The sequence below is a fragment of the Amycolatopsis jiangsuensis genome, from assembly GCF_014204865.1.
Taxonomy (GTDB): Bacteria; Actinomycetota; Actinomycetes; order Mycobacteriales; family Pseudonocardiaceae; genus Amycolatopsis; species Amycolatopsis jiangsuensis.
This window is the reverse complement of sequence record NZ_JACHMG010000001.1, coordinates 3,345,670-3,403,340: the sequence shown is the minus strand read 5'-3', so window position 1 is coordinate 3,403,340 and position 57,671 is coordinate 3,345,670. Positions and strand designations below refer to the sequence as shown.

General features: G+C 67.8%; 46 protein-coding genes and 1 pseudogene (1 of these 47 running past the window's edge). 33 read left to right on the top strand and 14 right to left on the bottom strand.

Annotation, left to right across the window (positions count from 1 at the left end):
* Positions 1–909 carry the 5' portion of a 1,4-alpha-glucan branching protein domain-containing protein gene (locus tag BJY18_RS14965; protein WP_184780562.1) on the bottom strand. It extends 621 nt beyond the left edge of the window, so the window shows 909 of its 1,530 coding nt (coding positions 1–909); it begins with the start codon at positions 907–909; its stop codon lies beyond the left edge, outside the window.
* Positions 906–1,679, bottom strand: a complete 774-nt coding sequence (locus tag BJY18_RS14960) for a class I SAM-dependent methyltransferase (RefSeq protein WP_184780561.1) — start codon at positions 1,677–1,679, stop codon at positions 906–908. The genes BJY18_RS14965 and BJY18_RS14960 overlap by 4 nt, the downstream gene beginning before the upstream one ends.
* 51 nt (positions 1,680–1,730) lie before the next feature.
* On the opposite strand from BJY18_RS14960, the gene BJY18_RS14955 reads away from it, so the two are divergent.
* Positions 1,731–2,162: a hypothetical protein gene (locus BJY18_RS14955; protein WP_184780560.1), complete on the top strand. Its 432-nt coding sequence runs from the start codon at positions 1,731–1,733 to the stop codon at positions 2,160–2,162.
* Here BJY18_RS14955 and BJY18_RS14950 read toward each other — a convergent pair.
* Positions 2,140–2,979 (bottom strand): DegV family protein, encoded by an 840-nt coding sequence (locus tag BJY18_RS14950; RefSeq protein ID WP_184780559.1) that lies wholly within the window; start codon positions 2,977–2,979, stop codon positions 2,140–2,142. The genes BJY18_RS14955 and BJY18_RS14950 overlap by 23 nt on opposite strands.
* Positions 2,980–3,222: 243 nt before the next feature.
* On the opposite strand from BJY18_RS14950, the gene BJY18_RS14945 reads away from it, so the two are divergent.
* The 5 genes from BJY18_RS14945 (at position 3,223) to BJY18_RS14925 (ending at position 8,085) form a co-directional block, all read left to right on the top strand.
* On the top strand, positions 3,223–4,008 hold the full coding sequence (locus BJY18_RS14945; protein ID WP_184780558.1) for an electron transfer flavoprotein subunit beta/FixA family protein: 786 nt from the start codon (positions 3,223–3,225) through the stop codon (positions 4,006–4,008).
* Positions 4,009–4,035: 27 nt separating this feature from the next.
* Complete coding sequence (locus tag BJY18_RS14940; protein ID WP_184780557.1) at positions 4,036–4,995, top strand: electron transfer flavoprotein subunit alpha/FixB family protein; 960 nt, start codon at positions 4,036–4,038, stop codon at positions 4,993–4,995.
* 198 nt (positions 4,996–5,193) lie between these two features.
* A complete protein-coding gene (locus tag BJY18_RS14935; protein ID WP_184780556.1) occupies positions 5,194–5,976 on the top strand; it encodes a GNAT family N-acetyltransferase in 783 nt (260 codons plus the stop codon).
* Positions 5,973–6,986 carry a lysophospholipid acyltransferase family protein gene (locus BJY18_RS14930; protein ID WP_184780555.1) on the top strand — a complete coding sequence of 338 codons (1,014 nt, stop codon included), beginning with the start codon at positions 5,973–5,975 and terminating at the stop codon, positions 6,984–6,986. The genes BJY18_RS14935 and BJY18_RS14930 overlap by 4 nt, the downstream gene beginning before the upstream one ends.
* A 196-nt stretch (positions 6,987–7,182) precedes the next feature.
* Positions 7,183–8,085, top strand: a complete 903-nt coding sequence (locus BJY18_RS14925; protein ID WP_184780554.1) for an IS5 family transposase — start codon at positions 7,183–7,185, stop codon at positions 8,083–8,085.
* A 147-nt stretch (positions 8,086–8,232) separates the two neighbouring features.
* Here the strand turns inward: BJY18_RS14925 and BJY18_RS14920 are convergent, their stop codons facing one another.
* A complete protein-coding gene (locus BJY18_RS14920) occupies positions 8,233–9,492 on the bottom strand; it encodes an IS701 family transposase (protein ID WP_446680360.1) in 1,260 nt (419 codons plus the stop codon).
* 675 nt (positions 9,493–10,167) lie between these two features.
* On the bottom strand, positions 10,168–11,073 hold the full coding sequence (locus tag BJY18_RS14915; protein WP_184780552.1) for an NADP-dependent oxidoreductase: 906 nt from the start codon (positions 11,071–11,073) through the stop codon (positions 10,168–10,170).
* Between the two features lie 156 nt (positions 11,074–11,229).
* Between BJY18_RS14915 and BJY18_RS14910 the strand changes: the two genes are divergently transcribed.
* From BJY18_RS14910 to mnmA, 4 genes are all read left to right on the top strand, one after another.
* Positions 11,230–12,516 carry a helix-turn-helix transcriptional regulator gene (locus tag BJY18_RS14910; RefSeq protein ID WP_184780551.1) on the top strand — a complete coding sequence of 429 codons (1,287 nt, stop codon included), beginning with the start codon at positions 11,230–11,232 and terminating at the stop codon, positions 12,514–12,516.
* Positions 12,517–12,576: 60 nt separating this feature from the next.
* Positions 12,577–13,941 carry an MFS transporter gene (locus tag BJY18_RS14905; RefSeq protein ID WP_184780550.1) on the top strand — a complete coding sequence of 455 codons (1,365 nt, stop codon included), beginning with the start codon at positions 12,577–12,579 and terminating at the stop codon, positions 13,939–13,941.
* A gap of 63 nt (positions 13,942–14,004) precedes the next feature.
* Positions 14,005–15,201 carry a cysteine desulfurase family protein gene (locus BJY18_RS14900; protein ID WP_184780549.1) on the top strand — a complete coding sequence of 399 codons (1,197 nt, stop codon included), beginning with the start codon at positions 14,005–14,007 and terminating at the stop codon, positions 15,199–15,201.
* A 3-nt stretch (positions 15,202–15,204) separates the two neighbouring features.
* Positions 15,205–16,299 carry a tRNA 2-thiouridine(34) synthase MnmA gene (gene mnmA, locus BJY18_RS14895; RefSeq protein ID WP_184780548.1) on the top strand — a complete coding sequence of 365 codons (1,095 nt, stop codon included), beginning with the start codon at positions 15,205–15,207 and terminating at the stop codon, positions 16,297–16,299.
* Between the two features lie 8 nt (positions 16,300–16,307).
* Here mnmA and BJY18_RS14890 read toward each other — a convergent pair whose 3' ends face one another.
* On the bottom strand, positions 16,308–17,399 hold the full coding sequence (locus BJY18_RS14890; protein ID WP_184784623.1) for a DUF222 domain-containing protein: 1,092 nt from the start codon (positions 17,397–17,399) through the stop codon (positions 16,308–16,310).
* 21 nt (positions 17,400–17,420) lie between these two features.
* On the opposite strand from BJY18_RS14890, the gene BJY18_RS14885 reads away from it, so the two are divergent.
* Both BJY18_RS14885 and BJY18_RS14880 read left to right on the top strand, forming a co-directional pair.
* Positions 17,421–17,726, top strand: coding sequence for a transposase (locus BJY18_RS14885; protein ID WP_184776784.1), 306 nt, complete (start codon positions 17,421–17,423; stop codon positions 17,724–17,726).
* Positions 17,727–17,737: 11 nt separating this feature from the next.
* Positions 17,738–18,616 carry an IS3 family transposase gene (locus BJY18_RS14880; RefSeq protein WP_184776787.1) on the top strand — a complete coding sequence of 293 codons (879 nt, stop codon included), beginning with the start codon at positions 17,738–17,740 and terminating at the stop codon, positions 18,614–18,616.
* A gap of 27 nt (positions 18,617–18,643) precedes the next feature.
* Here the strand turns inward: BJY18_RS14880 and BJY18_RS14875 are convergent, their stop codons facing one another.
* Together BJY18_RS14875 and BJY18_RS14870 are read right to left on the bottom strand one after the other, a co-directional pair.
* Positions 18,644–18,877: a hypothetical protein gene (locus tag BJY18_RS14875; protein ID WP_184780547.1), complete on the bottom strand. Its 234-nt coding sequence runs from the start codon at positions 18,875–18,877 to the stop codon at positions 18,644–18,646.
* A gap of 619 nt (positions 18,878–19,496) precedes the next feature.
* The gene (locus BJY18_RS14870; RefSeq protein WP_184780546.1) at positions 19,497–20,540 is read right to left on the bottom strand and encodes an MBL fold metallo-hydrolase; all 1,044 of its coding nucleotides are present in this window, start codon (positions 20,538–20,540) and stop codon (positions 19,497–19,499) included.
* 781 nt (positions 20,541–21,321) lie between these two features.
* Here BJY18_RS14870 and BJY18_RS14865 point away from each other — a divergent pair.
* The 4 genes from BJY18_RS14865 (at position 21,322) to BJY18_RS14850 (ending at position 25,813) form a co-directional block, all read left to right on the top strand.
* The gene (locus tag BJY18_RS14865; protein ID WP_184784622.1) at positions 21,322–22,356 is read left to right on the top strand and encodes a methionine synthase; all 1,035 of its coding nucleotides are present in this window, start codon (positions 21,322–21,324) and stop codon (positions 22,354–22,356) included.
* Between the two features lie 70 nt (positions 22,357–22,426).
* The gene (locus tag BJY18_RS14860) at positions 22,427–23,149 is read left to right on the top strand and encodes a hypothetical protein (RefSeq protein ID WP_184780545.1); all 723 of its coding nucleotides are present in this window, start codon (positions 22,427–22,429) and stop codon (positions 23,147–23,149) included.
* 11 nt (positions 23,150–23,160) lie between these two features.
* Positions 23,161–25,326: an NAD-dependent DNA ligase LigA gene (ligA, locus tag BJY18_RS14855; protein WP_184780544.1), complete on the top strand. Its 2,166-nt coding sequence runs from the start codon at positions 23,161–23,163 to the stop codon at positions 25,324–25,326.
* On the top strand, positions 25,319–25,813 hold the full coding sequence (locus BJY18_RS14850; protein WP_184780543.1) for a GNAT family N-acetyltransferase: 495 nt from the start codon (positions 25,319–25,321) through the stop codon (positions 25,811–25,813). Before ligA ends, BJY18_RS14850 begins: the two co-directional genes overlap by 8 nt.
* Positions 25,814–26,377: 564 nt before the next feature.
* On the opposite strand, the pseudogene BJY18_RS14845 reads toward BJY18_RS14850, so the two are convergent.
* Positions 26,378–27,693, bottom strand: a pseudogene (locus tag BJY18_RS14845) (IS3 family transposase).
* A 212-nt stretch (positions 27,694–27,905) separates the two neighbouring features.
* Complete coding sequence (locus BJY18_RS14840) at positions 27,906–28,559, bottom strand: ACT domain-containing protein (RefSeq protein ID WP_184780542.1); 654 nt, start codon at positions 28,557–28,559, stop codon at positions 27,906–27,908.
* Between the two features lie 221 nt (positions 28,560–28,780).
* Here BJY18_RS14840 and gatC point away from each other — a divergent pair, with 221 nt between their 5' ends.
* From gatC to BJY18_RS14820, 4 genes are read left to right on the top strand one after another with little or no spacing between them, the layout of a single operon-like run.
* Positions 28,781–29,080 carry an Asp-tRNA(Asn)/Glu-tRNA(Gln) amidotransferase subunit GatC gene (gatC, locus tag BJY18_RS14835; protein WP_184780541.1) on the top strand — a complete coding sequence of 100 codons (300 nt, stop codon included), beginning with the start codon at positions 28,781–28,783 and terminating at the stop codon, positions 29,078–29,080.
* On the top strand, positions 29,077–30,594 hold the full coding sequence (gene gatA, locus BJY18_RS14830) for an Asp-tRNA(Asn)/Glu-tRNA(Gln) amidotransferase subunit GatA (protein WP_184780540.1): 1,518 nt from the start codon (positions 29,077–29,079) through the stop codon (positions 30,592–30,594). The genes gatC and gatA overlap by 4 nt, the downstream gene beginning before the upstream one ends.
* Complete coding sequence (gene gatB, locus BJY18_RS14825; RefSeq protein ID WP_184780539.1) at positions 30,591–32,096, top strand: Asp-tRNA(Asn)/Glu-tRNA(Gln) amidotransferase subunit GatB; 1,506 nt, start codon at positions 30,591–30,593, stop codon at positions 32,094–32,096. The genes gatA and gatB overlap by 4 nt, the downstream gene beginning before the upstream one ends.
* Complete coding sequence (locus BJY18_RS14820) at positions 32,097–32,615, top strand: hypothetical protein (RefSeq protein WP_184780538.1); 519 nt, start codon at positions 32,097–32,099, stop codon at positions 32,613–32,615.
* A 459-nt stretch (positions 32,616–33,074) separates the two neighbouring features.
* On the opposite strand, the gene BJY18_RS14815 is transcribed toward BJY18_RS14820, so the two are convergent.
* Positions 33,075–33,398 carry a hypothetical protein gene (locus BJY18_RS14815; RefSeq protein ID WP_184780537.1) on the bottom strand — a complete coding sequence of 108 codons (324 nt, stop codon included), beginning with the start codon at positions 33,396–33,398 and terminating at the stop codon, positions 33,075–33,077.
* Between the two features lie 297 nt (positions 33,399–33,695).
* On the bottom strand, positions 33,696–34,904 hold the full coding sequence (locus BJY18_RS14810; protein ID WP_184780536.1) for a PQQ-dependent sugar dehydrogenase: 1,209 nt from the start codon (positions 34,902–34,904) through the stop codon (positions 33,696–33,698).
* A 59-nt stretch (positions 34,905–34,963) separates the two neighbouring features.
* Between BJY18_RS14810 and BJY18_RS14805 the strand changes: the two genes are divergently transcribed.
* Together BJY18_RS14805 and BJY18_RS14800 are read left to right on the top strand one after the other, a co-directional pair.
* Positions 34,964–35,872 carry a 2-hydroxyacid dehydrogenase gene (locus BJY18_RS14805; protein ID WP_184780535.1) on the top strand — a complete coding sequence of 303 codons (909 nt, stop codon included), beginning with the start codon at positions 34,964–34,966 and terminating at the stop codon, positions 35,870–35,872.
* 84 nt (positions 35,873–35,956) lie between these two features.
* Complete coding sequence (locus BJY18_RS14800) at positions 35,957–36,532, top strand: DoxX family protein (RefSeq protein WP_184780534.1); 576 nt, start codon at positions 35,957–35,959, stop codon at positions 36,530–36,532.
* Between the two features lie 1,088 nt (positions 36,533–37,620).
* Here the strand turns inward: BJY18_RS14800 and ilvD are convergent.
* Both ilvD and BJY18_RS14790 read right to left on the bottom strand, forming a co-directional pair.
* Positions 37,621–39,465, bottom strand: coding sequence for a dihydroxy-acid dehydratase (gene ilvD / locus BJY18_RS14795; protein ID WP_184780533.1), 1,845 nt, complete (start codon positions 39,463–39,465; stop codon positions 37,621–37,623).
* 72 nt (positions 39,466–39,537) lie between these two features.
* Positions 39,538–40,056 carry a PH domain-containing protein gene (locus tag BJY18_RS14790; protein ID WP_184780532.1) on the bottom strand — a complete coding sequence of 173 codons (519 nt, stop codon included), beginning with the start codon at positions 40,054–40,056 and terminating at the stop codon, positions 39,538–39,540.
* A gap of 320 nt (positions 40,057–40,376) precedes the next feature.
* Here BJY18_RS14790 and BJY18_RS14785 point away from each other — a divergent pair, with 320 nt between their 5' ends.
* The 11 genes from BJY18_RS14785 to cimA all read left to right on the top strand — a co-directional run bounded on the left by BJY18_RS14785 (position 40,377) and on the right by cimA (position 57,535).
* Complete coding sequence (locus tag BJY18_RS14785) at positions 40,377–42,266, top strand: acetolactate synthase large subunit (protein WP_221457737.1); 1,890 nt, start codon at positions 40,377–40,379, stop codon at positions 42,264–42,266.
* Entirely contained in the window at positions 42,263–42,769 is a 507-nt protein-coding gene (gene ilvN, locus BJY18_RS14780; RefSeq protein WP_184780531.1) for an acetolactate synthase small subunit, read from the top strand. Before BJY18_RS14785 ends, ilvN begins: the two co-directional genes overlap by 4 nt.
* 34 nt (positions 42,770–42,803) lie before the next feature.
* The gene (ilvC, locus tag BJY18_RS14775; protein ID WP_184780530.1) at positions 42,804–43,817 is read left to right on the top strand and encodes a ketol-acid reductoisomerase; all 1,014 of its coding nucleotides are present in this window, start codon (positions 42,804–42,806) and stop codon (positions 43,815–43,817) included.
* Positions 43,818–43,926: 109 nt separating this feature from the next.
* Positions 43,927–44,229: a DUF397 domain-containing protein gene (locus tag BJY18_RS14770; RefSeq protein ID WP_184780529.1), complete on the top strand. Its 303-nt coding sequence runs from the start codon at positions 43,927–43,929 to the stop codon at positions 44,227–44,229.
* 655 nt (positions 44,230–44,884) lie between these two features.
* The gene (gene serA / locus BJY18_RS14765) at positions 44,885–46,483 is read left to right on the top strand and encodes a phosphoglycerate dehydrogenase (RefSeq protein WP_184780528.1); all 1,599 of its coding nucleotides are present in this window, start codon (positions 44,885–44,887) and stop codon (positions 46,481–46,483) included.
* Positions 46,484–46,746: 263 nt separating this feature from the next.
* On the top strand, positions 46,747–50,082 hold the full coding sequence (locus BJY18_RS14760; protein WP_184780527.1) for a S8 family serine peptidase: 3,336 nt from the start codon (positions 46,747–46,749) through the stop codon (positions 50,080–50,082).
* 271 nt (positions 50,083–50,353) lie between these two features.
* Positions 50,354–51,397 (top strand): 3-isopropylmalate dehydrogenase, encoded by a 1,044-nt coding sequence (locus BJY18_RS14755; RefSeq protein WP_184780526.1) that lies wholly within the window; start codon positions 50,354–50,356, stop codon positions 51,395–51,397.
* Positions 51,398–51,850: 453 nt separating this feature from the next.
* The gene (locus BJY18_RS38235) at positions 51,851–53,908 is read left to right on the top strand and encodes an iron chelate uptake ABC transporter family permease subunit (protein ID WP_446680343.1); all 2,058 of its coding nucleotides are present in this window, start codon (positions 51,851–51,853) and stop codon (positions 53,906–53,908) included.
* Positions 53,909–54,697 carry an ABC transporter ATP-binding protein gene (locus BJY18_RS14745; protein WP_184780525.1) on the top strand — a complete coding sequence of 263 codons (789 nt, stop codon included), beginning with the start codon at positions 53,909–53,911 and terminating at the stop codon, positions 54,695–54,697. It abuts the gene before it with no gap.
* Entirely contained in the window at positions 54,690–55,694 is a 1,005-nt protein-coding gene (locus BJY18_RS14740) for an ABC transporter substrate-binding protein (RefSeq protein WP_184780524.1), read from the top strand. Before BJY18_RS14745 ends, BJY18_RS14740 begins: the two co-directional genes overlap by 8 nt.
* A 209-nt stretch (positions 55,695–55,903) precedes the next feature.
* Complete coding sequence (gene cimA, locus BJY18_RS14735; RefSeq protein WP_184780523.1) at positions 55,904–57,535, top strand: citramalate synthase; 1,632 nt, start codon at positions 55,904–55,906, stop codon at positions 57,533–57,535.
* The last annotated feature ends 136 nt before the right edge of the window (positions 57,536–57,671 follow it).

Genomic DNA, 57,671 nt, shown 5'->3' with positions numbered 1-57,671 from the left:
GACATGAAGACCCAGGACGTTCGCGGCCAGCGAAGGGTCGTACGGCGCTTTGTCCTGCGGCGGCACCGTCTTGCCGGTCACGCGCGATGCCTTGAGCCCGACTTCGTGCGCCCACGTGTGGAAATCCCGGTACGCCGAATGCCCCGGGTAGCCGGCCTTCGGCGACCAGACCCGGTACGTGACATCGAGATCACGGCCGAAACAGACGACGTCCGACTCGCCGACCGGGTGCGCGGACGAGGTGTCCCCACGCAGGGACGGACCGTCGACCAGGAATCGTCGCACGCCGGCGTCGCGATAGTCCCGTTCGATCCCCGGTGCGTAACCACATTCCGGCGCCCAGATGCCTTCCGGAGCGCGGCCGAGACGCAACGCCGTGTCCTCCAGTCCCGCCTGCAACGCGAACCGCCGTACGTGCTCGTCCAGCAACGGCTGAAAGGGATGGGCCAGTGGCCCGCCGAGCAGCTCGATCGTTCCACTGTCCACAAGGGAGCGAAGAATCGGCGAAAAGCCGTTTCGCCACCGGGTTTCCAGCTCTTCGGTAGCGCGAAGCGCGGTCTGGTGCTCCGCGGCGGCCAGGTCGCGCAGCAGCGGGTCGCCGCCCCAGAGCGTCGACGCATGGCGGCCGCGCAGCTGCCAGTGGCCCAGCCAGTCGTGACAGGCGCGGATCGCGTAGGGGTCGTCCAGTTGCGCCGCGAGAACCGGTGTCACGCCAAGGGAGAGAACGTCGCGACGTCCCTCGTCGGCGAAGCGGCGCAACAGGTCGACGACCGGAAGGTACGAATGAGTCCACGCCTGATAGAGCCATTCTTCACCGACCGGCCAGCTGCCGTGGTGCGGCAGCCACGGCAGGTGACTGTGCAGGGCAAGGCAGAACGTGCCTTCGTATTCGGGCTGACGCGCGCTCACGGGCGCACCGCCACGGCGACGAGGTCGAGGCTGGCGTCAAGGTCCCTGTCGTGCACGGTGAAGTCGTCCGCGCGGATCGCGGCGACGTCGGCGAGCAGCTCCTCCGGCCACGTCGCCTGGCCTGGCAGGGAGCCCATTACGACGGCCAGCTGAGCTTCGATGATCGAACCCCCGTGCCGGCCTTCCACCGTACGCAGGCTTTCCGCGTGATGCAGGCCGTGCAGCGACTCGACGGCGAACCCCGCGACAAGCAGCAACTCGTCCAATTCGGACGGTGCCAGCTCGCGGGTGTGGAACGGGTTCAGTGGCACGTCGCTGTCCGGGGTGAAGGTCAGCCGGTTCGGCGTCGTGACCAGCAGTTTACCGCCCGGTCGCAGGACGCGGTGGCACTCGGCGAGGAAGCCGTCCTGGTCCCAGAGGTGCTCGATGACCTGGAAGTTCGCCACCACGTCGACGGCGCCGTCACGCACCGGAAGGAAAGCGAGGTTCGCCCGCGACACGGCGACTTCCGGGTACCGGCGGGAAACGTGTTCCGTGGTCGGCAGGTCGTAGTCCAACGCGAGCACCCGGTGTGCTTGCCGGGCGAGGAGGCCCGCGCCGTAACCCTCACCGCAACCGGCCTCCAGCACCGTCGCACCGATACAGTGGGGGAGCAGAGTCAGATACGCGGCCTCGTGCCGGCGGAACCAGTAGTTCTCCTCGGGGATTCCGGGGGCGGTTCGTTCGCCGGTGAGGTGCAGTGCCTCGGCCCGGGTGGCTGCGTTGGTCACCTGCGCGACCCTAGCGCGTCACATCCGGTCCGCCCGTCTCGTTCCCGCTGCATGCAACGGACAATCACGCGCGTCCTCCTGATCCTGTTCGGGCTCGCCGAAGCGGTGCAAGGAATCTGGGCAACAGCCATCCCGATGGGCTTCTACCTGGTCTTTCCCGGCTTCCGGAGCGGATGGGTGGCGATGGACGGCCCCTTCAACGAACACCTGATCCGCGACTTCGGGAGCCTCAGCCTGGCGCTCACCGCGGTGCTGATCGGCGCCGCCGTGATCGGTACCACAGCCGTCGCCCGGATGGCGTCAATCGCGGCGCTGCTGTTCTCCGTCCCGCACATCGGCTACCACCTCGGTCACCTGGCGCACTTCCCGGTGGCCGACCAGGTGCTCATCGTGGTGACGCTCGCGTTGACCGTGGTGGTCCCACTCGCGACGCTCGTCCTGCCGGGGCGACGCGAGGAGGTCAGTTCACCGGCGACACCGTGATGCTCAGCGCGCCGGGGCCGACGTGTGCGCCGATCACGGTGCTCGCATCGCCGACGAGGACGTCACCCGCTCCGGGGATACGTTCCTTCAGCCGCCGGACCACTTCGCGCTCGTCCGAGCCGAAGCGTGTCACGGCGAGATCGACCTGCTGGTCCCCGGCGGCTTTCGCGGCGAGGTCCACGAGCCGGTTCATCGCTCGTTTGGTGCCCGGAACGCGGGCGAGCGGGCTCACCTCGCCGTTGCGGACGGTGAGCAACGGCTTGATCGAGAGGGCACTGCCCAGCATCGACTGGGCGGCACCGATCCGTCCCGACCGCCGTAAGTATTCGAGGGTGTCCACGTAGATCAGTTCGGTGGACGCGCGGACGCGTCGTTCCGCGGCGTCGAGCACCCGGATGAGCTGACCGCCGGCGCCGGCCACGCGCGCGGCGGAAACCGCGGCGAAACCGAGGCTCATGCTGGACGTGCCGCTGTCGAGGATGTGCACCGGGATCCGGACCTGCTGCGCTGCCTCACGGGCGGATTGCACGGTGTCCGACAGCCGCCCGGAGATGTGCAGGCTGACGATCGCGGACGCGCCTGCGGACGCCGCGTCCTGATATGTCCAGAAGAAGGCACCGGGATCGGGAGGAGCCGTCGACACGGGTGTGCCGGCTTTCATGGCCTCGACGAGCCGACCACGGTCGAAGCGGTGCTCGTCGTCCGTCTGGTCTCCGACCTGGAGCTGGACCTGCACGACGCCGATTCTCCACTGGGTGGCGAGATGCGCGGGCAAGCACGAGGTCGAGTCGGTGACTACGGCGATGTGCGCGGACATGCTTTCGGAGGTTAATGCCTGACGGCCTACTGGCAGTAGGCGGCTGTTCCTCCGATCGGGCGAGAGGTCGTCTGGACGGGCTAACCGACCGAATACCAGGACGATGGTCCCAATAGATTGCACATCCAGGTGAATGCCGTCACCTCGGCGGGTCCTGGCGCCGGAATGCCCCTAATCTACCGGCCAGTAGAGCACTGTCCCGCGGCCGAGAGCCGGCCCCTACCGGGAGGTCGAAGAAGACCCATGACGAACATCGTTGTCCTGGTCAAGCAGGTACCGGACACTTACTCGGAGCGGAAGCTCTCCGGTTCCGACAACACGCTTGACCGCGAATCCGCCGACGCCGTGCTCGACGAGATCAACGAGAAGGCTGTCGAGGAAGCGCTCAAGATCAAGGAAGCCGGCGAGGGTGAGGTCACCGTGATCTCGGTCGGCCCGGACCGCGCGACCGACGCCATCCGCAAGGCTCTCTCGATGGGCGCCGACAAGGCGATCCACGTCTCGGACGAGGCGCTGCACGGCTCCGACGCGATCGCCACCGCCAAGGTGCTCGCGGCCGCCGTCGGCAAGGTCGAGAGCTACGACCTGGTCATCGCCGGCAACGAGGCGTCCGACGGCCGGGGTGCCGCGGTGCCCGCGATCGTCGCCGAACTGCTGGGCCTGCCGCAGCTGACCTACGTGCGTGAGCTGACTGTCGAGGGCTCGAACGTGAAGGCCGACCGCGAGACCGAGGACGGCATCACCCACCTCGAGGCGAATCTGCCGGCGCTGGTCAGCGTCAGCGAGAAGATCAACGAGCCGCGCTACCCGTCGTTCAAGGGCATCATGGCCGCGAAGAAGAAGCCGGTCGAGACGCTGACGGTCGCCGACCTGGGCATCGACGCGGGCGAGGTCGGACTCGGCAACGCCTGGTCGGCCGTCGTCGAATCCTCGCCGAAGCCGCCGCGCACCGCGGGCGAGAAGGTCGAGGACGAGGGCGACGGCGGCGGCAGGGCCGCCGAGTACCTGGTCGCGCAGAAGCTCATCTGAGACACGGTTTCGAGGAGGATTCCGGAAATGGCTGAAGTACTCGTCCTCGTCGACCACGTCGACGGTGATGTCAAGAAGGTCACGCTCGAGCTCCTGACCGCCGCTCGCGCGCTGGGTGAGCCCTCCGCCGTCGTGGTGGGCCCGGCCGGCACCGCGTCGAAGGCCAAGGACGCGCTCGCCGGCCACGGTGCGGCCAAGGTGTACGTCGCCGAAGGCGACGACGCGACCGGCTACCTGGTGACCCCGAAGGTCGACGTGCTGGCGAAGCTCGCTGAGCAGGCCTCGCCTGCCGCGGTGCTCGTCGCCGCCAGCGCCGAGGGCAAGGAGGTGGCCGCGCGCGTCGCGTTCCGTCTCGGGTCCGGTCTGCTCTACGACGCGGTCGGTGTGAACTCCGACGGTTCCGTGGACCAGTCCATCTTCGGTGGCGCGTTCTCGGTGAAGTCGAAGGCCGCCAAGGGCGTGCCGGTCGTCTCGGTCCGTCCCGGTGCGGTCGAGGCGGAGGCCGCGGACGGCGCCGCCGCCGAGGAGACCGTCGAAATCCCGGCGCAGGACGCGGCGAAGTCGGCCAAGGTCACCGGCATCGAGCCGGTGGTCGGTGGTGACCGGCCGGAGCTGACCGAGGCGTCGATCGTCGTCTCCGGTGGCCGTGGCGTCGGTTCGGCGGACAAGTTCGACGTCGTGGAGAAGCTGGCCGACTCGCTCGGTGCGGCCGTCGGCGCCTCGCGCGCGGCTGTCGACTCCGGCTACTACCCGGCCCAGTTCCAGGTGGGGCAGACCGGTAAGACGGTGTCGCCGCAGCTGTACATCGCGCTCGGCATCTCCGGCGCGATCCAGCACCGGGCCGGCATGCAGACGTCGAAGACGATCATCGCCGTCAACAAGGACGCGGAGGCGCCGATCTTCGAGATCGCCGACTTCGGTGTGGTCGGCGACCTGTTCAACGTCGCGCCGCAGCTGACCGAGGCGGTCGAGAAGCGCAAGGGCTGACGTTTCCCGCTCCGGAGGCCGCCGCGTACCTGCCGTACGCGGCGGCCTCCGGCGTTTCCGGATCTGGGAATTCCGGCGCGTTCCGAGGTCGTCGCGACCCTGAGAGAAGCCTGAGAACCGGCAATTAACTGAAAGTGCACTGAGCGGTCATCGATTGGCACTCTCCGCGGTTTCCCGGCGGCGGGTACACCTGTGACCATGACGTCGTCACAGCTCCTCGTCAGCACTGATCAGGCGGGTGCCGACCTCCCCGCGGACGCGCCGAAGTACTCGCTTCTCGTCGCACACGGCAATGACGAAGTGCTCGCCGCCCAGCGGTTGCGGCACCAGGTGTTCGCCGAGGAAATGGGCGCGCGGCTCGCTTCCCCGCACCCCGGTCTGGACGTCGACTACTTCGACGAGTTCTGCGACCACCTCGTGGTCCGTGACGACCGGACCGGCGAGATCGTCGGCTGTTACCGGATGCTGCCGCCGGACCGTGTCGCACAGGCCGGAAAGCTTTATTCCGACAGCGAATTCGATCTGACCGCGCTCGACAGCCTGCGCCCGTCACTCGTGGAGACCGGACGGTCTTGCGTACACCCGGAGCACCGCAGCGGTGCCGTCGTAAGCCTGGTGTGGGCCGGAATCGCGCGGTACATGCTGCTTTCCGGGCACCGCTATCTGGCCGGCTGCGCCTCGGTGCCGCTGAGTGACGGCGGCAGCTACGCCGCAGGTGTGTGGGATGTCTTGCGCAGCAAGCATTACGCCGACGAGTCACGCCGCGTTTCGCCGCTGCATCCGTGGGCGTGCGACGACGTCACCCGTCCCGACCGGGCGATCTTGCCGCCGCTGATCAAGGGCTACGTGCGGCTCGGTGCGAAGGTGCACGGCCCGCCGGCACTCGACGCGGACTTCGGCGTCGCGGACTTCTTCGTCCTGCTCGACCTGCACCAGGTCGACGAGCGTTACCTCAAGTTCTTTCTCGGAGTGCAGGTATGAGTCACGCCTGGATGCCGGCTTCCCCGTGCGGCGACGGCTGCCTCACCGAGGGTGCCCCGACGGTCGGCTTGCCGCGCAGGGTCCTGCGCTACTCGGCGGCGGCGTCCGTGGTCTTCGCTGCGTTGATGTCTGCACCGATGCTACTCGTCCTCGGCAGCAAATGGCGAGAACGGCTGGTCCGCACGGTTTTCCGGTCCGTGCTTCGCGCGTTCGGTGTCCGTCTGATCGTGCGAGGCGGCGACGATTTCCGTGCCGCGCCGGCCGGCCGCGGTGCCCTCGTGGTGAACAACCACATTTCGTGGCTCGATATCGTCGCCATCAATTCCTTGCGGCCGATGCGTGCGCTCGCCAAGGTCGAAATCGGCGCCTGGCCGGTCCTGGGCACCCTCGTCCGCCGCGGCGGCAGCATCTTCCTGGACCGCGATCGCCTCCGTACGCTGCCGGGCACGATGACCGAGCTGGCCGACGCCTTGCGCTCCGGCTCGCTGGTGAACGTCACGCCCGAAGGCACCACCTGGTGCGGTCTGGCCTCCGGCCGCTTCACCACGGCAACGTTCCAGGCCGCGATCGACGGCGGCGTGCCAGTCCGTCCGATCGCGCTGCGCTACCGCCTGTCCGACGGTCGCGAAACCAGCCGGCCGGCCTTCATCGGCCCGGAATCGCTCATCGCGTCCCTCCGCCGCGTCGCCGCGTTGCGCGGTCTGGTCCTGGAGGCGCACGTGTGCCCGGAGATCGCCCCGGGCCGGGCTGAGGACCGTCGATCCCTTGCCGCCCTGGCGGAGGCTTCGGTGCACTCAGCCCTCGGTACGGTCCGGATTCCGCCGCAACGCGGTCGCCGCCGGGTGACTGCCACCCGCGCTGCGTGCGACGCTGTCGCCGCCTCCGCCGGATACAACGTCGCGGCTCCGCTTGTGCGTGCGGCCGCCACCTCTTCCGGCCGCGACGCCGGCGCATCGCCTGGCCAGGAGCCGACCTCCTCGCCGGGGCACGGTGGCGCCATCTCCGCTTGAGTGCCGTACCGGAGCCTCCACGGAGATCAGCTGCTGAAGGACTTGCGCGCCTGATCTTGCCCCATTAGGAGATGTTTCGAAGTCGTGAGCAGCCGGTTTTCCGTGTGGTGCAGTGTGTCGGCGTGTCGTTGATGAAATAGGTGAGGTCTCCGGTAGATCGATCAACGACCAAGAAAATCGGAATACCGGAGACCTCGTGGCCAGCGTAACGGTCACCGGGCGGGCGGACTTGACCGACGCGCAGTGGGCCGTGCTGGAACCCATGCTGCCGGTCTGGAAGAAGCCTGGCCGGCCACCGCAGTGGACCAAACGGCAGCTCATCGACGGGATCCGCTGGCGGGTGCGGGCCGGCACGCCGTGGCGGGACGTGCCGCCCGCTTACGGGTCGTGGCAGGCGGTGTATGGGTTGTTTCGCCGGTGGCAACGTGTCGGCGCGTGGGCGATGATCCTGGCACTGTTGCAGGCTCGTGCCGATGCCTCGGGGTTGATCACCTGGGATGTCAGCGTCGACTCCACCGTCGCCCGCGCGCATCAGCACGCTGCCGGGGCGCGAAGGGATGGGGCTGCGCAGGCTGAACCGCCTGGCGGGGTTGGCGAACCCGAGCCTGCCGATCACGCGCTGGGGCGGTCACGGGGTGGCTGGACGACCAAGGTGCATCTGGCCACCGAGCAGGCGCAGAAGCCGCTCTCGCTGGTCCTGACCGCCGGGCAGCGCGGTGATTCGCCTCAGTTTCAGGTGGTGCTGGAGCGGATTCGAGTCGCGCGTGCCGACCGCGGCCGGCCTCGCACCCGCCCGGATCGCGTGTTGGCGGACAAGGCCTACGGGTCCCGGGTCAACCGTGGCTACCTGCGGAAACGGGGCATCCGATGCACCATCCCGGAAAAAGCAGACCAGATTCGCCATCGCAAGAACAAGGGCAGTGCCGGCGGCCGGCCACCAGCGTTCGACCCGAACATGTACAAGCAGCGCCACGCTGTGGAGTGCGGGATCAATCGCCTCAAGCGCAACCGGGCCGTGGCCACCAGGTACGACAAGCTCGCAGTTCGCTACGAAGCCACGGTCCACATCGCCGCGATCAACGAGTGGCTACGACTTTAAAACACTCCCTAGTAGTGCTTTGTTAGGTGCTGTTGAGTTGGGGTTTCTGTGGTGGTGTTCGGGGCTGGATGGGTTGTCGGCAGGTGTGGCAGGTGCCGGTCCAGGCCGCGAGCAGGGTCTGGAGTTCGCGCAGGACTGCGTAGAGGGTCAGGCCTGCGCAGGGGCTTTTGGGGTGCGGCGGAGCTGGGTGCAGATGGCCTGGGCGACGGCGGCGAGGGTGACGTGGCGGTGCCAGCCGAGCCAGGAGCGGCCTTCGAAGTGGTCCAGGCCGAGGCCGTCTTTGAGTTCGCGGTAGTCGTGTTCGATGCGCCAGCGGATTTTGGCCAGCCGGACCAGGTCCCGCAGTTTCGTGTCGGCAGGGAGGGTGGAGAGCCAGTAGTCGGTGGGCTCGGGTGCGCCGGGAGGCCACTCGGCCAGCAGCCAGCATTCGGGCAGGCTGCCGTCGCTGTCGCGGGGGATGTTGCGGTTAGCTGGGCGGATGCGCAGCGCGAGGAACCGGGAGCGCATGCTCGCGGTGGGGTTGCCGGGAGTCTTGCGTGATCCGTGTCGCCAGAGGACGTACCGGCCTGCTGATCGTCCGGCGGCCATCGCGAGGGATTTCAGGTCCTGTGGCGGGTCGGGGTAGCGCGGCTGTGGCGGGCGGCCGGTGCCCTTCCAGGCCGGGGTCACCGGCGCGGCCTCGGCGGGGTGGGCGGTCGCGGTCGGGCTGACGGCGAGGGCGTAGGTCAGGCCACGTTCGGTCAGGCCGAGCCGGAATTCGGTGGCGTCGCCGTAGCCGGCGTCGGCCACCACCGGCCGGCTCGGCAGTCCCCACTCACCGATGACCTCGTCGAGCATGTCCAGCGCCAGCCGCCACTTCTCCCGATGTCGCAGTTCGTCTGGGATCGCACTGCGTACCCGCCGACGCCGGATCTCGGCCGCGGCCCCGCCGTCGGTTGCTTTCTCGTCGTCCCAGGACTCGGGCAGGAACAGCCGCCAGTCGATCGCGGCCGAGGCCCAGTCGGTGACCGCGTGCACGCTCACCCCGACCTGGCAATTCCCCGTTTTGCCCAGCGCACCGCAATACATCCGCGCCACACCTGGGGAATCCTTGCCGTCCTTGGGAAACCCGGTGTCATCGATGACCAGGGCATCCGGGGCGATGAACTCCCCGGCCCATCCGGTCAGGCGTCGCCGGACCTCGACGTGTTCCCAGGTCGAGGTGGTGACGAACTGCTGCAACTGCTGATGATCGACCTCAAGCCGCTGCGCCATCGGCTGCATCGACTTGCGTTTGCCGTCCAGCATCAGCCCACGCAGATACAGCTCACCTTTCCCCCGCTGATCACGCCGCGCGAACCCACCGAACATCCGCTCAGCGAACTGTTCGATCACCGGACGAACCTCGTCCATCTCCTCCGAAAGCACCCGCACAGGAGATCACATCAACCACCTGACCAGCCACAACGACACACCTAACAAAGCACTACTAGGGCTCTGTCCCAAATCGGTCGCCACCAGGTTGTCGTCTTTCAGAGGCGACGCTCGTCTCGCGGCGGTAGCGCCGGGGCTTTCGGTGGTGACGCGCGCCGCCCAATGGCAACGCGCGCCTCTCGGCGGTAGCGGGGGGGGCTCGCGGTGGTGACGTGTGTCTTCCGGTGGCAACGCGCGCTTCTCGGCGGTAGCGCGGGGCCCGCAGTTGCAGCGTGCGTCTCCGAGTGGCAACGTCGAACTCTCGGTGGCAACGTGCGCATTCCAGTGGCAACGTGCGCCTTCCAGTGTTGGCGCCGGGGCTCCCGGGCGGCAACGCGCGTCTTCCAATGGCAGCGCGAGGGGCTCTGCCTACCGCAGCCCAGCGGCGACGCCGAAATCCAGCTGGTCTCGCCGCCGAGCGACGAGGTGACCTCCCTCCCGTGCCGCCATCGGGATGCGTCGCCGTCGAACGGCCACGGCGTCCTGGATACACTGCCTTCTGGTCGTCGCCGTTCAACGGCGACGACCAGAAGAGCTGGTCCGAGACGTCCGCTGGCTGGACCGCGCCCTGCCTGCCGTCGCCGTCGACGTGGCTCCCACCTCATTGGCAGCCGCACTCATCGCCCGTGGTCAGGAAACGGCGATCGTCAACTTGCCACCAGGATGCCCCTTCTCGCTCTCCACCTGAGCAGCTGCCGCTTCCTCCAACGGATAGCTGGTTCCCTGCGCGATCCGCAGGCCCCGCTTCACATAACCGAGGATTTCGTTCAGTACTTCGCGGCGATCCGCGTCCTCGCCTGCCGAGAACGGCAGCCCGAGCTGGAACGCCGCAGGATCGGCGACCGTCACCACCCGCTCGGTCGACCCGCGAAGCTCGACCGAAGCAGGCAGCACACCGTGGCCGGACGTGTCGAACACCGCGTCCACCGCCTGGCCCGCTGCCGCCTCGCGAACCCGTTCCGGCCAGCCGTCGCCATAGCGGACCGGGATCGCGCCGAGCGACTCGACTTCGTCGAGGTTGTGCTGCCCCGCCGTGCCGATCACGGTCGCGCCCAGTTCGACGGCTGCCTGCGTCGCGAATCGCCCGACTGCGCCGCTCGCGCCGTGAATGAGCAGCACTTCTCCAGCCTTCACGTCGAGCAGCCGGAGTACGCGCAACGCCGTTTCGCCTGCTACCGGCAACGCCGCAGCGTCGTCCCACGAGAGGTCCGCCGGTTTGCGGGTCACCGCGCTGGCCAGCGCGAACTCCGCGTAGGCGCCTTCGCTCGACCATCCGAAGACCTCGTCGCCGATGCTGAACTCCGCGCCATCACCGACCGCGTCGACCACTCCCGCGACCTCGTAGCCCGGAATCTGCGGGCCCTTCAGCGGCGTGCCGTCGGACATCACACCTTTGCGCACTTTCCAGTCGAGCGGGTTGACACCCGCGCGCCGGACAGCCACGCGTACTTCGCCAGCTCCGGGTTCGGGCACCGGGACCTCGGACAGTTGCAGAACTTCCGGTCCGCCGTACTCGGCAAACGTGATGGCTCGCATGTCGATTCGCACTCTCCTTCGCTGCGGGACGGGTCGTCCGCACGTCCTTCTTGGAAGCCAACCGCTGGACGCCGTATTCCGAACTATCCGGACGAGTGGTGCTCACTAGCCGAGAGAGCAGGACGTCCACCGGCACGCGCGCCTACTGTGGAATTCGTGGACGAAACCTGGTCCGACCCGAATTCCATGCTCGACGTCGTCGTGCGAGTCATGTCCGTGCCGCGGCCGCGAATGCTGCCGCAGTTTTCCCACGAGCTGGCGGTGTTGCTGCCACATCGCGCAGCCGTGATGCAGAGCGGGGACTGTCCGCGCTACCCCTTGAAGACTGTCGGAGATCAAGCTGTCACCGACGCTGTGACCAGCTCTGAACTCAACTACCTCGCCGACCAGGCGATCCCGGGCGAGGCAGTCGTTCTCGACGCTGCTTTCGGTGGTGCCGAATGTCGTCTCGTGCTCTTGTCGTCCCGGCCGGCCATCGGCAAGGGAGCGGTGCTCGCGCTGGTCCCCGAAGATCCCCATCCGGCTTCCGACGTGCTCGATCTCGCCGTCCGGTTGTGGCACCTGACCAGCCTCGACGCGGGGCAGCGTGCCAGCGAGCTGGAGCCTGACCTGATCGCCGGCAACCTTGCCGCGGCCACAGCGAGGGCCGAGGCGCTCACCGATCTCGGCCAAACGCACTCCGCGACACTCGTCGCGCTCCTTTCGGTGCTGCGTTCGGGCAAGCTCAGTGACGCTGTCGCCCGGCAGACTGCCACTGACCTGGCTGCACGCGCGCTGGTCGACCTCCGCGTGGTGACAGACCGTGCACAAGCCTTGTCGACAGAATCCGCTCGCGAAGCCTTCACCGTTCTGGCCGATCAGCTCGCGCCCGTCGTCGCGCACGTCGAGGCCTCCATCGAACTGGCCGGCCCGCACGACGATCGTCAGATGCACCAAGACATCGCGCATGCCGCGCGGCTGGTCAGTCGCGGCCTCGTTCTCGCTGCGCTCGATCGCCCCGGCACCACCCGCGTTCGCGTTTCGTGGCGCATCGACAAGGACGCCCTGCGCGTCACGGTCCGCGACGACGGACCGGAGGTGCCGAAGAACACCATCGACCCCCGTCTGGCCGAGCGCATGGCACCGCTGGGCGGACGCTGGGAAGTCGACTCCGTGCCCGGCTGGGGCACCACGGTGACCGCCACGCTGGTACTTGATGTCGCCGAGACGCCCGAACTGCACCCGCTCGATCGTCTCAACCCGCGGGAGCTGGAAGTGCTCACCGGTATCTCCGGAGGGCAGCGCAACCGGCAGATCGCCGAACGGCTCCAGCTGAGCGAGCACACCGTCAAATTCCATGTGCGGAACCTGCTCGAAAAGCTCGAAGTGCGGTCTCGTGGTGAGGCGGCGGCCCTTGCGCACCAGCTGCGGCTCGAATCTGTTCCCTCTCGACGAGTTGGATGACAGGTTCCTTACAGTCGAAAAGTTTGACCTCTACAGTGCTGGAGGTTGCAAGGTCGCGACATGACCCGGACTGTCGGAGCCCAGCCTCGTACCAGTGTCTTGTGGAGCCGGGAGCACCGGCTCGTGACCGTGGGCCTGCTGCTCGTGGTCACGCTGGTGGCGTTCGAGGGCATGGGCGTGGCGACCGCGATGCCCACGTTGGTGGCCGAGTTGCATGGCCTCGCGCTCTATTCCTGGCCGTTCACCACGTTCCTCGTGGTCAGCGTCGTCGCAACGGTGCTGTCCGGCCGGATAGGCGACCGCCGGGGCCCCAGGCCGGCTTTGCTGGTCGGTCCGGTGTTGTTCGCCGCGGGCCTGGTCGTCGCCGGAACGGCCGGCAGCATGCCGGTGCTCCTGGTGGGTCGCGCGCTCCAGGGTTTCGGCTCGGGCTTTCTGCTCGTGGCCGTGTCCTTGTTGATCGCACTGACCTTCACCGATCGGGAGCGACCGCTGATCTACGCCGCCAACGCCGCCGCATGGGTGCTGCCCGCGGTAGTCGGTCCGTCGGTGTCCGGCCTGGTCACGGTGACCATCGGGTGGCGCTGGGTGTTCCTCGGCCTGGTGCCGCTGGTGGCGCTCGGATTCGCCCTCCTGATCGTGGTCACCCGCCGCTTGCCCGCCCACGCCCCGCCGAAGTCGGGGCGTCGCGCCGGCGTTGTCGCAGCCGTGCTCGCCGCTCTGGGCGTGGCGGCCCTGAGCTGGGCCGCGCAGCACCCGTCACCGGCAGCGTTCGCGTACGGCGCGGCCGGTCTGGTGGTGCTCGCGGTTGCGCTGCGGAAACTCCTTCCCGCGGGCACGCTCACCTCCCGCCCTGGGCTTCCCACCGTGGTCGCGTCACGTGCCCTGTTGTCAGGCGCTTACGCCGGGATGGAGGCCTACTTGCCGTTGACCATGACCTCTGTCCACGGCTACAGCCCTGCCCTCGCCGGCCTGCCGCTGACCATCACGGCTTTCGGCTGGTCGGCCGGGTCGATGATCCAAGGTCGGTTTCTCGACTGGTCCCGGGAAGCTTCGTTGCGGACTGGCTTCGCGCTGGTCGCGGTCAGTGTGGCGGGCTTTGGTTTCGTCGCGCAGCCCTGGTTCCCCGGCTGGGTCGCGTGCGTGCTTTGCGCCGTGGGCGGTGCGGGGATGGGCGTCGCCATGCCCGCGATCTCGGTGCTCCTGCTCCGTTACTCGCCGGAAGGCGAACGCGGATTCAACACCTCCGCGATGCAGCTCGCCGACTGGGTCGGGTCCGCCCTGCTGATCGGCCTCGGCGGGGTTCTGCTGGCCGCGGTCGCGTCCGCGGCTCAGCCGGCCGCCGCGATGGGAACGCTCAGCGCGGTACTGGCCCTGCTCGCACTCGTCGGTGTTCGCCTCACGAGCAGGTGGCCGGGTCATGTGTGACAGGACCTTCCGGGCCCGGGGCGGGCTCCGTCACTGCCCGGAGCGGTCTACCCTGGTAGGGCGATGACCTATCTTGACCATGCGGCGACCACTCCGATGCTGCCCGAAGCCGTGGCAGCGATGACCGAGGCTTTGCCGACCGTTGGCAACGCCTCAGCGCTCCATTCCTCGGGCCGCCGCGCTCGCCGCGCCGTCGAGGAAGCGCGCGAAGTGATCGCAGCGGCGACGTGTGCCCGCCCCTCGGAAGTCATCTTCACCGGCGGTGGCACGGAGAGTGACAACCTCGCGGTCAAGGGCATCTACTGGGCCCGCAACGCCGAGGTTCCCGAGCGTCGCCGCATCCTGTGCAGCACGGTTGAGCACCACGCTGTCCTGGACACCGTCGAATGGCTCGAAGCGCACTCTGATGCCGAGGTCACCTGGCTCGAGGTCGACGCACAAGGCCGCGTCGCTCCTGAGACGCTTCGCGCCGCGATCGGCGCGCACCCGGAAACCGTTGCTCTCGCCACGGTGATGTGGGCGAACAACGAAGTCGGCACCATCAACCCGATCGCAGCCCTTGCCGCCGTCTGCAACGAGCACGGGATCCCGCTGCACACGGACGCGGTCCAGGCAATCGGTGCGATCCCGATCGACTTCGCCGCCAGCGGCGCCGCGGCTCTCACCTTGACCGGACACAAACTGGGCGGCCCTTACGGCGTCGGAGCTCTCCTCCTCGGCCGCGACACCGCTTGTGTCCCTGTCCTGCACGGCGGTGGCCAGGAACGCAGCGTCCGCTCCGGAACTCTCGACGTTCCCGCGATCGCCGGCTTCGCCGCGGCCGTTCATGCAAGTGTCAGCGTGCGCGCCGAGTATGCCGCTCGAATCGAGAAGCTGCGAGACCAACTCGTCGAAGCCGTTCTCCGCGAGGTACCCGACGCAATCCTGAATGGTCATCGCGGCGAACGCCTGCCCACCCACGCCCATTTCACTTTTCCCGGCTGCGCAGGTGACAGCCTGCTGATGCTCCTGGACGCCAAGGGCATCGAGTGCTCCACCGGTTCGGCATGCACAGCCGGGGTCGCGCAACCAAGCCATGTCCTGCTGGCGATGGGAGCGGACGCTGCAGCTGCGCGTGGTTCGCTCCGCTTCTCGCTCGGCCATACGTCCACGCTGGACGACGTGGACACGTTGACCCGCGAGATCGGCGGAGTGGTCGCCAGAGCTCGGCAAGCCGGCCTCGCGGGCATGCGCAAGCAGACACAGAAGCAAGAGGTATAGCTGATGCGAGTATTAGCCGCTATGAGCGGCGGTGTCGATTCCGCTGTCGCTGCGGCCCGGGCCGTGGATGCCGGGCACGAGGTCGTCGGCGTACATCTCGCTCTCTCCGCTCAGCCGGGCACTCTGCGGACAGGATCCCGCGGCTGCTGCACGATCGAGGACTCACACGACGCGCGGCGGGCCGCGGACGTTCTCGGGATTCCCTTCTACATCTGGGATTTCGCGGAGCGTTTCACCGAGGAAGTCGTCGAAACCTTCGTCGGTGAGTACGCAGCCGGACGCACGCCGAACCCATGTGTGACGTGCAACGAGAAGATCAAGTTCGAGGCGCTCTTAGAGAAGGCAATGGCTCTCGGCTTCGACGCGGTGGCCACTGGCCACTACGCACGTTTGGCCACCGTCAACGGTGAAGTGAAGTTGCGGCGGAGCGCGGACGAGGGCAAGGACCAGTCCTATGTACTGGCCTCGTTGACGCCCGAGCAACTCCGCCATGCGATGTTCCCCTTGGGTGACTCGTGGAAGTCGGAGGTTCGCGCGGAGGCTGAGCGGCGCGAGCTGTCCGTCGCGCGAAAGCCTGACAGCCACGACATCTGCTTCATTCCCGACGGCGACACCAAGAAGTTCCTGGAGAATCGCCTCGGGCAGCGCCCTGGTGATCTGGTCGACGCGGAGACCGGCGCGGTGCTCGGACACCACACAGGTGTGCACGGGTTCACCGTCGGACAGCGAAAGGGCCTTGGCATCGACGCGCCGGCCGTTGATGGGCGACCTCGGTATGTCCTTTCGCTCGAGCCGGTCTCCGGCACCGTCAAAGTCGGTTCTTCAACAGACCTCGGCGTGCACGCGATAGAAGCCGACCGGGCCATCTGGCCAGGGGGAAGCCCGCTGGAGGGGCCAACTGAGTGTACCGTACAGGTGCGCGCGCACGGAGGTATCGCCGAAGCGGTCGCCGAAGCCGGGGCGGATGGCCGGGTCGCTATCCACCTGCGAGAGCCACTGCGCGGGGTCGCGCCCGGACAGGTCGTCGTCCTTTACAGGCGAGACAACGAAGCCGGGGACCTCGTGCTGGGAAGCGCGAAAATCTCCAATACGAACTGAGGTGCAGGTTACGCGCCCAAACGCCTCTCGTCGGGTTGCTCTGGCCGGGGCCGTGGCTCGTGCAGTGGTGGCGGCATACTCTCGACCTTTTGGCCAGTTGGCGTGGTGATGGCGAGCCTGCCGCCACTCAGGACCTGGTACTCCCAATCGGCGCGGTTCTTCAGACGTCGGTGCCGGATGCAGTAGCTCAGCGTCGAGTCCGCCTCTGGGCGACCGGAGTCGGCGGGCTCGGTGACGCAGCTCAGCGCGGGTCTTGGGCAGCCGGGTTGCCGGCACACGTGGTCACGTACTCGCACGAACTCATCGACGTCGATACTGGGCCGGTATCGGAACTTGCCCACCTCGATGACTTGACCGGTCAGTGGGTCCGTGATGACTCGGCGCAGCGTGGTGTCCGGTCCAGTCGCGATGTGGCGCGCCAGTTCCGCAGGAACGTGGCCGTGGCCGACCAGGTCCGCGGGGCTTTCGTTGAGTCCGAGGTAGGTCTCAAGATCAAGGTACAGATAAACCTCGGTCTTCTCGGCGACGCCACCTTTCCCGCTGAGCAGGAGGTCAAGCGCGACGTCGGCGCGAAGCTGGTCGAGAGTGCGTTTGTCGTCGTCCGTCCGGAGTGAGCGAGCGATCCTGTCGACACGCAAGTAGGCAGCGGTTGCCTTGTCCGCAGAGGCGTTGTCCACGGACAGCTGCGATGTTCCTCCCGTCTGGTGATGAAGTACGACTCGGCGATCAGCGTGCCGCTGGGTCATCCGGTTTGTCGCTCCGGCTGGGTCGATCTTCATTGCGGCGTAAGAAGTTGCCTTGCGAATCTGAGTCGGGTTCTTGTCGGACACCCGGCTCTCGAGCAAGACGTCGACGAGTCGCGCGTGATGGTCGGACAGCCAACTGGTGCCATCCGAGACTTTCATCGCTCGATAGAGATCGAGTTGTCCCTCGTCCATCAGACGGAGAGTCCGTGGGAGACGACTGGTCAAGGCTTCGGCGGCGGAAACCATGGCGCCTGCCCGATTGTCCGTGATGTGCAGTGTGAGCGCGAGTTCAGATGCCAGTTCGCGCGCTGAGGTTCCCCCGCTTTGACGGAGAGCTCCAAGCCATGGTCCGATAGGGCCGGAAGGAGGACATCAGTGGCGGCACCGAAGAAGTACTCCGACGAGTTGCGGGCCCGGGCGGTCCGGCTGTACCGGGAGTCTGACCCGAAGCCGGTGATCCGGAAGCTGGCCGAGCAGCTCGGCGTGCATCACGAGGCGTTGCGGAACTGGATTCGCCAGGACGAGGCCGATCGTGGTGAGCGAGCCGACCGGCCGACCAGTGAGATGGTCGAGGAGAACAAGCAGCTGCGCAAGCGGGTCGCGGACCTGGAGCGGGTCAACGCCGTGCTGCGTGATGCGAGCGCGTATTTCGCCTCCGAGATCGGCCCGACCCGGAGGTGATGATGCGGTTCGTGCGTGAGCATCCGCAGCACCCGGTCGATCTCGTATTGCGGGTTTTGGGTATCGCGTCCTCGACCTTCTACGGATGGCTCAAGCAGGCGAAACAGCCCTCGGCGCGGCGGGTAGCCGACGATGGTCTGGTGGCTGAGATCGTCGATATTCACACCTGCTCGGGCGGTACCTATGGCTCGCCGCGGGTGCACGCGATGTTGCGCCGCCGAGGCATCCAGGTGGGTCGTAAACGTGTCGAGCGGCTGATGCGGCGTGCCGGGTTGCAAGGCGCGTTCCTGCGCAAGAAGTGGCGAACCGGGTCTACTCGGCAGGATCCGCGGGCCACGCCGGCGCCGGACCTGGTCAACCGGGACTTCACCGCGGTCGAGCCGAACCGGTTGTGGGTAGCTGACGCTACCCGGATTGTGACTGGTCAGGGCGTGTTGTGGCTCGCTGCGGTCCGCGATGCGTTCTCCAACCGGATCGTGGGCTGGAAGTGCTCGGATCGCTGCGACACCGAGCTGGTGCTGGGCGCGTTGGAGTATGCGGTGTGGTCGCGGCAGGTCCGGGAAGGCCAGCTGATCCATCATTCGGACAGGGGATCGACCTACACGGCGTTTCGGTTCTCGAACCGGTTGGCGGACAACGGGATCGTACAATCGATGGGCTCGGTCGGTGACAGTTACGACAATGCGTTGATGGAGAACTTCTTCTCCACGCTCAAGACCGAGCTGGTCTACCGGAACAGTTGGCGGACAAGGGAAGAAGCCGAGAACGCCCTGTTCGCCTACATTGATGGCTGGTACAACACCCAGCGGATCCAGAAGAAGCTGGACTGGCACTCGCCCACCGAGTACGAGGCCAGCTACCATCAACCGGCCCCCGCCGGAACCAGATAATCCGCTCTCCGGCCAAGCGGGGGAACCTCACGCGTCAGATCTTCGTCTTCGCAGCCCTGCCAAGCAGTGCAGCTGGAGCGCTTGCATCCGGGCGATCTCGATGTTTGCTGCCTTGATCACGTCCATGAGCTTTTCTGGCTGCAGGCGCTCGAAAAGTCCGAGGTCCGCTTGCATTGCGCGGAGAACAAACGCCAAGTCGGCGGTCTCGTTGGGGATCTTGGGGGCGTCAGCCGGCGTCGCCGGCGATGTCGAGTTGTCCATGACCGTCACGATACGCATCCGGGTGCGCACAGGCAGAAAATTCATGTGCGATGGGGACTTTCGCTCCGCTCTGCCTGGCAACGAAGCCAGGGTTCTGGCACGGTTGGAACCGACGGCAGCTCGCAGTAGAGCTTTGTACGATGCTGAGAGGGGAACAGATGCGAGGTTCGAACCTGTTTGAGAGCAAGAAAACTAGGCCGCTCGCGAAGGCGGTGTGCGGTAATTTGCTTTGCGTTCTAAAGGTTCTGGGTCAAGAAGCAACTCCGGTTTCGTGATTTGTTGGCGCTCACCAGGTCAATCTGCTTCTCGTCGCTTTCGTCCGGTGGTCGGGGTGCGCTCCGATTGCTTCGGGCGTGTTCGCGGAGAGCGTATCGCCCGCCGAAACATGTCGGCTGTAATATCGTCACTGTCGGCCAGTGTGACTGCCGCGGACCGCTGATTCGGATGGTTGTCGATGGCCTCCGAAGTGAGGCCCTCGGCCGAACCAGTTGTCGTGGCATGTTGAGTCTCACCGGGCGGGCTCACGATCGATCGCCTCGACGTGGGTTGACCGGCCCCCGTAGGACGGGTTCGATTGCAAATAGACTGGTAATCCACGAACAGACGGCTGTGAAGACAGCTACGTCGCCTTGTAGTGGCGAACGCCGTCGATCTCGTCGACTAAGAGTCTGCCCTGCGAAGCCAAGACATCCAGGTGCGCGCCGGTCTCCAGGACCGCGAGCATCTGGTTGAATGCGTCCATTTCAGACAGTTTTCGTTCTCGACGCGTCCAGCTCATGCGAGTCGCGGCCTGGAACGCGGTGCTCGCACCGGAAACCACTTGAGCAGTCATCGTTTCCAGGCGCTGCGCATGGTGTTCGAGGAGTTCGTCGATCCGGGCGTGCACGCTGTCGGTGACCGGACCGTGTGCAGGAAGCATTCGCTGATCCGGCATCTCACGGACCAGGCGCAGTGAGTCGAGATAGTCGCTGAGGGGCAACTTGGTGGGAACCGGTTGAAAACCGATCGACGGAGTAATGTGCGGGAGGACGTGGTCGCCGGAGAAGAGAAGGCCGGCAGCGTCGTCGAGGAAGACGACGTGGCCGTTCGTGTGGCCAGGCGTGTGGATAACGTCGAACTCTCGGCCAGGCAGCACGACTCGGCGTCCTGAGGACAACCACTCGTCGGGATCTTCCCAGAGATGTGCTTCGGTATGGCGAGGGCTCTCCCCGAACATCCGGCTGAGGGCGGTGATGACTTCGTCGCCACCGCTCTGGCGAAGCAGGCCGATCTGGGCATGCATCGGAAAGCGTTCCGGCTCAGAGGACGCCTTCAGCGACGGCTCCTCAAGCTTGCCGAGAGCGACCTTGGTCCCGAATTCACGCCGAAGAGCGACTGCCTGGGTGTAGTGATCGCGGTGCACGTGGGTGACGAGGAACTCCCGGATGTCACCGAGCTCCGCACCGATGCCCTGCAGCGCGTCAGCCAATAGCCGGCGGGCCTCGTCGAGAGCCCAGCCGGAGTCGACCAGGACGAGGTGCGAGCCGTCTGTCACGGCATAAACGTTGACGGCACGCAACGCGTCGTTCGGCAATGGCAACGGTATCCGGTAGACCCCAGCAGCTACCTCGTAGATGCCGGGTTCGGCCCAGTTCGAGTTGCTGCCATCGGGCAACGGCTCCACGGCGACCTCCGTCCAGGCGGGACTGCTATGTCCCAAACTTTTCTTACATTGAGGCGTATTCACGTCGGTGTCCACCTGACCGGCGTGAGACCCCGATCACGTACTGGGTCTGGCCCCGGGCTCGAACGTGGTGGTGTCGATGACGAGCCGGGTCGCGAGAGCGGTGCTGAAGAGAGGTTCGAGCGCTGGTCCGGGATCTCGACGTAGGTGTAGCCGCAGAAAGACGAAAGCTCCGCCGGCGACCGGGCTGACGCGAGCGATCTCGGTGCGAGCTGGCACCTGACCAGCGTATGCACCGTTCTGACTGTCCGCGTGGACGGTGGCGATCGGCCGACCGTGGGCGATGGGAGTCAAGCGACCGTCCGGCTGTGTCTCGGGTGCGCTGTGACGGATGATGACCAGCAGCGGGCCAGTGAAAGTGCGCACCCGACGGCATTCGCCGCTTGGCGGCGGGAGCGCGACGTTCGCCGTCTTGCGGCTACGTCGGCGCGGCTGGTCTTCGAAAAGTGGCTCCCGGGCGGCGGGCCGGTGCCGACAACAGGAGGCGGACAAGCTCACGCCAAGGCATCACGGCTGTCAGAGCAAGAGCTACACCTACTGCCATCATCACCAGCCCACCACCAGCCGAGCCGGTTTCGCCACCTCGCAGGCAGTGCAGACAGCGGGATTGGTGCAGTCGAAAGAGCGGGCGGCCAACGTCCGACCCTGGTGGAATCCCGGCCGCATGAGGCCGCCAGGGGTGGTTCGGCGCGCACTCGCCCGTTCGGCGACAATCCAGCTTGTGACTGAACGAGCTTGGCCTGCTGGCGTGGCCACCGCTATCGGCTCCATGCCGGGGGTCGATCCGGTGGAGGCGGCTGCTGTCGTCTTCGGGGAGCTGCCGGACTTTCCACACATGCCCGAGCTGCCGGCCCGTGGTGTCGGCGCGGACACCATCGGCCGCACGGCCGCACTCCTGGTCGACCTCGCCGTCGAGGTCGTGCCGAGTGGATATCGCATGACCGGGCGGCCAGGGCACGATCATCGACGTGCACTCGACCTGCTGCGATGGGACCTCGACGCCGTACAGCAAGCCAGAGAGAACGCAGGCAGCCCGCCGGTCCTCAAGATTCAGCTCGCCGGTCCGTGGACGCTCGGGGCAGGGATCGAGCTTGCGCGAGGGCACCGAGTGCTCACCGATCGGGGGGCGTTGCGCGATGTCACAGCTTCGCTGCTCGACGGCCTCGTCCAGCATGTCGAGGAGCTGACAACCCGGATCGGCGCGCCCATCGTGGTCCAGCTCGACGAGCCGTCGCTGCCGGCCGTCCTCGGGGGACGGCTGCCTACGCCGTCGGGGTACGGCAACGTCCCGGCTGTTCCCGAGCCCGAGGTTCGTGAGCTGCTGACCACGACGATCGACCGTATCGGCGGACTCACCGGCCAACCTGTTGTCGTGCACTGCTGCGCTCCGCGTCCGCCGATCGGCCTGCTGCGTTCAGCCGGTGCCGGTGGAGTCGCCTTCGACGTCAGTCAGCTCAGCGAGGCGCCCGCAGCGCTGCTCGACGAAATCGGTGAAACCTGGGACAGCGGTACGTCGCTCTTCCTGGGGCTTGTGCCGGCTACGAATTCGGCGAAGGCGCCGTCGCTGAAGGACCTCGCGATGCCCGCGCTCAATCTGGTCGACCGGCTGGGATTCAATCGCTCCATCCTCGCCGAACAGGCTGTGCCGACGCCCGCCTGTGGCCTGGCGGGTGCCACGAACGAGTGGATGCGTCGCGCCCTCGCTCTCAGTCGTGACCTGGGAAAAGCCTTTCTGGAGCCACCCGAGAACTGGTGATCCGCCGACCCTCCCGTCGCGGTGCGCGTACCGTGGCGGGAGGGAGAGGAACGAGGGGGAGTTTCGAGTCATGGGTCTTTTTCGCCGTCGTCGTCCGGGGTCCGACTCCGGGACAGCAGCCGACGTCATGCCGTCTGATCCGCGCACGCCTTGGCCCGACCAGCCGGTGCCTTCGGACGTCACGGCTGCCGCGGATGCGTTCTGGACAGGCTGGGACGAGTTGCTTCCAGAAGTCAGCTCGGCGCTCGGCGATCGAGAACCACATCGGGTGGAGCACGACCTGTGCATGCTGGTGGAGGCGTTGCACCCGCGGTTGCACTTCTCGCTGGAGCGCGGGCGCCAGGCGATCTACGCGTTCGTCCTCAGCGGCCAGGAAGATCCAGAGCTGCGGCCGTACACCGACGCCTGGAAGGCCGGCGCGCCGCCGGACGACGCGATCTGGGAGTACCACGATTCCGTACCGCCGGTTCCCGATCCGACCGAGGTGACGGTGAATTTCGGCGAGCACCGGGTCCGCCTCGCCGACGTCCGGGTCGTAGCCCAGGTGGACGAGGACGTGGTCGATGTGGCCGTGCACCACCCGGTGTTCTCGGACCTGGAAGAGGCAGCCCGTACTGCGCTGACCTTCCTCCCGCTCGACGCCACGCTGGGCGAACGGGTCGCCGCTGAGCGGCTACGCCGGGTCGAAACGGCCGAAACCGAGCCGGAGGGCGCTGTCGGCTTGCTGGAGTTCCGGGAACTGGTCCGCACGCTGCCGGAGCGACCGGACGAAAGTGTCGGTGCCTCCGACTAGGCTCACCACCTGTGAGCAGCACCGACCTTCCCCAGGATCCGGCGGCCACCGAGGCCGCACAGGACGTGACCGATGTGGCGGCCGACGCCCGCGAGCGCCACGGCGCCCTCGCCGAGGAAATCCGCGGCCACCAGTTCCGGTACTACGTGCTGGACTCGCCGATCATCTCCGACGGTCAGTTCGACGCGCTTCTCGCCGAGCTGCAGGCCATCGAGAACGACTACCCGGCGCTGGTCACCCCGGATTCGCCGACGCAGAACGTCGGCGGCACGTTCTCCACCGAGTTCACCGCGTACGACCACCTCGAACGCATGCTGAGCCTGGACAACGTCTTCGACGAGGACGAGTTCCGGACCTGGGTGGAGCGGGTCGAGAAAGAAATCGGGTCCACCGAGTACCTGGCCGAGCTGAAGATCGACGGACTCGCCATCAACCTGCTGTACGAGAACGGCAAGCTCACCCGAGGTCTCACCCGCGGCGACGGCCGCACCGGCGAGGACGTCACGCTCAACATCCGCACCCTGGAGCAGGTGCCCGACCGGCTGACCAGGACTGACGACTTTCCGGTGCCCAAGCTCGTCGAGGTGCGTGGCGAGGTCTACTTTCGCGTCGAGGACTTCCTGGATCTCAACGCGAAGATGGTCGAAGCCGGTAAACCGCCGTACGCGAATCCGCGGAACACAGCCGCCGGCTCGTTGCGGCAGAAGGATCCGAAGATCACGAAACAACGCAGGCTGCGCCTGATCTGCCACGGTCTCGGCAAGCGCGAGGGCTTCGAACCCGTCACGCAGTCCCACGCCTACGACGCGCTGGCGGCCTGGGGTCTTCCGGTTTCGCCGCACACCCGTGTTCTGCACACGGCGAAGGAGCTCACCGACCACATCACCTATTGGGGTGAACATCGGCACGATGCCGAGCACGAGATCGACGGCGTCGTCATCAAAGTCGACCAAGTGGCCCTGCAACGTCGTCTCGGCAGCACTTCGCGGGCACCTCGATGGGCGATCGCCTACAAGTACCCACCGGAAGAGGCGATCACCACGCTGCTCGACATCCAGGTCGGGGTCGGACGTACCGGCCGCGTGACGCCGTTCGCGGTCACCGAGCCGGTGAAGGTTGCCGGGTCCACGGTCGCGCGCGCGACCCTGCACAACCAAGAAGAGGTCAAGCGCAAGGGCGTGCTGATCGGCGACCGCATCGTGATTCGCAAAGCGGGAGACGTGATTCCCGAGGTGCTCGGTCCGGTCGTCGACGTGCGCACGGGGGACGAACGCGAGTTCGTCATGCCGACGCGTTGCCCGGAATGCGGCACGGAACTGGCCTATCAGAAGGAGGGCGACAAGGACATCCGTTGCCCCAATACGCGGTTCTGCCCCGCGCAGCTGCGGGAACGGTTGTTCCACCTTGCCGGTCGTGGTGCGTTCGACATCGAGGTGCTCGGTTATGAAGCTGCGGTCGCGTTGCTCGACGCGCGCGTGGTCGCCGACGAGGGCGACGTGTTCGATCTCAGCGAAGAGTCGCTCGCCGAGGTGGAGTTGTTCCGCACCAAGGCGGGGGACCTTTCGGCGAATGCCCGCAAGCTGCTGTCGAATCTCGATTCGGCCAAGAACCGTCCGCTGTGGAAGGTGATCGTCGCGCTGTCGATCCGGCACGTCGGACCCACCGCGGCGCAGGCGCTGGCCCGGGAATTCGGCTCGGTGCAGCGGGTCGAGGAGGCGAGCGAGGAAGAGCTGGCGGAGATCGACGGCGTCGGGCCGACCATCGCGCACGCCGTGCAAGAGTGGTTCGACGTCGGCTGGCACCGGGAGATCGTCGAAAAATGGCGACGCGCCGGTGTCCGGATGGAAGAGGAGCGTGACGACTCGGTACCTCGGCATCTGGAGGGACTGTCGATTGTCGTCACCGGCTCGCTCGAGGGATTTTCCCGCGATGAGGCGAAAGAAGTCATCCTGGCCCGCGGCGGCAAGGCGGCCGGATCGGTGTCCAAGAAGACGGCGTTCGTGGTGGTCGGCGACTCTCCGGGGTCGAAGTACGACAAGGCTGTACAGCTGAAGGTACCCATCCTGGACGAGAGCGGGTTCCGGGTGCTGCTGGAGCGCGGACCCGACGCAGCCGCGGGGGTGGCGCTCGACACGGGCGTGGACGAGGAACCGAAAACCGAGGAGGACGATGGCTGAGTTCCGGATCCGGCCGGCGCGGGTGGCGGAGTTCGCGGCGATCGGCGAGGTGACGGCAGAGGCGTACCGGCGCGACGGGTTCTTCGAGGTCGATACTGGGTATGAAGCGGTGCTGCGGAGTGTCGCCCACCGAGCCGAACATGCCGAGTTGATGGTGGCTGTTGAAGCGGATAGCCGAGTGCTCGGGTCGGTCACCGTGGTGCTGCCGGGCAGCGAGTACGCGGAAATCTCCGGACCCGGAGAGCTGGAATTCCGGATGCTGGCAGTGGCCGGCGAGGCACGCGGCCGTGGCATCGGGGATGCGCTCACCCGGGCGGTGCTGGACCGTGGTCGCGAGCTCGGGCTGGGAAAAGTTGTGCTGAGCAGTCTCGACCAGATGCGAACGGCACACCGGCTCTACGAGCGAATCGGCTTCAGCCGGCTGCCGGAGCGGGACTGGAGCCCGCATCCGGGGGTCAGGCTCGTTGCGTACGAGTACGACCTGTAAACGGGGTTTCTCGCAGGTCAAGGGGTGTTGCCAGTTTTCGGCAACGGCCGGCGGAGTGTTCTCGGAGCACGTTCTCGCCACCGGTCGGCCACGATCGGCCGGTTGGTCGGCCGGTCGCTGGGTCTCGGGTCTGCTGACTGGCGGCAAACTCGGGCGCTTGCGGCCGCTCTTGCCGCTCGTGTGGCAACCGGCTCCGCGACGGCTGCGTGCCGCCGGTTGCCGATCGGTGGCGAGAGGCAGGTCAGCGGTGGCTTCCTGCCGCGAGCTGTCGATTGGCGGTGAGAGGCAGGTCAGTGATGGCTGCGTGCCGCGAATTGTCGATTGACGGCGAAGGACGATCAGCGGCAGGACAGGTCAGCGGCAGCTTGTCGCTGGTGCCTCACTCAATTTGTCGACCGCACTGGTCGCGGCGGCGGTCGAGCCGGTCGGGTTCGCCGTCTCGGGGTGACGCGGGTAATTGCCGTGCCGTAACAACGTCGCTGTAGGTGGTCCCGGCGCGAGTTCTCCGGGGAACCTGGCACAGGGTGTGATGCGCCCCGGGTCTGGTGCAGGTCTCGTTGCCTGTTACCCAGCCCGGGCGGGCTCGGAGGGTTGATCGTAGCGTGACGCCTGGTAGGTGACTTCGACGGCGGCGGGAGTGCGCTGACCGAGCTCGCCGTGGAGACGACGATGGTTGTACCAGTCGACGTATTCTGCGACGGCGATCTCGACATCGCGGACGGATTGCCAGCCGCGGCCGCGGGCGATAGGGTTATGAATCAATTCGCCCTTGAACAGCGAGTTGAATGCCTCGGCCATCGCATTATCGTAGGAATCCCCGCGTGAACCGACCGAGGCGACGACTTCAGCTTCCGCCAAGCGCTCGGTATAGCGGATGGCTCGATATTGAACTCCGCGGTCGGAATGGTGGACGAGGCCGGTGACGTCTTGTCCGGCTCGTTTTCGCGCCCAGATTCCCATCTCCAGAGCGTCGAGGGCGAGGTTTGTGTGCAGGGAAGTCGATACCTGCCAGCCCACGACCATTCGGGAGAAAACATCGATGACGAACGCGGCATACACCCACCCCGAAAACGTCCGGATATAGGTGATGTCCGCGACCCAGAGCTGGTTCGGCCGATCGGCGGTGAAGCGGCGGTCGACCAGGTCCGCCGGCGAAGGCGAGGCTGCAGCGATGGTGATCCTGGGCCGCTTGCCTCACCGTAGTCCCTGCAGGCCCTTCTGGCGCATCAGCCGCTCGACCGTGCAGCGGGCCACGCGGATTCCCTCTCGATTGAGCTGGGCATGAATTTTCCGCGCCCCGTAGACGCCGTAATTCTCGCGGAACACGCGCTCAATCTCAGTGAGCAGTTCCGCGTCCCGCGCAGCACGTTTCGACGGTGCACGCTTCTTGGCTGCCCAATACGTTCTCGGGGCGATCTGCACGCCCGCGTCGTTCAAGACCGCGCAGATCGACTCGACCCCGCGCTTCTTCCCCTCAACAACCCGCTCGCGATGGCCGTCGACATAATCGACGACCACCGCGAGCGGAACCTCCCGCCAATGCGCGGAATCGTCCGGAGTTACTTGATTGTGCGGTCGAGCTCCGCGGCGGCGAAAAACGCCGAAGCCGTCTTCAAGATCTCGTTTGCCCGCCGCAGCCCACGCACCTCGCGCTCCAGCTCGGCGATCCGCGCCGCATCGTCGCTGGTGCGACCGGGCGCCGCGCCGGCGTCGATCTCGGCGCGCTTGACCCACGTCCGCAAGGCCTCCGGGTGCACGTCCAACTGGCCCGCGACCCGACGGATCACCGCCATCCGCTGCCCCTCGGCCGCGATCGCGTCCAACGCCATCCGCGTCGCCCGCTCACGCAGCTCGTCGCTGTACTTCTTCGGTGCCGGCATGCTCTGCATCCTCCCTGAGATCAGAGCCTGCACAAAACCCGGGGCGCATCAGTGGACAGTGCTCTCCGCGCCGAGGCGAGTACTCAGCCGGCCGTTGGGGTGGTGGTGGTGGCTTCGGCAGGCCGTTGGCGGGCATGCGGCTGGGGTCGTCGGAGGACGGCGACGTGCGGTGGGCGGCCAAGTCAGCAGTTCGGCCCGGCCGGCAGTTCGGCTCAGCCGTCCAGGACCACGGCGACTATGCCGGCGAAGTGTGCCAGGCGGGCGACCTCCGCGGCGCGGAAATTCGGGCCACCCGGGCGGGCCACCAGCAATGCCTTGCCCGGTTTACCCAGCGGCGTCGCGGCGAGTTCCGTGCCGAGCTCCTTCCAGGTCTCCGGGACCCACGACTCTTCGCCGTCGAGGACTGTGGCTCGTTCCAGCGGGAGCCACGGCAGGTCGGTGAACGGGCTCTCCGGGGCGGCACTCGACGAGGCGAGGCGCCGGGAATCCGGTTCGCCGTGCTCCACGATCACCGCCCAGCCGGCGCGGATGATCTTCGGCACACCCTCGGCGAGCAGGTCGAGGCCCGATTTCGGCTGTGCCGCGATCTCCTCGACGAGTTCGAGTTCGCGATGCGTGTCCAGGATCCCGGCGTACGGCCGGACCGCATCGACCTCGACGCCTTCCACGCTCTCCGCCGCGGTGATCAGTGCGTCCGGGAGCCGGCCGGACGGCAGCTCCACCACGAGGTCGTCGATCGCCAGGCCGCTGCTGCGTTCGACCACGTCCACGCTGAGGATGTCGGCGCCGACCGTGCCGAGCGCGGTCGCCACGGCGCCGAGGGTGCCGGGGGAGTCCGGAAGCTGGACCCGGATCAGGAACGACACCACGCGCCCCTCTCGCCTCAGGCGTTCCAGCCCTGCCGTGGAACGCGACTTCGCCGGGCGCCGATTGTGACAGACCGGGTGCCCGTCGCGGTCCCGCCGTCCGGCCAGCGGGACACTGCGCCCGGCGCCCGGCGAACAACCCGGTCGAGCCGTCCGACGCCGTCACCATAGACTTGCAGCTTCCGAGAGCACCCGCACAGCACACCCCGGGAGTCACCCGCGTGCCCAACATTTCCCGAGACGAGGTCGCGCACCTCGCGAAGCTGGCCAGGCTGGCTGTGACCGATGACGAGCTGGACGTTTTCGCCGGCCAGCTCGACCAGATCCTGGACTCGGTCGCGAAGGTGAGCGAGGTCGCCGCGGAGGACGTCCCGCCGACCTCGCACGCCGTGCCGCTGACGAACGTCTTCCGCGAGGACGAGGTTCGTCCCTGCTTCAGCCAGCAGCAGGCGCTGTCCGGCGCGCCAGCTGCCGAGGAAGGCCGATTCCGGGTGCCGCGGATCCTGGGAGAAGAACAGTGAGTGAACTCGTCAAGCTGACCGCCGCCGAGCTGGCGGCGAAGATCCACGCCCGCGAGGTGTCGGCGGTCGAGGTCGCGCAGGCGCACCTGGACCGCATCGCCGCCGTGGACGACCACGTGCACGCGTTCCTGCACGTCGACACCGAAGGTGCGCTCGCCGCGGCGAAGGCGGTCGACGAGAAGCTCGCCGCGGGAGAGTCGCCGGCGTCGCCGCTGGCCGGCGTGCCGCTGGCGCTGAAGGACGTGCTGACCACCGAAGGCGTGCCGACCACCTGCGGCTCTCGGACGCTCGAAGGGTGGATCCCGCCGTACGACGCGACGGTGACGCGCAAGCTGCGCGAAGCCGGCGCCGTCATCCTGGGCAAGACGAACATGGACGAGTTCGCGATGGGCTCGTCCACGGAGAACTCGGCGTTCGGGCCCACCCACAACCCGTGGGATCACGCGCGCATCCCCGGTGGCTCCGGTGGCGGTTCGTCGGCTTCCATCGCCGCGTTCGAGGCCGCGCTCGCCATCGGCACCGACACGGGTGGTTCGATTCGTCAGCCGGGCTCTGTCACGGGCACTGTCGGCGTGAAGCCGACGTACGGCGGTGTGTCCCGCTACGGTCTGGTCGCCTTCTCGTCTTCGCTCGACCAAGCGGGACCGTGCGCGCGTACGGTGCTCGACGCAGCACTGTTACACGAGGTGATCGCCGGTTACGACGTCATGGACTCGACGTCCATCGACGCGCCCGTGCCGCCCGTCGTGGCCGCGGCGCGCGAAGGTGCCAACGCGGACCTCAAAGGCGTCCGCGTCGGGGTCGTGAAGGAGTTCGGCGGCGACGGTTACCAGCCTGGTGTGCTTCGCTCTTTCGAAGCGGCAGTGGAGCAGCTGCGCGCTTTGGGGGCCGAAGTCGTCGAGGTGTCGTGTCCGCACTTCACGTACGCGCTCCCCGCGTACTACCTCATCGCGCCGAGTGAGGCGTCGTCCAATCTCGCACGGTTCGACGCCATGCGCTACGGCCTGCGTGTCGCCGACGACGGTTCGCACAGTGCGGAAGAAGTCATGTCGCTCACGCGCGAGAAGGGCTTCGGCGCCGAGGTGAAGCGGCGCATCATGCTGGGCACGTACGCGCTCTCGTCCGGCTACTACGACGCGTACTACGGCTCCGCACAGAAGGTGCGCACGCTCATCACGCGTGACTTCACCGCTGCCTTCGAGAAGGTCGACGTGCTCGTCTCGCCGACGACGCCGACCACTGCGTTCAAGATCGGGGAGCGCGTGGACGATCCGATGGCGATGTACCTCGCCGACCTGTGCACCATCCCGTCGAATCTCGCCGGCAACGCCGCCATGAGCGTGCCGAGCGGACTGTCCGACGAAGATGGCCTTCCGGTCGGCCTGCAGATCATGGCCCCCGCGCTCGCCGACGACCGGCTGTACCGCGTCGGTGCCGCGTACGAGGCCGCGCGCGACGCCGCTGCCGGCGGTTCGCTCGTGCACCGGGTTCCGGAACTGGGAGGAACGAAGTGACTGCCGTGGCCGAGTTGATGGACTACGCCGAGGTCGTCGAGCGGTTCGACCCCGTCCTCGGGCTCGAGGTCCACGTGGAGCTCAACACGAAGACGAAGATGTTCTGCGGTTGCGCCAACGAGTTCGGCGGCGAGCCGAACACGAAGACGTGCCCGACCTGCCTCGGACTGCCGGGCTCGCTGCCGGTGCTGAACGGCAAGGCCGTGGAAGGCGCGATCCGCATCGGGCTCGCGCTGAACTGTGACATCGCCGAGTGGTGCCGGTTCGCCCGGAAGAACTACTTCTACCCGGACATGCCGAAGAACTTCCAGACCTCCCAGTACGACGAGCCGATCGCTTTCGACGGCTACCTCGACGTCACGCTCGACGACGGGGAGGTCGTGCGCGTCGAGATCGAGCGCGCGCACATGGAGGAGGACACCGGCAAGTCGCTGCACGTCGGCGGCGCGACCGGCCGGATCCACGGCGCCGAGCATTCGCTCCTCGACTACAACCGCGCCGGCGTTCCGCTCATCGAGATCGTAACCAAGCCGATCACCGGCACCGGTGCGCGGGCGCCGGAGGTGGCGCGTGCGTACGTGACGGCGTTGCGCGACCTGCTGCGCGCGATCGGCGTGTCCGATGTCCGGATGGACCAGGGCTCCATGCGTTGTGACGCGAACGTGTCGCTGATGGCCAAGGACACCGAGGAATTCGGTACGCGTACCGAAACGAAGAACGTGAACTCGCTGCGCAGCGTCGAGCGTGCGGTGCGCTACGAGATGACGCGTCAGGCTGCGGTGCTCGCCGACGGTGGTTCGATCCGCCAAGAGACGCGGCACTTCCAGGAGGCAGACGGGACCACGTCGTCGGGACGGGCCAAGGAAACCGCGGAGGACTACCGATACTTCCCCGAGCCGGACCTCGCTCCGATCGCGCCTTCGCGGGAGTGGGTCGAGCAGCTGCGCGCAACCCTGCCGGAGATGCCGTGGGAACGGCGGAAGCGGATCCAGGGCGAGTGGGAGCTTTCCGACGAGGCGTTGCGTGACCTGCTGAACGTCGGCGCCGTCGACCTGGTCGCGGCCACGGTCGAGGCCGGGACGACTCCGGACGAGGCCCGGGGCTGGTGGGTGAACACGCTGGCGCAGGAGGCGAACTCGCGCGAGGTCGAGCTCGCCGAGCTGCCGATCACGCCGGCGCAGGTGGCCGAGGTGATCGCGCTCGTTTCCTCCGGCGAGCTGACCAACAAGCTGGCCAAGGAGGTCGTCCAAGGCGTCCTGGCCGGTGAGGGTTCGCCGCGCGAGGTTGTGGAGAAGCGCGGGCTGAAGGTCGTTTCCGACGATTCGGCGCTGCTGTCCGCCGTCGACGAGGCTCTGGCCGCGCAGCCGGACATCGCCGAGAAGATCCGCGGCGGCAAGGTCGCCGCGGCGGGCGCGATCGTCGGCGCGGTCATGAAGGCGACGAAGGGGCAGGCCGACGCCAAGCGCGTGCGCGAGCTGATCATCGAGCGCGTCGGTTCTTGAGTGGCGTTCTCGATCACGCGTGTCACCTGGCGCGAGTGGCTCGGCCTGGCCGCCGGCCTGCTCGCGCTGGGCACGCTGTTCCTGCCGTGGACGGTGCTGACCGCCGACACCGCGACCCCCGAGGTGCAGGACGCGTTCGGGTCGTTGGCCCAAGACGACGTCGTGCGTTCGGCTTGGCATTCGGATCCGTTTTCGTGGGTGCCGCCGCTCGTCCTTCTGCTGGTCGGGGTCGGTGTCGTCGTTTTCGGGCAAGTGCGGAAGGCCCGGATGTCCGGGCTGCCGCACCTGTGGCTCGTGGCCGGCCTCGCGACGGTGCTGTTGATGGCTATCGGATGGTCGACGTTGGACTGGGTCTTCGACAGCGACCAGCGCGCCTTCCTGGCCGCGGCGGGGGTCACGGTCGGTGCCGGGGTCGGACGGTATCTGGGGATGGCGTTCGCGCTGGTTTCCATCGCCGTGTCGATCCTGGATATCCGTGCGGCTCGTGCGGAAAGCCGGGTTTCTCGCCGTCGCCGTTGAGTGGCGACGGCGTTTTCGCCACTCAGCGGCGACGGCGCGGGACCGCGCTGGCTTGTGGCGATACGCAGGTGGTGCCCGGCGGATGGTTGCCGCTGATTGCCCGTCGCCTTCTTACCGGCTGAGAGTGTTCGGCGCTTGTTGTCCGAGAGCCGTGCCGGAGCGTTCGGTGGCGGACTTCTCCGTACGCTCCCTCGCGCGAAGAGGCCTGGAACGGAACCTCTTTGTGTGAGTTGCTGGTCCTGAAGCGCCAGGCCGGAAGGCTCGCCATCCGGTGGCGACGAGGTGGGGGGCCTTGGTGGTCGGGAAGTTCGGCGGATGACGGGGTTGTTCCGTCGGGTGGACGGCGCGGAAATGCCACGAGGCAGTGCTGGAAAGCTGCCGCCTTTGAGTGGCGGTGGCCAGGGCGAGGTCGCTGTGGGATGCCGAACTGGAACGAATTGTCGCCGGTGAGAGGCGACGTCAACGCGGTTCGCCGCTGAACCGCGACTGAGCACGGTACGCGAATCGCCGTTGAGCGGCGAGCGTCCTCACTGCCGCGACCGCGACCGCGACCGTTGCCGCGACTGCCACCGTCACCGCGACCGCTGCCGTCGCAACTGCGACCGCGACCGCCGCCACCGGCCGCCGCCACCGAGCGGCGAACGTCGCCACCGCCACCGCCACCGAGCGGTGAACATCGCCATCGCCATCGCCATCGCCATCGCCATTGCCATCGCCATTGCCAACGAACGGCGAACGTCTTCGTCGCCGTTGAGTGGCGAACGTTCCACCGCCGTCGAGCACACGTGCAGAGCGCGGAGTCGGTAGGGACGAATTCCGGGCCGTCGAGTGGCGACGGCCCGGCGGAGTTTGCCATTCGCGGGCGACCTTCAGGTGTGACGTTCGGCGTGGGCCTGGACCAGATGAGCGGCGGTCGGGTCGGAGAGTCACAGTCGAGGACGGTCGAGGTCCTTGCTCGACGTCGACATGGACTGTCGGCGCGTCACGTTGTTGCTGGAGGTGACCCAGGAAGACCCGTGGGGCCAGATTCGCCGCTCAGCGGCGACAGAGCTCGACGCTCCTTCTCCGACAGCTCAGGACTCAGTCTTTCCCCTGGCCACCGCCGGTGTCGGTGATGACGATCAGGACCACCCGGTCGTCGCTGGAGACCGGTTTTCCGCCGTCCTTGTTGGTGGTACCGGCGACGGCGATCTGCGGGCTGATCATGCTCATCCCGGCGAGCCGGCCGTAGGTCGTCGGGGGCTTGCCCTTGCCGTCCAGGCTCACGGTCGGTTTGCCGGTGACGGCGCCGTCCGGGCTGACCGGGACGTTCTGCAGACCCGTCGACGAGGCGACGGCGAGGATACCGTTCGCATCGACGAAGTCGGTGCAGCCGCCGACCGCCGGCTTCTCCGGCCAGGTCCAGGCGGGCGTGCTGAGAGTCTGACCTGGCTGGAGGCGGTACACGGCGTCCGGGCCGGTGCCGGGCTGGTCGGTCACCCACATGCGCTTCCCGTCGGACGAGCCGCAGAGGCCGCCGGGGGCGTGCAGGCCCGAGGCGTAAACCGCGGAACCGGGGGTGGGGTTGTCGCCGGCCGGCTTTCCCGAGGCATCGATCCGCAGCACTTTGCCCGCCAGAGACTTCGGGTCGGCTGCGGCGGCGGAGTTGCCTCCGTCGCCGGTCGCGACGAGGAGGGCGCCGTGCCCGTCACCGGCGATGGCGCCGCGGTTGCCGGTGGCGCCTTTCGGGATCCCGGTCAGCACAGGCTTCGGCGCCTGGCCTTTGGCGAACCGGACGACGCGGTTGTCGGTCGGCGTCGTGATGTAGGCGAAGACCAGCTGATCCTCGACATACTTCGGGGACAGTGCCAGACCGGTCAGGCCCCCGTCGCCCGCGGCCTGGACGTCGAGCTGGGCGAACGATGCCGCGTCATGGCCGGAGGTGGCGAGCAGGACGCGACCGGTTTTCCGTTCGCCGGCAAGGGCGGTCGGCGACGATCCGTCGCCCGGCAGGCCGGCGACGGCGGAGACAGTGTCCAGGCACGTCGCGATGACCGCCTTGTCGAAGTCCTTGCACCCCTGCGGCGGCGGGACCGGTGTGGGTGAACTCTGCGACGGCTCGCTGCCCGGCCCTTTCCCGGAATCGTCGCCCGGGTCCTGGACCTGGGGAGGCGATTCGGGGCTCGGCGGCGGCGCGGGGCTGAACGTCTGTCCCGCGGTGGTGTCGTCGAAGCTGGCGCAGCCGGAAAGCACAAGGCCGCCGCAGGCGAGCAAGGCCAGCGGCGCCGACCACCGGAACCGGGTACGCATGATGGTTCCAGCCTAGGTGCCCCGGCGTGAGCCACCGGTAAGTGGTTACCGTGGTGATCATGACGGTAACCGTGCTGGTCCCCGACGACGAAGGTGTCGCCGCGCTCTCCGAGGTCCCCCTCGTGCAGGCCGTGCGCTACCAATGGGGTGATCCGGTGCCGCCGGAGGCCGCGAAGGCCGAGGTACTCATCCCAGGCCGGCACCCGGCGGGTGACGAACTGTGGCGCGACCTGCCGAATCTCAAGCTCGTGCAGTTGCTGTCCGCCGGTGCGGACGACTGGATAGGTAAGGTTCCTGACGGAGTGCTGCTTTCCACCTGCCGCGGCGCGCACGGCGGCAGCATGGCCGAGTGGGTGGTCGCCGTGCTGCTGTCGATGTACCGGCGGCTGGACGTTTTCGCCGCGGCCCAGCGGGCGGCGCGCTGGGAACGGATGACCTCCGAGACGTTGCAGGGGCAGCACGTGCTCGTGGTCGGCGCCGGTGATCTCGGGCGGCAGCTGCGGAAGCGACTCGAATCGTTCGACGCGCGGTGCACGATGGTCGGCATGTCGGCGCGCGACGGGGTGCACGGCGTCGACGAGCTCCCGGACCTGCTGCCGCACCACGACGTGGTCGTCATGATGGTCCCTCTCACGTCGCGTACTCGAGGCATGGTCGATGCTCGTTTCCTGGCTGCGATGCGGGACGACGCCGTGCTGGTCAACGCCGCTCGCGGACCCGTTGTCGTCACGGAAGCGCTGGTCGCGGAGGTGACCGCGGGACGGCTGCGGGCCGCGCTCGACGTGACCGATCCGGAGCCGCTGCCTTCGGACCACCCGCTGTGGACGGCGCCCGGAGTCGTCGTGACTCCGCACGTCGGTGGCGCGGTGTACGGGGTCCGGCGGCGTTCGTACGCCGTGGCCGCGGCAGAGATCGCCCGGTACGCCGGCGGAGAGCTGCCCGACAATCTGGTGCACGGCGAATATTGACCACCTCCGGGTAAACCCTGAAAAGTGCCCCTGACCTCGGCGCGCGCGCTCGCGGGTGGCGGCGGTATCCCCTACTCTTCGCGCGTGACCAGTCAAGGGGACGACTACCAGACCGACCTGCTGTCCGGCGTCGAAGACTCCACGAGCAACGACTACGACGAGCCCCGGCAGGGTGGCCTCGGCTTCGGCCTGCTCATCCTGCGGCTCGGACTGGGCGTGATCATGGGCGCGCACGGGCTTCAGCACCTGTTCGGCGCCTTCGGCGGCCCGGGCGTCGGCGGATTCGCGCACGCGCTCGAAATGTTCGGCTACCACAAGCAGACGACCTTGCTGTCCTGGATAACCGGGATCACTGAGGTCGCGGGTGGTGCGCTGGTGATCGTCGGCCTATTCACCCCGCTCGCGGCGGCCGGGCTGCTCGGCGTCGCGGCCAATATCGTCTACGCGAAGTTCCACGGAGGTTTTTTCCAGGGCGACGGTCGTGGCTGGGAGTTCGAGCTGCTGCTCGGGCTGTCCGCGCTCGCGCTGATCTTCACCGGAGCCGGCCGCATTTCGCTGGAGGTGAACACGCCCTGGCGGAAACGGCCGTTGCCGCTGGGGATCATCTCGCTGCTGCTGGCGGCGGCAGCTTCCGTGGTGGTCATCGTCCTGACCCGCTGACTTGCTGACTGCTGGCTCGCCGATTCGCTGACTTGCTTACTCGCTGACCCGTCTACCTCGCGGACTTGCTGGCCCGCCGACCGATGGAAGCCATCTGCCTGACCGACGCCGATCGGATGCCGAACTGGTGATGCTGCTCGACCGCTGGACGGTGGTCAGCTGGCAGACGCTGTCCGGTGGTAGGCGCTGCCCGCTGGGCGGAGGTGTTCGGTTGGCTGATGGTGGTCATCTGGTCGGTTCGCGTGACTGGTGGGCGTGGTTCGGGCGGCGTCGGCTGGTCGCCGTTTCGTGGCCACGCGGGAATCCGGGGCGTTGCCATTTTTCGGCAATGGGCGTTGACCTGCTGTTTGCTTGGGCTTGCCACTCTTGTGCTCATGGTGGTGGTTCTTCGTCGGCTGCCTACCGGTGGGGTGTTCGCCGGGACTCTTGGCGGCCGGGGTGTGTCAGGTCCCGCTGGGGTGGCGGGACGGACTGTCGTCATAGGGAGGCGACGGGTGCGGGTGCGGCTGACGGATGTCGAAGCGGTGGGCTCCTCGCATGCTCAGTTGCAAGAGGTCGAGGGAGCGGTCGACGACTGCTCGGGGCCCGTTGACTTGGTCCCGTTGACTTGGGCCTGTTGGATTGGGGCCTGTTGGTGGTCACCACCGTGCTGACCTTGCTGGGATGGGTTGGCGGCGACGGTCGCGGAGTGCTGGTCGGGTGGGTCGTTGACGGCGTGCGGCCGCTCCTGCCTGCGGCTAGCCGAGCCGCGGTGATTCCGGGGCAGGTCTGCGCAGAGCCCGTTCCGGAGCATGGCAGCGCAGAGCTTGTTCCGGAGCCGGGCCGCGCCGAGCTTGTTTCGGGCAGGGGCTGCGCAGAGCCAGTGCCGGGGCCGGGTCGCGCCGAGCTTGTTTCGGGCAGGGGCGGCGGAGAGCCTATTCCGGGCCGGCCGGGCCGGGCCTATTCCGCGCAGAGCCCGTTCCGGGCAGGGCGGCGTAGAGCCCGGGCAAGCCGTTGCCATCCGGTGGCGAGACCCTGGTCAAAGGCATGAAAAGGGCCGCGCACCCCAACGTCAGGGGTACGCGGCCCTCGAGGGTTGGGGAGCCGGATCAGCGGTTCGGGTCCCGGACTGCGCCGGTGTCGGCCGAGGTGGCCATCCGGGCGTAAGCGCGCAGGGCGGAGGTGATCGGGCGCTGGCGTTCCTTCGGCTGCCACGGCCGTTCGGACAGGTCCATCTTCGCCCGGCGTTCGGCCAGGATTTCCGGCTCCACGAGGAGCTCGAGGCGGCGCTGGTGGATGTCCAGCAGGACCCGGTCGCCGTTCTCGACCAGGCCGATCAGCCCGCCCGCTGCCGCTTCCGGGGAGATGTGGCCCACCGAGATGCCCGACGAGCCGCCGGAGAACCGGCCGTCGGTGATGAGGGCGCACTTCTTGCCCAGGCCGGAACCCTTGAGGAACGCCGTGGGATGCAGCATCTCCTGCATTCCGGGACCACCCGCCGGGCCCTCGTACCGGATCACCAGCACCTCACCCGGCTGGATTTCCTTCTTGAGGATCGCCGACACGGCTTCCTCCTGGCTCTCCAGCACCCGCGCCGGGCCCTCGAAGTGCCACAGGTCCTCGTCGATGCCCGCGGCCTTGATCACCGCGCCGTTCTCGGCGAGGTTGCCGCGCAGGATCGCCAGGCCGCCGTCCTTCGTGTAGGCGTGCTCGACGTCGCGGATGCAGCCGCCCGCAGCGTCGGTGTCGAGGGACGACCAGCGGTTTTCCGTGGAGAACGCCTGCGTCGTGCGCACCCCGCCCGGGGCGGCGTGGAACAGTTCGAGCGCCTTCTCCGACGCGGACTCGGCGCGGATGTCCCACTCGCCCAGCCAGGTGTCGAGGTCGGGGGAGTGCACCGAGTGCACGCTGGTGTTCAGGAGACCACCACGGTGCAGTTCGCCGAGGATCGCGGGGATGCCACCGGCACGGTGCACGTCTTCCATGTGGTAGTCGGAGTTCGGCGCGACCTTGGACAGGCACGGCACCCGCCGGCCGATCTCGTCGATGTCGCTGATCGTGAAGTCGATCTCGCCTTCCTGCGCGGCGGCGAGGATGTGCAGCACGGTGTTCGTGGACCCGCCCATGGCCATGTCGAGCGCCATCGCGTTCTCGAACGCTTCCTTCGTGGCGACCGAGCGGGGCAGCACGGATTCGTCGTCGCCGCCGTACCAGCGCTTGCACAGCTCGACCACGGTGCGTCCGGCGTTCGAGAACAGATCGCGCCGTGCCGCGTGCGTGGCGAGCGTGGAACCGTTGCCCGGCAGGGAAAGGCCGAGCGCTTCGGTGAGGCAGTTCATCGAGTTCGCGGTGAACATGCCCGAGCAGGAACCGCAGGTGGGGCACGCGGAGCGTTCGACGGTGGACAGGCCCTCTTCGTCGATCGCCGAGTTCGCGGAGGCCGCGATGGTGGTGATCAGGTCGGTGGGCGCCTGCGCGACACCTTCGACGACCACAGCCTTTCCGGCCTCCATCGGCCCGCCGGACACGAACACCGTCGGGACGTTGAGCCGCATCGCGGCGTTCAGCATGCCCGGCGTGATCTTGTCGCAGTTGGAGATGCACACGAGTGCGTCGGCCTGGTGCGCGTTGACCATGTACTCCACGGAATCCGCGATGATCTCGCGCGAGGGCAGCGAGTAGAGCATGCCCGAGTGGCCCATCGCGATACCGTCGTCGACCGCGATGGTGTGGAATTCGCGCGCGATGCCGCCGGCCTCGGCGACCGCCTCGGCGACGATCTCGCCCAAGTCTTTGAGATGCACGTGGCCGGGCACGAACTGGGTGTAGGAGTTGGCGATCGCGACGATCGGCTTGCCGAAGTCACTGTCGGTCATTCCGGTCGCGCGCCAGAGCGAGCGCGCGCCCGCCGCGTTGCGGCCGTGGGTGGTGGTCCGGGAACGGAGGTGCGGCACGGCATTCTCCCAGGTCAGAAGGCTGGTCCAGACGGAGTCGCGAGACCGCTCCGCAAACTGGTCCTACCAATTCTACTCGCTCGGTTCACCTTCGGACGGCGCGGTCTCGGCCGCGGCCTCTCGCGGCTGCGCGGAAGGGTTCGGCTGCCCGGCAGCCGGCGCCCCCAGTTCCTCGTCGCTCAGCACACCGGACGGGTCCTTGATCTTCCCCTCGCTCACCAGTGCCAACACGGGCAGATGCCGCGTCCGCACGGTGGGCAGTGCAACCTGAGTGTCATCGCCGAGGACTGCTCGCACGCGTGCCTTGTTCGTGATCGCCAAGCCTTTCAGGGACGACCACGGCAGGTCGCGCTTGCCGAAGACGGTCCGGACGTTCAGGCCCTCCCTCGTCGCGACTGTGCGGGTGCGCGCGACGAACACGAGCAGCGCGAGTGGGAAGACGTACAGCCACTGGAATCCGCCGATCTCCCCGAGTGCGACCGGAGTCACACACACGATCAGCAGGCCGATCGCCAGGTACGCCGTGCTGGGGATCCGGAAAACGGCCTTCCGGCCCTCGTCCGCGCGCTGGTCCTGCTCTTTTTCGGCCACGGGGAAATGGTGCACCGCCAGCTCCGGCGACCGGCGCGCGGGTCCGCGGAAGCAGTACTGGCTGTCCAGCATGCGGAATCGCCGTCCCGCCCAGTTGACACTCGCCCAGGCGCGCGGCTAACGTCACCGCCGTGAAACCGCAGACCGGCCTCGTACTTCCTCAGCGCGTCGACGCTTAGGAAGAGTCCGCTGCGTCGACGCGCGACCCTCGTGCGACCTTACGGTCGGCGAGGGTTTTTTGTTGTCCCGAACCGGTTTCGACCGCAGTACCGCCCGACCTACCCGAACGAGTGACACCGAGAACCCACGAGGCAGAACCGATGACCAGTGCCACGTCGCACAGCGACGCGAAGCCCGGGCCGACCGCGCCCGGTGTCCCCGGAGCACGTCCGAAACCGACCCCGCCGGCCGGTACGCCGGTGCGGGTCACCGGCGCGCAGTCGCTCGTCCGCTCGCTCGAGGCGGTCGGCGCCGAGGTCGTCTTCGGCATTCCGGGTGGCACCATTCTCCCCGCCTACGATCCGTTGCTCGACTCGACGAAGGTGCGGCACGTCCTCGTCCGGCACGAACAGGGCGCCGGGCACGCCGCCACCGGCTACGCGCAGGCCACCGGCAAGGTCGGCGTCTGCATGGCCACCTCCGGGCCGGGTGCGACGAACCTGGTCACCCCGCTGGCGGACGCGAACATGGACTCGGTTCCGGTCGTCGCGATCACCGGGCAGCAGTCGCGTGGCCTGATCGGCACGGACGCGTTCCAGGAAGCCGACATCTGCGGCATCACGATGCCGATCACCAAGCACAACTTCCTCGTCACCGATCCGGCCGAGATCCCGCAGGCGATCGCCGAGGCGTTCCACCTGGCCGCCACCGGACGGCCCGGCCCGGTGCTCGTCGACATCCCCAAGGACGTGCTGCAGGAGATGACGTCGTTCTCCTGGCCGCCCGAGCTGCGCCTGCCGGGTTACCGCCCGACGCTGCGGCCGCACGGCAAGCAGGTCCGCGAAGCGGCGAAGCTCATCGCCGAAGCGCGCCGTCCCGTGCTCTACGTCGGCGGTGGCGTGCTCAAGGCCGAGGCCGCCGGGGCGCTGCTCGAACTCGCCGAGCTGACGGGGATCCCGGTCGCGACCACGCTGATGGCTCGCGGCGCGTTCCCCGATTCGCACCGTCAGCACGTCGGCATGCCCGGCATGCACGGTTCGGTCGGTGCGGTCGCCTCGATGCAGCGAGCGGACCTGCTGATCGCGCTCGGCGCCCGCTTCGACGACCGGGTCACCGGTCAGCTCTCGACGTTCGCGCCGGAGGCGAAGGTCGTGCACGCGGACATCGATCCCGCCGAGATCTCCAAGAACCGCAAGGCCGACGTGCCGATCGTGGGGGACTGCCAGGAGATCATCACCGAGCTGATCGCCGCGGTGCGGGCCGAGTTCGAGCACAACGGCGCACCGGACCTCGCCGACTGGTGGACCCAGGTCGACTCGTGGTGCGAGACGTACCCGATGGGCTACGAATGGCCGGACGACGGTTCGCTGTCGCCGCAGTACGTCATCGAGCGGATCGGCGAGCTGGCCGGACCGGACGCGGTGTACGCCGCGGGGGTCGGCCAGCACCAGATGTGGGCCGCCCAGTTCGTCAAGTACGAGAAGCCGCGCACCTGGATCAACTCCGGCGGGCTCGGCACCATGGGCTTCGCCGTGCCGGCCGCGATGGGCGCGCAGTTCGGCCTGCCCGGCACGCAGGTGTGGGCGATCGACGGCGACGGCTGCTTCCAGATGACCAACCAGGAGCTGGCCACGTGCGCCATCGAGGGCGCGCCAATCAAGGTCGCCGTGATCAACAACGGCAACCTGGGCATGGTCCGCCAATGGCAGAACCTGTTCTACTCGGAGCGCTACTCCAACACCGACCTCGGCACGCACAAGCACCGTATCCCGGACTTCACGCTGCTGGCCGAGGCGCTCGGTTGCGCCGGCCTGCGCTGCGAGACCAAGGCGGACGTCGACGCCACCATCCGGCGGGCGATGGAGATCAACGACCGCCCCGTCGTGATCGACTTCGTCGTGGGGAAGGATGCTCAGGTGTGGCCGATGGTCGCCGCGGGCACCGGTAACGACGAGATCATGGCCGTGCGCGGCATCCGGCCGCTGTTCGACGACGACGAGGTCTCGCGCGAAGCCATCGAGGCCGCCGCCGCGGAGGGAGAGCAAGCATGACCGTCCACACGCTGAGCGTGCTGGTCGAGAACAAGCCCGGTGTGCTGGCCCGGGTCTCCGGCCTGTTCTCCCGCCGTGGTTTCAACATCGAGTCCCTCGCCGTCGGGCCCACGGAAAACCCCGAGGTCTCCCGCATGACGATCGTGGTCGCCGTTGAGGAGCTACCGCTCGAACAGGTGACCAAACAGCTCAACAAGCTGGTGAACGTGATCAAGATCGTGGAGCTGGAAGCGGGCAGCGCGGTGCAGCGGGAACTGCTGCTCGTCAAGGTCCGGGCCGACGCCACCGTGCGCAGCCAGGTGCTCGAGACCGTCCAGCTCTTCCGCGCCAAGGTGGTGGACGTCTCGCCGGAGGCGCTCACCGTCGAGGCGACCGGCACGTCGGACAAGATCGGCGCGCTGCTGCGGATGCTGGAGCCGTACGGCATCCGGGAACTCGTGCAGTCCGGCATGGTCGCGGTGGGTCGCGGGGCCCGCTCGATCACCGCCACCTCACCCCGCTGATTTCGTGAAGTCAGGAAAGGAAGTAGTACCCCCCATGGCAGTGGAAATCTTCTACGACGACGACGCCGACCTCTCGATCATCCAGGGTCGCAAGGTCGCCGTGATCGGCTACGGCAGCCAGGGCCACGCCCACTCGCTGAGCCTGCGCGACTCGGGTGTCGACGTCCGGATCGGCCTGCAGGAGGGGTCGAAGTCACGCGCCAAGGCCGAGGAGCAGGGCCTGCGCGTGCTGACCGTCGCCGAGGCGTCGGCCGAGGCGGACGTGATCATGATCCTCGCCCCGGACACCAAGCAGCGGTTCATCTACGACGAGCACATCGCGCCCAACCTCAAGGACGGCGACGCGATCTTCTTCGGGCACGGCTTCAACATCCGCTACGACCTGATCAAGCCGCCTGCCGGTGTGGACGTCGCGATGGTCGCCCCGAAGGGCCCGGGTCACCTGGTCCGCCGCCAGTTCGTGGACGGCAAGGGCGTGCCCTGCCTGATCGCGGTCGAGCAGGACGCCTCCGGCGGCGCGCAGGCGCTGGCGCTGTCCTACGCCGCCGCCATCGGCGGTGCGCGGGCGGGCGTCATCAAGACGACGTTCACCGAGGAGACCGAGACCGACCTCTTCGGCGAGCAGGCGGTCCTCTGCGGGGGCGCGTCGGCGCTGGTGCAGACCGGGTTCGAGGTGCTCACCGAGGCCGGGTACGCCCCGGAGATCGCCTACTTCGAGGTGCTGCACGAGCTGAAGCTGATCGTCGACCTGATGTACGAGGGCGGCATCGCCCGGCAGCGGTACTCCATCTCCGACACCGCCGAGTACGGCGACCTCACCCGCGGCCCGCGCGTGATCTCGCCGGCCGTCAAAGAGGAGATGAAGAAGATCCTCGGTGAGATCCAGGACGGCACGTTCGCCCGGGAGTGGGTCGCCGAGGACGAGGCCGGCCGCCCGAACTTCACCAAGCTCGAGGACCAGGGCAACCAGCACCCGATCGAGGCGACGGGCAAGAAGCTGCGCGACCTGATGTCGTGGGTGGACCGCCCGATCACCGAGACCGCCTGAGTCTTTCGCCGGATTTCGGCGACGGCCCCCTCGTCCGCGTATCCCGTGGTCGAGGGGGCCTTCGCCGTCCGCGAGGCCGTTTCCGCCGGGCGACGGATACGCTGTGATCATGAGTGAGCGCCCTACTGCCGACCGCGCTGCCGGCCAACCGGACGACAAGGCGCACATCCGGCACGAGCTCGATCTCACCGGCGTCGCCTGGACCCGCGCCGAACCGGAGGGGGAGACGCTCGAGCACTGTGTCGAGTACGCCCTCGTCCCGCACACCGATGGCCTCACCTACGTCGCCCTCCGCCAGCCGGCCGAACCGGACGGAGCGGTGCTGATCTTCACGCCGACGGAGTGGGACGCTTTCACCAACGGCGTGCGGGCCGGAGAGTTCGAGCTGCCGGAGGACCTGGCCGCGGGGTGAGTATTCGCAGGTAAGAGGCTTTTGCCGGAAAACGGCGACGGCTTGCCGGGCTTGGCTGTGGTCTCGATCGGGCCTCACGCGCGCGGCTTGGGTGAACCGGCTCTCGCGGGGGCCGGCGCGGGTGTGCGCGGCGTCGCCGTTGAAGGGCGACTGAATGGCGATTGAACGGCGACGCTGTCGGCGGCTCTCTGCCAAGCCTGGTCGACGGCTGCTGTGGAGGGCCGGTTCCTGCACACAGAGCGTCCCTACCAGAGTAATTCAGTGCCCGAAGTAACCCAGTCTCCGGATGACCCGGTGTCCGGATCCCCGGACATTCCGCGCCCGAAGTAGTCCGGCGCCAGACAGGGCGAAAACGGCCACTGATCACGGCCCAGGCGCTATGTCTCACCCAGTGGACGGGTTTGCCCGCCGCGCCTGGTACACCGACCGGTGGCTGCAGGGAAGATCCTTCCATTGCCGCACAGCGCATCCCGGGCGTGGCGTGGTGGCCGGTGCCGGGCTGCCCGTGGCGATGTTGCCGCCGGATTGCCGGGATGTGGCCAACGCAGGGCGCGCGAGGTCCGCCGTCCGGGCTAAACTCCGCGCATCCGGGCACAACGGCGTGCACCGAAGGAGAGCGTCCTCGATTTCGTGACCAGATAGTGGGAGCCGCATCGTGACCAAGCCCAGCAAGCCCGTCGTCCTCATCGCGGAGAAGCTCGCGCCGTCCGTGCTGAGTGTGTTCGGCGACGAGGTAGAGGTCCGGCAGGTGGACGGGACCGACCGTCCCGCGCTGCTCGAGGCGGTGAAGAGCGCCGACGCGCTCCTGGTCCGGTCCGCGACCAAGGTCGACGCCGAGGTGCTCGCCGCGACCACGCAGCTCAAGGTCGTCGCCCGGGCCGGCGTCGGCCTGGACAACGTCGAGATCCCGCCGGCCACCGAGCGGGGCGTGCTCGTGGTCAACGCGCCGACGTCGAACATCGTCTCCGCCGCCGAACACGCGGTCGCGCTGCTGCTCTCGGTTGCCCGGCGGGTGCCGGCCGCGGACCAGAGCCTGCGCGGTGGCGAGTGGAAGCGCAGCTCGTACTCCGGGATCGAGATCAACGGCAAGACCGTCGGTGTGGTCGGCCTCGGCAAGATCGGGCAGCTGGTCAGCGAGCGGCTGGCCGCGTTCGGCACCAAGATCATCGCCTACGACCCCTACGTCTCGGCCGCCCGCGCCGCGCAGCTCGGCATCGAGCTGGTGACTCTCGACGAGCTGCTGGGCCGCGCCGACGCGATCTCCATCCACCTGCCGAAGACGCCGGAGACCAAGGGCCTGATCGACGCGGAAGCGCTCAAGAAGACCAAGCAGGGCGTCATCATCGTCAACGCGGCCCGCGGTGGCCTCATCGACGAGGACGCCCTCGCCGAGGCGATCCGCAGCGGGCACGTCGGCGGTGCCGGGATCGACGTGTTCGTCACCGAGCCGACCACGGCCAGCCCGCTGTTCGAGCTGCCGAACGTCGTGGTCACCCCGCACCTGGGGGCGTCCACCGCGGAGGCACAGGACCGCGCGGGCACCGACGTCGCCCGGTCGGTGCTGCTCGCGCTGCGCGGCGACTTCGTGCCGGACGCGGTCAACGTGTCCGGCGGCGGTTCGGTGGGCGAGCACGTGCGGCCGTATCTCTCGCTGACGCAGAAGCTCGGCCAGGTGCTCACCGCGCTCAGCCCGAAGGCGCCGACCTCGGTGACCGTGGCGGTGAAGGGTGAGCTGTCCAGTGAGGACACTTCGGTGCTGCAGCTCGCCGCCCTGCGCGGCGTCTTCGCCGGCGTGGTCGAGGACCAGGTCACCTTCGTCAACGCGCCGCGGTTGGCCGAGGAGCTGGGTGTGCAGGTGGACCTCGTGTCCGAATCGGAAAGCCCGAAGTTCCGCAGTCTCGTCACGGTGCGCGCGGTGCACGGCGACGGCGCCACGCTGACCGTGTCCGGCTCGGTCACCGGCAAGGACGAGGTGGAGAAGATCGTCGAGGTCAACGGGCGGCACTTCGACCTGCGGGCCGAGGGTGACGTGCTGTTGCTCGAGTACCCGGACCGGCCGGGTGTGATGGGCCGCGTCGGCACCCTGCTCGGCGAGGCCGGCATCAACATCGAGGCGGCGCAGATCAGCCAGACCACCGACGGATCCGACGCGGTGATGCTGCTGCGCGTCGACCGGCACGTGGACGGCAACGTGCTGGAGCCGATCGGCGCCACGGTCGGCGCGCACACCATCCGCGCGGTCGACTTCAGCTAGTCCGGACAGCCATCCGCCGGCCCCTTTCCCCGAAACGGGGGGAGGGGCCGGCTGCGTTCGCGTGCCCGCCCGAACCGGCAACATTCGCATAACGGAGCCTTTTCCGCACGAAAGTAGGGGTTTCGGGCAGTTAGGTTCTGTGCCGCGAGGCTGAACCACGCGCCGTGAGGGCACGGTGCGGCGCCCGGGCTCACCTGTCGGGGGTGTGGTGGGGAGCGCGAGCAGGTTCGTGATCCGGGCCTCGAGTAAGGGGTTGGGTACTCATGAGCAGAACCCGGTTGCCCGGGTGGGCAGCTCGGTCGGCGGTCGTGGGGTCCGCGGTGGTGCTGGCGGCCGCCGTCGTCGGCGTGCCGTCCGCGTCCGCACAGAGCGCACCGCTCGCCGATCCGGTTGCTCCCGCGAAGGTCGACGCCACCGGATTCCAGGGCAAGCTTTCGCCGCGGCTGAGCGCTGCGCAAGGCGAGGTCACGGCGTTCGTGGAGCTGGCCAAGAAGCCCGCCGTCGACGCGTTCAACGCTGAACAGGGCAAGGGCAAGGAGAAAGCCAAGCAGGCTGCACGCGCGGCGAAGGCCGACGTCGCGGCCGCGGTCAGCTCCCTCGTGGGCCAGCTTCGGTCCGCGGACGCGGGGATGAAGCTCGTCACGCAGACTGCCAACGCCGTTGCCGGCGCTGTGGTGACGGCGGACGCCGCGAAGATCCGTGAACTCGCGAAGCGCGACGACGTGGTGTCTGTGCGCACTGTGGTGCCGAAGACCCGTACCAACGCCAGCGCTGAGCAACTCACCAACACCCTCGCCAGTTGGCAGCAAACTGGCAAGCTCGGCGACAACATCCGCGTCGGCGTCATCGACGACGGCATCGACTACACCCACGCCGACTTCGGCGGCCCTGGCACGCCGGAGGCCTACGAGTCGGTGGATCGCACCAAGCCGACGCCGTTGTTCCCCAGCGCCAAGGTGGTCGGCGGCACCGACCTCGTCGGCGACGACTACGACTCCGAAGGCGCGACCGGCTCAGCCACGCCGAAACCGGACCCCAACCCGATCGCTTGCGGCGAGCACGGTACCCACGTCGCCGGCACCGTCGCCGGCTTCGGGGTCAACGCGGACGGCAGCACCTTCACCGGTGACTACCGCAAGCTGGACAAGGAAACGCTCGACGCGATGCGGGTGGGCCCGGGCACGGCGCCGAAGGCATTGCTGTACGCCATCAAGGTGTTCGGCTGCCAGGGCTCCACCAACGTCACGTCGCAGGCGCTGGACTGGGCGCTGGACCCGGACGGCGACGGTGACTTCACCGACCATCTCGATGTGGTGAACCTTTCCCTGGGCAGTGACTTCGGCGCGCCGGACGACCCGGACTCGCTCTTCGTGCGCAAGCTCGCCCAAACCGGAGTGGTCCCGGTGATCTCCGCCGGCAACGGCGGCGACATCAACGACATCGCCGGCTCGCCGGGCAACACGCCTGAGGCGCTCACCGTCGCCAGCAGCCGCGACGCGGGAGAGCTGAAGGACGCCGTCGAGATCAAGGCTCCGATCACCGGCCAGCAGCCCGGGCAATACAGCCAAGACTACACCGGTTACGACACGCTCGACCTCACTGCGCCGGTGGTTTCGCTGTCCGCGGACAACAATGCCGGATGCGACGCCTACTCCGCCGAGGACAAGGCGAAGGCCGCGGGCAAGATCATATGGCTGGAATGGGACGACAACGACGCCACCCGTGCTTGCGGTTCCGCCGCGCGCGCGAACACCGCGGAAGCCGCCGGTGCCAAGGGCGTGCTGCTCTCGTCCACTTTGGAGCATTTCGCGGCGGGAATCGCGGGCAACGCGGCGGTGCCGATGTTCCAGCTCACCGGAAAGGCCACCGAGGCGGCGCGGCCCGGGCTGACCGCCGGCACGCTGAACGTCCGTATGTTCGGCGACGGCCGCACGGTCCTGCAGACCTACGATCAGTCCATTGTGGATACGCCCAGCTCGTTCACCTCGCGGGGCGGGCGCGGTCCGTCGGTGAAGCCGGACGTTTCGGCGCCCGGCGACACGATCACGTCGGCGTTCCGCGGCAGTGGCAACGGCCGGCTCGTCATCTCGGGCACCTCGATGGCCGCGCCGCACACTTCGGGGATCACCGCGCTGGTCCGCCAGGCGCATCCGGACTGGAACGTCGAGGAGGTCAAGGCGGACGTCGTCGGAACCGCCGCGCACGACATCGCCGACGGGAAGGGACACACCTACGCCCCGCAGCGGGTGGGCGCCGGCCGAATCGACGCGAAAGCCGCGCTCGACAACCAAGTGCTGGCCTACGTGCAGGATGATCCCGGCGCCGTGAGCGTCACCTTCGGCACCGTCGAGGCAACCGGCCCGGTCACCGTGAGCAAGACGATCAAGGTGGTCAACAAGGGCGTCAAGCCGGTCGAGTACTCGGTGGGTTACGAGGCAGTGAACAGCCTTCCGGGCGTCGAGTACACAGTGGACAAGAGCTCGGTGAAGCTGAGCCCGCGCGGTGTCGCGACCGTGAAGGTGACGTTGAAGATCGCCGACCCGAAGGCGTTGCGCAAGGTGATGGACCCGACGATGGAAGCGACGCAGGCGGGGCTGGCCCGTCAGTTCGTCGCCGACGCTTCGGGCCGCGTCGCGCTCACACCGAAGAACGGTGCGACGGTGCCGTTGCGCGTGGCCGTCTACTCGGCGCCGAAGCCGGTCTCGGCGATCACCACGCCGACTGGTGTGCGCTTCGCCGCTAAGGCGGACCAGGCGGTGCTCAACCTCGGAGGGAAGGGCATCGACCAGGGCAGCGGTGCGCAGCGGTACCGCTCGCTGATCAGTGTGCTCGAGTTGCAGGCCGAGTCGCCGCAGCTGCCGGAGTGCGATGCGAGCGTCACCTCCGACTGCACGCTCAACCGCACCGCGAAGGGCGGCGATCTGCGCTACGTCGGTGCGGCGTCCACCGCGCCGCTTGCGAAGACGCAAGGCGAGCCCGAGAACGCGACGCTGGCGTTCGGTATCACCACCTGGAGCGACTTCGCGAACCTCGGCAGCAACACGGTGCCGTTCGTGGACATCGACACCACTGGTGACGGGAAGCCGGACTTCGAGACCTTCGTGACGAAGGCGACGGGGACCGACGTGCTTCTCGCGAACACAGTGTCGTTGAACGAGCCCGACTTCCCGAGCGTCGATCTGCAGGCGGTCAACGGTCAGCTCGGTGACGTCGACACCAACGTGTTCGATTCCAACGTGATGGTGCTGCCGGTCAGCATCGCCGCACTGGGCATCGACCCGAAGGCGGCTTCGCACCGCATCAGCTACACCGTGGGCACGAGTGGCTACTACGTCGCGCCGGGCACCACGAACGGGCTGATCGACTCCGTCAGCACGCCTCTGTCGTTCGATGCCCTCGCGCCCGCGTACTCGGTGCAGGGTGGCGGCGACGCGGCGTTGGCGTACGTCGCGAAGCCCGGTACGGCGCTGGTGGTCAACCGGAACAAGGCCGCGGTCGCCGGCGACAAGCCGAAGGGGCTGTTGGCGCTCGAACACCACAACGCGGCGGGCGCGCGCGCCTCCGTGGTGCGGGTCGAATCGGGCGTTTCGCGCGGCTGACCCTCACCCTCGCGGCCACCTGAACGGGTGGATTCCACCGAACACCGCGAAAGGTCGAGAACCTGAGGGCGGGGACCTGTCCGGGCTGATCGGGCCTGGCAGGTTCCCGCTTTCATTCACCCGAACAGGTGTCTCACCCCCTGGGAGGATGCGGCATAAGGGTGGTGCGGCTACGGCGTCTTGTCTACGGCCGGTAACCTTCCGCCTGCTGGCGTTGTTGTGTGTATGGGCCATCGGGGTGCCCGGTGGCCTGGGCTACGGAGGTGTGTGGATGCGGCTCGCAGTGATCCCAGGTGACGGGATCGGGCCCGAAGTGGTCTCCGAGGCGCTCAAGGTGCTCGGTGAAGTAGCACCGACGGCGGAGATCACGAACTACGACCTCGGTGCCGCCCGGTGGCACTCGACCGGGGAGCTGCTCCCCGAATCGGTACTGGGCGAGCTGCGCCAGCACGACGCGATCCTGCTCGGAGCGGTCGGTGACCCGACGGTGCCCAGCGGCATCCTCGAACGCGGCCTGCTGCTGCGCCTGCGTTTCGAACTCGACCACCACGTGAACCTGCGTCCCGCGCGCCTGTACCCGGGCGTACGCGGCCCGCTGGCCGACGCCGGTGATGTCGACATGATCGTGGTGCGCGAAGGCACTGAAGGCCCGTACGCGGGCAACGGTGGCCTGCTGCGCAAGGACACCGAGCACGAGATCGCCACCGAGGTCAGCGTCAACACCGCCTTCGGCGTACGGCGCGTGGTGGCTGACGCGTTCAACCGTGCCGAGGAGCGGCCGCGCAAGCACCTCACGCTGGTCCACAAGACCAACGTGATGGAGCACGCGGGCTCGTTGTGGTCGCGGATCGTCGAAGAGGTGTCGCTGGAGCACCCGGACGTCACCGTCGCGTACTCGCACGTGGACGCCGCGACCATCCACCTCGTCACGGACCCGTCGCGCTTCGACGTGATCGTCACCGACAACCTCTTCGGCGACATCATCACCGACCTCGCGGCCGCGGTGACCGGTGGCATCGGCCTCGCTGCCAGCGGAAACCTCGACATCACCCGGCGCAACCCGAGCATGTTCGAGCCGGTGCACGGCAGTGCGCCGGACATCGCCGGCCAGGGTCTGGCGGACCCCACCGCCGCGGTGCTGTCGGTTTCGCTGCTGATGGACCACCTCGGTCACAAGGAGGCCGCACGGCGCATCGAGGCCTCGGTGGCCTTCGACCTGGCCACACGTGACCAGGCCTCGCCGGGCGCGACCCAGGCGATCGGCGACCGGCTGGCCGCCCTGGTCTCGTCGAACACCGTGCGCACGGCCGGCTAGACCGCAGCTTCTCGCACGAACCCCCGCCGCGGAAGACCGGTCGAAGTCCGGCGCTGACCCGCAACGGTAGGCCTCCCACCCGGAGGCGAGCCCGACACCGGCGGGGGTTCGCACTCTCGTTTCGTTGTCCCCTCCCGCCGTGGTCTGCGGGAGACGACACCAGCTCCCCGGCGCGCGCTTCGGGACAGCTGCCGTCTTCCTTCTCGCGGACCGGTACAGATTGGGCCCCCGCCGGTGCCGTCCCGAGAACGCCGTCAGGTTCCTGACAAACCTTCGCCGGACGGTCCCACGCCGTCGCTTTCCGACCCAGCCGACGCCCCGGCCTCCGCGGACGGCCGTTCCGGTCCTGACTTCCCTGGTGAGGAAGCGTCGCCGTCTGGCGGCGAAGCGTCGCCGTCTGGCGGCGAACCACCGGCAACTGCTGGCGGCGCACGGTCGCTAACCGGCGGCGGAGTGTCGTCGTCCGATGATGGATTGCCGCTGCTCGGAAACGCCCAGGAGCTGCCCGGCGACGAACGGTCGCCATCTGGCGGCGAAGGCGCGTCCGCTGCCAACGCCCCGGCGCTCCCTGACAACGAACTGTCTCCCTCGAGCGACGACCAGGCGTCGACTGGTGGCGAGTCGTTGCCGGTTGGCGGCGAACGTACGTCGGCCGCGGGTGAGCTGTTGCTCGCTGGCGGCGATGAGGCGTCTGTTGGTGACGAGTTGTCGCCCGCTGGCGGCGACCAGGTGTCGGTTGGTGACGAGTTGTCGCCCGCTGGCGGCGTCCAGGCGCCTACTGGTGGCGAGTTGTCGCCTGCTGGCGGCGACCAGCTGTCGGCTGATGGCGAGCTGCTGTCGGTTGGCGGCGAACGTACGCCGGCTGGTGGCGAACTGTTGCCCGTAGGTGGCGACCAAGCGTCGACCGGTGGCGAGTTGTTGCCCACTAGCGGCCAATATGCGTCGGTCGAGGACGAACGATTGTCCGCTGGCGGCGAACGTACGTCTGCCCGCGACGGGTCTGCCTCTGCTGAAGATGGAGGTACGCCCAATACCGGTGGTGACACGTCCGTCGGCAATGAACGTGTGGTTCCTGGTGCCGAGCTGTCGCCTTCCACCGGCGAACGTGTGTCCGCCGGTGGTGAATGCGCGTCCGCTGGTGGCGAACTGTCGCCCGACGGCGGCGAAACCGGATCCGCAGCCAGTCAGCGTGCTTCGCCTAGTAACGAGCCATTGCCCACTGACAACCGAATACTCGTCGGCAATCGAACGCCTGCAGACAATCGAGTGCCCGCAGGCAGCCGAACGCCTGATGACAGTCGAGTGCCCGCTGACAACCGAACGCCTGCAGGTAACCGAGCGTCTGCCGGCAACCCACTGTTGCCTTCTGGCGGCGACTGCCTGGCCTCTGTTCGCGCTCCAGACTCGCATGCGTCGCCGGCCGTGGGAGACGGCCAGACGGGCGGACTACGGCTTGACCAGCCAATCGCCACTCAGCGGCGACGGCCTTTGACGCTGGTTCTGGTCGTCCTTCTGGTTGCGCTTCCGGGGTCGGTGGTGCTCGCGGTCGGGATCGGAACGGTGGCGGTGCCGATCACCCACACGTGGGCCTTTCTCCGCGCGGGCCTGTTCGGGGGCGCGATCGGCCCGGAAGATGCAGGACAGTATCGGATCATCTGGGACATCCGTCTTCCGCGCGTCCTGCTCGCGGTGATCGTCGGTGCGGGTTTGGCGACGGTCGGCGTCGCGGTGCAGGCGATGGTGCGCAATGCGCTCGCGGAGCCATTCGTGCTCGGCATTTCGTCCGGCGCGTCGGTCGGCGCGACGGCTGTTGCGCTCTTCGGGGCCTTCGCGTCGTTGGGCATCTATGCCATGTCGGTAGGCGCGTTCCTGACAGCGCTTGGCGCGACGGTCGTCGTTTACCTCGTTGCCCGCACGAGGCAAGGGCTCACGCCGCTGCGTCTGGTGCTGACCGGCACATCGCTGTCGTACGGATTCTTCGCCGTCACCACCGTGCTGGTTTTCCAGGCGCCGAACGGCGAGGCCGCACGATCGGCCCTCTTCTGGCTCCTGGGTAGTCTCGCCAGTGCGAACTGGGGAGCGCTGCCGATCGCCGCGACAGTGGTCGCTGTCAGTATCAGCCTTTTGGGCGCTTCGGCCGGCCGGCTCAACGCGCTCGCTATGGGCGACGAAGCGGCGACAACGCTCGGAGTGGACGTCGCGCGGCTTCGCGTGCTGCTGTTCGTCGTTTGCTCCGCCATGACCGGGGTGCTGGTCGCGGTGAGTGGCGCGATCGGTTTCGTCGGGCTGATCCTGCCGCATCTGGTGCGCCTCGTCGTCGGGGCCGATCATCGGCGGGTGCTGGCCGTCGCGCCCCTAGCCGGCGCGGTTTTCCTCGTGTGGGTGGATGTCATCGCACGTGTTCTCGCGGCGCCCGAGGAGCTGCCGATCGGGGTGGTGACCGCGGCGGTCGGTGTCCCCGCGTTCCTGATGCTGATGCGCCGACGTGCCTATGTGTTCGGAGGGGCGTGAATGGACCTCTCGCTCCAGGGCGTCAGTGTGACCGCAGGTGGCCGGAAACTGGTCGAAGAAATCACGCTCGAAGCGCAGCAAGGCCGGTTTGTGGGGCTCGTCGGACCGAACGGAAGCGGCAAGTCGACCACGTTGCGCGCTGCTTACCATGTACTCAAACCGTCGGCAGGTGCCGTACTCGTGGACGGCAGGCCGGTCGAGAGCATGGCACCGCGGGTCCGGGCGCGCGCGATCGCGGCCGTCGCCCAAGAATCCCACGCAGAGTTCGATTTCACCGTGTCCGAGGCGGTGGCGATGGGACGGCAGCCGCACCACGGTTTACTCGACCGGATCACAGCCGGTGACCGGAAGGTCTGCGAAGCCGCTCTCGCGCAAGTGGGTCTCACACATCTGGCCGACCGGGGGGTGCTGACGTTGTCCGGCGGCGAACGGCAACGCGTGCTGATCGCCCGCGCCCTCGCGCAGCAACCACGCATCCTCGTGCTCGACGAGCCGACCAATCACCTCGACATTCGCCACCAGCTGGAGATACTTACCCTGGCGCGGGAAAGCGGGTTGACCGTGCTCGCGGCACTGCACGATCTGAACCTGGCCGCTGCCATGTGCGACACGGTTTACGTCCTCGGTGACGGTCGCCTGGTCGCGAGTGGCACGCCCGAGCAGGTGCTCACGCCACGCCTGCTCGCCGACGTGTTCGGCGTGCACGCACACGTCGTGCGGCATCCGGGCACGGGACGTCCGCAGTTGTTGTTCGAACTGCTCGACTCCCAGAAGGACAGGCATGCGTAAGACGATCGCGACAGCTTTGGCCGCCATGCTCCTCGTCACCGGCTGTGGCGCCGAAGTGTCGGACGAGAGCGGTGGCGCCACACCACCCGGCTACCCGGTGACGGTGACCAACTGCGGTACGCCCCTGACCGTGCGGAAGCCGCCGGCACGTGTGGTTACGAACGACATCGGAATCACCGAGCTGATGTTCGCGCTCGGGCTCGGCGACCGGATGGCCGGTTACGTCGTCGACAAAGGACAGTCCGCCGGCGTGGCCTCCTCTCCTTGGAAGACCGAATTCGGCACGGTGCCCCACCTCGCGGAGAAGATCAATCGCGAAGTGGTGCAGGGCGCGGACGCCGATCTCGTCTTCGCCGGCTGGAACTACGGTTTTTCCGAGGCGACCGGCTTCACTCCGGACGCGCTGGCCGGGCTGGGGATCGCCAGCTATCAGCTGACCGAAGCGTGCCGCAACGGAGCCGGCAAGCAACGCGGCATCATGCCGCCGCTCGACGCGCTGTACACGGATATGCGGAATCTGGGGAAGATCTTCGGAGTGAGTGATCGTGCGGAGAAGATGATCCAAGAGTACCGCAGCCAGGTCGCGAGCGTGGCGGAAGCGATCCCCCACGGGAGTCCCACACCGAAGGTGTTCCTCTACGACGACGGCCGCGACCAGCCGTTCACTGCGGCCAAGAACGCCGGACCGGACGAAATCATCACCAAATCGGGTGGCGAGAACATTTTCTCCGACGTCGACGACAGCTGGACCACGGTGAGCTGGGAAGCCGTGATCCAGCGCGCACCCGACGTCATCCTCATCAACGACTACGGCGGCGAAGTCGGAAGCGTTGCGGACAAGGAGAACTTCCTCCGTTCGAAGCCCGGAGTGCGGGACATCCCGGCCGTGCGGAAAGGACGCTTCTTCGCGCTGCCCTACGCCGCGCTGGTGGAAGGCCCGCGCAACGCGTCCGCGGTGGTCGCGTTCGGCCGGTACCTGGCAGGTCTCCGCGGCTGACACCTCCCAGCCCGTGGGAAGCTTCGCCCGGAACTTGGAAGCCGGGCGAAGCTGTGGCATGATGCGAAACATGACCGCTTTCTCCATCATTATTGCCATGCGCGCCGGGTAGACGCTCCACAAGAGCATCCGGCGCGCAACCTCTCGCACCCATGCGGGAGGTTTTTTTGTTGCCTGCACCAGGTTCTGCCCACCACAAGGAGAACGCCGTGACCCGCACGGAGCCCGCCGGAACGCCGCTCGGCGACGCCTTCCACCTCTATGACACGACCCTGCGCGATGGCGCTCAGCGCGAGGGAGTCACCTACTCCGTGGCTGACAAACTCGCCGTCGCCCGCCTGCTGGACGAGCTGGGAGTCGGGTTCATCGAGGGCGGCTGGCCGGGTGCGCTGCCGAAGGACACCGAGTTCTTCGCGCGGGCCGCCAAAGGTGAGTTGCCGCTCAAGCACGCGGCACTCGTCGCTTTCGGTGCCACGCGCAAAGCGGGCACCACAGCGGAGAAGGATCCCCAGGTCCGGGCGTTGCTCGACTCCGAAGCGCCAGTGGTCACCTTGGTGGCCAAATCGGACTTGAGGCACATCGAGCGTGCGCTGCGCGCGGATGTCGACGAGGCCTGTGCGATGGTCCGGGACACAGTCGCGTTCCTGGCCGGCGAGGGACGCCGGGTGTTCCTCGACGCCGAGCACTTCTTCGACGGTTACGCAGCTTCGCCCGAGACATCGCTGCGGATCCTCGACGCGGCCGCGGACGCGGGTGCCGATGTCCTCGTGCTGTGCGATACGAACGGTGGCCGGCTTCCTCTGGGGCTGGCCGATACGGTGCGTGAAGTCAAGGAAAAGACCGGATTCCGCTTGGGAATCCATTGCCAGGACGACACTTCCTGTGCCGTGGCGAATTCCGTCGCCGCGGTGCAGGCCGGCGCGACGCACGTGCAGTGCACCGCGAACGGTTACGGCGAGCGGGCCGGCAACGCCGATCTGTTCGCCGTGGCGGGAAACCTCGTGACCAAGCTCGGACTGGAGATCCTCCCGACCGGGGGAATTGCCGAGCTCACCCGGGTCTCCCATGCGCTTGCCGAAATCGCCAATCTCGCACCCGATGCCCACCAGGCTTACGTCGGGTCGTCGGCCTTCGCCCACAAGGCGGGACTGCACGCGAGTGCGATCAAAGTGGATCCGTTGTTGTACAACCACATCGATCCGGCTTCGGTCGGCAACGGCATGCGGGTATTGGTCACCGAGATGGCCGGCAGGGCCAGCCTTGAGCTCAAGGGACGTGAGCTCGGGGTCGACCTTGCCGGCCGGCCCGAAGCACTGACGAACGCGGTGCGCAAGGTCAAGGAACTCGAATCGGGAGGCTGGTCCTTCGAGGCCGCGGACGCGTCGCTCGGGTTGCTGCTGCGACGTGAGATCGAGCAGGTCTCCGCCGAGGAGCCGCCCGCGCCGCCGTTCGAACTGGAGTCCTACCGCGTCGTACTCGACCATCGCCAGGACGGGGAAGTCGTTTCCGAGGCGACGGTGAAGGTCCATGTCGCAGGGCGCCGGGTCATCGCGACGGCAGAGGGGAACGGGCCGGTGCACGCGCTCGACGCGGCCCTGCGGGAGGCATTGGTACCCCATCTGGCCTGGTTGGACAGTGTGGAGCTGGCGGACTACAAGGTGCGCATCCTCCCGTCGAACCCGGGCACGGACGCGGTCACCCGGGTCCTCGTCGACACGAGTGACGGCGAACACGAATGGACCACGGTCGGCGTGCACGGCAACATCGTCGAGGCCAGCTGGCTTGCGCTGTGTGACGCCTTGGTGCACAAGAGCCTCGTGACGACTTCTATCGACGGCTGAGTCGTCTTGTGCCTGCCGGGCGCACCTTGTCGACGTGCTCGGCCGTCTTCGCCTTGCATGTCTGGCTCTGGTCCACGGGTGTGCTCTGCACGCGATTGTCGCTGTCGGTGAGGACCGGTGTGGTGAGCGGCCCGTT

Bases quoted from the DNA above. Each gene is read 5' to 3' on its own strand.
- BJY18_RS14955 (WP_184780560.1), top strand. From the start codon at position 1,731: ATGCAACGGACAATCACGCGCGTCCTCCTGATCCTGTTCGGGCTCGCC.
- BJY18_RS14950 (WP_184780559.1), bottom strand. From the start codon at position 2,979: ATGTCCGCGCACATCGCCGTAGTCACCGACTCGACCTCGTGCTTGCCC.
- BJY18_RS14945 (WP_184780558.1), top strand. From the start codon at position 3,223: ATGACGAACATCGTTGTCCTGGTCAAGCAGGTACCGGACACTTACTCG.
- BJY18_RS14940 (WP_184780557.1), top strand. From the start codon at position 4,036: ATGGCTGAAGTACTCGTCCTCGTCGACCACGTCGACGGTGATGTCAAG.
- BJY18_RS14935 (WP_184780556.1), top strand. From the start codon at position 5,194: ATGACGTCGTCACAGCTCCTCGTCAGCACTGATCAGGCGGGTGCCGAC.
- BJY18_RS14930 (WP_184780555.1), top strand. From the start codon at position 5,973: ATGAGTCACGCCTGGATGCCGGCTTCCCCGTGCGGCGACGGCTGCCTC.
- BJY18_RS14915 (WP_184780552.1), bottom strand. From the start codon at position 11,073: ATGCGAGCCATCACGTTTGCCGAGTACGGCGGACCGGAAGTTCTGCAA.
- BJY18_RS14905 (WP_184780550.1), top strand. From the start codon at position 12,577: ATGACCCGGACTGTCGGAGCCCAGCCTCGTACCAGTGTCTTGTGGAGC.
- BJY18_RS14900 (WP_184780549.1), top strand. From the start codon at position 14,005: ATGACCTATCTTGACCATGCGGCGACCACTCCGATGCTGCCCGAAGCC.
- mnmA (WP_184780548.1), top strand. From the start codon at position 15,205: ATGCGAGTATTAGCCGCTATGAGCGGCGGTGTCGATTCCGCTGTCGCT.
- BJY18_RS14875 (WP_184780547.1), bottom strand. From the start codon at position 18,877: ATGGACAACTCGACATCGCCGGCGACGCCGGCTGACGCCCCCAAGATC.
- BJY18_RS14860 (WP_184780545.1), top strand. From the start codon at position 22,427: ATGGGTCTTTTTCGCCGTCGTCGTCCGGGGTCCGACTCCGGGACAGCA.
- BJY18_RS14850 (WP_184780543.1), top strand. From the start codon at position 25,319: ATGGCTGAGTTCCGGATCCGGCCGGCGCGGGTGGCGGAGTTCGCGGCG.
- BJY18_RS14810 (WP_184780536.1), bottom strand. From the start codon at position 34,904: ATGCGTACCCGGTTCCGGTGGTCGGCGCCGCTGGCCTTGCTCGCCTGC.
- BJY18_RS14805 (WP_184780535.1), top strand. From the start codon at position 34,964: ATGACGGTAACCGTGCTGGTCCCCGACGACGAAGGTGTCGCCGCGCTC.
- BJY18_RS14785 (WP_221457737.1), top strand. From the start codon at position 40,377: ATGACCAGTGCCACGTCGCACAGCGACGCGAAGCCCGGGCCGACCGCG.
- ilvN (WP_184780531.1), top strand. From the start codon at position 42,263: ATGACCGTCCACACGCTGAGCGTGCTGGTCGAGAACAAGCCCGGTGTG.
- ilvC (WP_184780530.1), top strand. From the start codon at position 42,804: ATGGCAGTGGAAATCTTCTACGACGACGACGCCGACCTCTCGATCATC.
- BJY18_RS14770 (WP_184780529.1), top strand. From the start codon at position 43,927: ATGAGTGAGCGCCCTACTGCCGACCGCGCTGCCGGCCAACCGGACGAC.
- BJY18_RS14760 (WP_184780527.1), top strand. From the start codon at position 46,747: ATGAGCAGAACCCGGTTGCCCGGGTGGGCAGCTCGGTCGGCGGTCGTG.
- BJY18_RS14755 (WP_184780526.1), top strand. From the start codon at position 50,354: ATGCGGCTCGCAGTGATCCCAGGTGACGGGATCGGGCCCGAAGTGGTC.
- BJY18_RS14745 (WP_184780525.1), top strand. From the start codon at position 53,909: ATGGACCTCTCGCTCCAGGGCGTCAGTGTGACCGCAGGTGGCCGGAAA.
- BJY18_RS14740 (WP_184780524.1), top strand. From the start codon at position 54,690: ATGCGTAAGACGATCGCGACAGCTTTGGCCGCCATGCTCCTCGTCACC.